Here is a 56,288-nt window from a genome sequence, read left to right as displayed (position 1 = left end):
TCGCGCTCTCCTGTGACCTGCGGATCGTGGCCGATGATGTTTCCTTCTGCATGAAAGAGCCCGCACTGGGCCTGGTGCCCGACCTGACGGGGACCAAGCCCCTGGTCGAGCTGGTGGGCCTGGCCAAGGCGATCGACATCTGCCTGACCGCCAGGACCGTGCACGCGGACGAGGCCATGCGCATCGGCCTCGCGGAGCAAGTGGTCGCTCGGGGCGACCTGGATCAAGCCGTACGAGACAAGGTCGCGGAGCTGCTGGCCGTCAACCGGGACGCGGCGATCGCGACGAAGCGACTCCTCCAGGGGGCGCAGGGCCGCTCCCTGGAGGAGCAGTGTGCGGCCGAGCGGGTCGAACAGGCGGCCCGCATCAAGGCCCTCTTCGCCTGACCCATCGGACGGCCGCCCTTCGGGGGCGCGGGGCCCTCGCGGGCTCGCCCCGGACGGCCGCCCGCCACCGCTGCCCCATCCGGGCGTCCGAGGCGAACCCAGGGCCGCCTCGCGTCCTCATGCTCCCCGAAGGACGGACGTGGCGACGGCGGCGAGCGCCCTGGTCACGCGGGTGGGCGGTAGGTTGGGAGGGGCGGCGGCGCCGGTGGGTTTTCGCGCTGAGCGGACGGGGGAATCGCCGGGCGCGCCGGCGGTGCTCTCTCCCGTGGAGAAGGAGGGATCCCCCGGATGGCGATGATGGGAGGGGGTTTCGGCCCCAACGTTATGGCGTCCCTGCGGCGCGACGGCTCGGTGACCAAGCAGCGGCTGCGGCCCGGCACCGTGCGGCGCATCGCGCGCTACGCCAAGCCGTACAGGACGCACATTGCCGCGTTCCTGCTGCTCGTCGTGGCGGGCGCGGTCATCGTGATCGCCAACCCGCTGCTGATGAAGGCGATCATCGACGACGGCATCCTGGCCAGGCGGCCGGGCGTCGTGGTCGGGCTGGCGGTGACGATCGGCGCGCTGGCGCTGGTGGACGCCGGGCTGACGCTGGTGCAGCGGTGGTTCTCGGCGCGCATCGGCGAAGGGCTGATCTACGACCTGCGCACCGAGGTGTTCGACCACGTGCAGCGCATGCCGGTGGCGTTCTTCATGCGGGCCCAGACCGGCGCGCTGGTCAGCAGGCTCAACACCGACGTGATCGGCGCGCAGCGGGCGCTGACGAGCACCCTGTCGTCGGTGGTCTCCAACGTGGTCAGCCTGGTCCTGGTGCTGGGCGCGATGCTGGCGCTGTCGTGGCAGGTGACGCTGGTCGCGCTGGTGCTGCTGCCGATCTTCATCGTGCCCGCCAAGTTCGTCGGGCGGCGCATGTCGGCGCTGACGCGCGAGCAGATGCAGCTCGACGCCGAGATGAGCTCCGTGACGACCGAGCGGTTCAACGTGGCGGGCGCCATGGTGGCCAAGCTCTACGGCCGCCCGGAGGACGACGCGGAGGTGTTCGGCCGCAGGGCGGCCCGGGTGCGCGACGTGGGCGTGACGGTCGGCATGTACGGCACCGTCTTCCGGGTCGCGCTCGGGCTCGTCGCCGCGCTGGCCACCGCCCTGGTGTACGGCATCGGCGGCGTCCTGTCCGTGTCCGGCGTCTTCGAGCTGGGCACGCTGGTGGCCCTGACGGCCCTGCTGATGCGCCTGTACGGCCCCCTCACGTCCCTGTCGAACGTGCACGTCGACGTGATGACCGCGCTCGTGAGCTTCGACCGCGTCTTCGAGATCCTCGACCTCAAGCCCATGGTGGCCGAGCGGCCCGGCGCCGTGCCGATCCCCGGCGGGCCGGTCACGATCGAGTTCGACGACGTGCGCTTCCGCTACCCGGCCGCCGAGGAGGTCTCGCTGGCCTCGCTGGAGTCGGTCGCCAGGCAGGACAGCGGCCCGTCGTACCCCGTGCTCAAGGGCATCTCGTTCACGGCCGCGCCGGGCCGGCTGGTCGCCCTGGTCGGCCACTCGGGCGCGGGCAAGACGACCATCACGTCACTGGTGTCCCGCCTGTACGACGTCAACGAGGGCGCGGTCCGCATCAACGGGCTCGACGTGCGCGAAGCCACCCTCGACTCCCTGCGCGACACCGTCGGAGTGGTCATGCAGGACGCTCATCTCTTCCATGACACGATCGGGGCCAACCTCCGCTATGCCAGGCCGGAGGCGAGCGACGAGGAGATCTGGGAGGCTCTCAGGGCCGCGCAGATCGGCGACCTCGTGGAGGGCCTGCCCGAGCGGCTCGACACCGTCGTGGGCGACCGCGGCTACCGGCTGTCGGGCGGCGAGAAGCAGCGCCTCGCGCTGGCCCGGCTGCTGCTCAAGGCGCCGCGCGTGGTCGTGCTCGACGAGGCCACCGCCCACCTCGACTCGGAGTCCGAGGCGGCCGTGCAGGTGGCGCTGAAGACCGCGCTGGAGGGCCGCACCTCGCTGGTGATCGCGCACCGGCTCTCGACGATCAGGGAGGCCGACGAGATCCTGGTGATCCACGAGGGCCGCATCGCCGAGCGGGGCCGCCACGAGGAGCTGCTGGAGCGCGGCGGGCTCTACGCCGAGCTCTACCGCACCCAGTTCACCTCTTCAGGTAGCCCAGCCGGTTGAGCTCCTCCCTGGCCACCTTCTCCACCAGCTCCAGATCGGGCCCCCGGAGCTTGGCGCGCCAGGCGCCGACCCTGGGGACGCCGGTGTCGTACAGGACGACCTTGGACACCCGCGTCTCCAGGAACTCCGCGAGCGTGGCGACCGACGGCGCCGGCTTGTGCACCAGCTCCTCGTAGCGCAGCGTCAGGAGCTGCTCCTCGGGCAGCGTCCTGCGCAGCTCGGCGCTCATGCGCACGGCGCTGCGCCAGCGCAGGGCGCTCTTGCCCGCCGCCGGCATGCCCTTCCAGCGCTCGAGGTGCTCGTCCTTGTTGACGCCCAGGAACGGGTTGGGGAACTCGGTCTGCTCCGTCAGCATGGCCGGCTTGAACCAGGCCAGGCACGCGGGGTCGTCGAGCATGCCGGCGACCACGTCCCTGCCGTCGCGGATGAGCTGCACGAACCGCGCGTCGGGGAACGCCTGGAGCAGTACCGGGGCGCTGTAGAGCAGGTCGGGGCTGCCGTCGCCGAACCTGGTGATGTCGCCGGCCGAGACACAGGGACCGGTCCCTGTGACACCGCCCGCCTCGCGGCACGACACGGCGCACTGGCCGCACGACCGGGGCAGCACCTGCCACGACTCTGCGAGCGCGTCGCGCATGACGCGCACGGCGCCGGAGGTCTGGCCGATGGACGGCTTGCGGGCGAAGGCGTACACCACGTGCGCCACACTCGCGCGGCCCATGGTCACATGGAAGCCGGGGGATCGTTTCAGGGCGCGGGCCAGCAGGTCCGTACCGGAATGCGGCGCTCCGATCAGGAAGACCGGCCGGCGGACCTTGATGCCGTTGACCACGAGGATGTGGGGCGGAAGTCGCATACGAGAGGTAAGTGTGACACCGTTTGCCACGTGTACGAGCCAAACGAGGAGTTGATCCATGCGACCCGGTGACACCGTCGCCGTCGTCTCACCGTCGGGGCCGCCCAGCGCGGTGCTGCTGAGGCGTGGCGTGGAGCGACTGGAGGGCCTCGGGCTGAAGGTGGTGGTGGGCGCGCACGCGCTCGACCGTCAGCCGCTCGACTACCTGGCGGGCGACGACGCCGCCCGGGCCGCCGACCTGCAGTCCGCCTGGTGCGACCCGGCCGTCTCCGCGGTGTTCTGCTGCCGCGGCGGGTACGGCGCCGCCCGGCTCCTCGACCTGCTCGACTGGGACGCCATGCGGGCCGCCGGCCCCAAGGTCCTGCTGGGGTCGAGCGACATCACGGCGCTGCACAACGCGTTCGCCATCGAGCTGGGCGTGCCCACGCTGCACGGGCCGATGGCGGCCTGCGACGTGCTGGCCGCCGAGGAGGGGCCCGAGCCGCGCACGTGGGACAGCCTGCGGGCGGCGCTGTTCGGGGCGCCCCAGAGCGTCCGGGGCGAGCGGGTGCTGGTGCCGGGGCGGGCCGAGGGCGTGCTGGCCGGGGGCAACCTGTCGTTGCTGGCCTCGATGTGCGGGACCCGGTGGCAGCCGTCGTTCGCGGGCAGGATCGCGTTCCTGGAGGACATCGGGGAGGAGCCGTACCGGATCGACCGCATGCTCACCCAGCTCCTGCAGGCGGGGGCGTTCGACGGGGTGCGCGGGATCGCGCTCGGCTCGTGGGTCGACTGCGGTGACCCGTACGCGGTGCTCGAGGACCGGCTCGGGAGGCTCGGAGTGCCCGTCCTGGCAGGGCTTCCGGTGGGGCACGGGTCACCCCAGATGAGTGTGTGGCTGGGGAGACTTGGGGTTATCGATACCGAATCGTGCTCGCTAGCGGGCATCGTCAGTGATGAGGGGCAGGCAAGGTAGGAGGGACGAATCCGACAGAAAGGGACACGGCGCGTGAGCTTGTTCAAGCGTGACCGCCGGCCCTCGCGCCGGCCGGTCGAGGATGTCGACCTGGACTCGCTGCTCTCGCTCGTCGCGGAATCCCTCGGATACTCCTTCGAGTTCGCCAAGGACGGCGGCTCCGTGACGCTCAGAGGCGACATGGAGCTGGTCGTCAGGCTCACCGGACTGCGCCGCGAGGCGGGCCGCCGGGCCAGGGAGGACTGGCCCATGCTGGTCTCCGAGCACCTCGCGCACGCCGTGGCCACCGCGGGCGAGCGGCTGGACGTGTGCGACCTAAAACAGGCCCGCCCGCTGCTGCGCACCCGCGTGGACGCTGTGGACGCGGTGCCCGACCTGACCCGCGTGGTGGGCCGCCACCTCAACGCCGACCTGGTGGAGCTGCTCTTCGCGGGCTCCCGGCCGGTGCGGCCCGAGCAGGCCGGGTGCTGGCCCGTGGCCGCCGCGAAGGCGATCGACCTGGCCGTCTCCAACGTCCGCCGCGAGGAGCGGCTGGAGGTGGAGACGATCCTGCTGTCCGGCACGCCGGTGACGCGGCTGACCGCCATGACCCCGGCGGCCGCCACGCACCTGCGGTGGCTGGGCGACTACCTCCCCGTGCCCTCCGACGGGGTGCTCGTGGTGCTGCCCGATCCGTACACGCTGCTCGTGCACCCGGTGGACGGGATCGGCGTGGTACGCGCCATCGAGCGGCTGCGGGTGCACGCGGCGCGCACGGACGGGCTGAGCTCGCAGGTCTACTGGTGGCACGAGGAGCGGCTGACGCTCATCCGGGCCGACATCGTCACCCAGGACGGGCAGACCAGGCTCGTGGTGGCGCCGCCGCCGGAGTTCGCCCGCGTCCTGGCCCGCCTGGCCGTCTGAACGGCCTGGGGCGGGCTCCAGGAGCGCGGAACGGTCAGGTCCTGCTCACGTAGTCGCGCAGGTGGATCGCGGTGAGCGAGGTGCCGTCGGCGACCAGCTCGCCGGGGGTGCCGGAGAAGACGACCTGGCCGCCGTCGTGACCGGCCCCGGGGCCGATGTCGATGATCCAGTCGGCGTGCGCCATGACGGCCTGGTGGTGCTCGATCACGATGACCGTGTTGCCGTCCTCCACCAGGCGGTCGAGCAGGGCCAGGAGCTGGTCCACGTCGGCCAGGTGCAGGCCCGTGGTGGGCTCGTCCAGCACGTACGTGGTGCCGCTCTTGGCCATGTTGATGGCCAGCTTGAGCCGCTGCCGCTCGCCGCCCGACAGCGTGGTGAGCGGCTGGCCCAGGCCCACGTAGCCGAGCCCGACGGCCACCAGGCGGTCGAGGATCGTGCGGGCCTGCCGCTCGGTCAGGAAGTCGCGGGCCTCGGCCACCGGCATGTCGAGCACCTCGCCGATGTTCTTGCCGCGCAGCGTGTACGTCAGCACCTCCGGCGTGAACCGCCGCCCCTCGCACTCCTCGCACACCGACGCCACGCCGGCCATCATGGCCAGGTCGGTGTAGATCAGGCCGATGCCCTTGCAGGCCGGGCAGGCGCCCTCGGAGTTGGCGCTGAACAGGCCGGGCTTGACGCCGTTGGCCTTGGCGAACGCGGCGCGGATCGGGTCGAGCAGACCGGTGTAGGTGGCCGGGTTGCTCCGGCGCGAGCCGCGGATCGGCGACTGGTCGGCCACCACCACGCCCTCGCGCCCGGCGATGTAGCCGTGGATGAGGGAGCTCTTGCCCGACCCGGCCACGCCGGTGACCACGGTCAGCACGCCGAGCGGGACCTCCACGCTCACGTCCTTGAGGTTGTGCAGCGTGGCGCCCGTGATCGACAGGTGGCCGGCCGGCTTGCGGACGTCGTCGCGCAGGCGTACCCGGTGGTCGAGGTAGCGGCCGGTCAGCGTGCCGGAGGCGCGCAGCCCGTCGAGGTCGCCGTCATAGCACAGGCTCCCGCCCGCCGTGCCCGCGCCGGGGCCGAGGTCCACCACGTGGTCGGCGATGGCGATCGTCTCCGGCTTGTGCTCGACGACGAGCACCGTGTTGCCCTTGTCGCGCAGCTGGAGCAGCAGGTTGTTCATGCGCTGGATGTCGTGCGGGTGCAGCCCGGCCGTGGGCTCGTCGAAGACGTACGTGACGTCGGTCAGGCTGGAGTTGAGGTGGCGCACCATCTTGACCCGCTGCGCCTCGCCGCCGGACAGCGTGGACGACTCGCGGTCGAGGCTCAGGTAGCCCAGGCCGATCTCGACGAGGGACTCGAGTGTCGAACGCAGCCCGTCCAGCACCGGGCCCACGGCGGGGTTACCGATGCCGCGGACAAAGTCGGCCAGGTCGTTGATCTGCATGGCCGCGCACTCGGCGATGTTGCGGCCGGCGATCCGGGCGGACCGGGCGGCCTCGTTCAGCCGGGAGCCGCCGCAGGACGGGCAGAGGGTGAGCTTGAGCGCCCGGTCGGCGAACGCCCGCGCCGAGGGCTGCATCGACTCCCGGTCCTTGCCCAGCAGGGTCCGCCTGACCTTGCCGGCCAGGCCCTCGTAGGTGAAGTTGTTGGTGCCGTACTTGAGCTTGGTGGGGGGCTTGTGCAGGAAGTCCTCCCACTGCTCGGGCGTGAAGTCCTTCAGCTTGACGGCCGGGTCGAACAGCCCGGACCCCGCGATGACCTGCCACTGCCAGCTGTCCACCGGGTATCCCGGGACCTTGATCGCCCCGTCGTTGAGCGACAGCTCGCGGTCGACCAGGGCGTCGACGTCGATGGTGGACGCCTTGCCCAGCCCTTCGCACTCGGGGCACATGCCCTCGGCCAGGTTGAAGCTGAAGGCGCCGGCCCCGCCGACGTGGGGCTCGCCGATGCGGCTGAACATGATCCGCAGCATCGTGTGGGCGTCGGTGGCCGTGCCCACGGTGGAGCGGGCGTTGGCGCCCATGCGCTCCTGGTCCACGATGATGGCCGCGCTCAGGTTGTGCAGCGCGTCCACGTCGGGGCGGGCCAGGCTCGGCATGAACGACTGGATGAACGACGTGTACGTCTCGTCGATCAGCCGGCGCGACTCCGCGGCGATCGTGTCGAAGACGAGCGACGACTTTCCGGAGCCGGACACCCCGGTGAAGACGGTGAGGCGGCGCTTGGGGAGGTCGAGGGAGACGCCCTTGAGGTTGTTCTCCCGCGCGCCGCGGACCTGGATGAGGTCGTGGCTGTCGGCGGCGGTGTGATCGCGGTGAACGGCGCTGGCCTGGCTGGAAACCACGGAACCCTTCCATCTTGGGATTTGTTGCCATAGGGGAAAGCCGGGACAGCGTACAGCGCCGCCCCGACATTTCCGGGTTCCGTACAGCGTACCGTACGTCATACGGTACGGTTATGATCCCTTCAGCTGCGCTCCGATCAGGGCGAGGTTGTGGATGGCGGCCAGTCCGTACTGGGCGGCGCCGTTGGTGCTGACGAAGGCCGCCTCGTGCACCGGGGACAGCACGTGCGGCCCGTCCACCAGGTTCAGGCGCCAGTCCTTCTCCCGCTGCATCGGGTTGCTGTTGAGCTGGTCCCCCTCGTCCAGGGCGAACTTGCGCCACGCCCAGGCGGCCAGGCCGGCGTCGCCCGTGCGGGCGGCCGCGTACGCGGTGAGCCTGCTGTGCGCCTGGATCAGCGAGATCCCGCTCAGCCGCTCCCCCACCTCCGCCTCCTGCTGCTCGGGCGGCGCCAGGTAGAGGCGGCAGTACTGCAGCCACGCCTGCTCGAACCCGGGCACGTCCAGGTCCAGCCCGATCAGCTCGGCGCACATCTCCGGCAGCCCGAACAGCGACGACAGGTGCGAGACGGAGATCTTGTCCCGGGAGGTGTCGAACCGCCCGGTCGCCAGGTCCAGCCGGGCCTCGCCGGTCAGGAAGCCGTTCGGCAGCGCGCCGATGTCGGCCATCGTGCCCAGCAACCGGTCTCTGGCCCGCTCGTCGCCATAGCGCTCCCACCGGGTCAGCCACGCGGCCGCGAGCGATCCCCAGTCGGTGCCGAGGCCGACCGACAGCGCCGACGGGTCCGGCGTGTAGACGTCCTCGCGCACCTTGCGCTGGGGGTCGATGACGGTGAACGTCTCCTCGGGGACGCTCAGCTCGTCCATCAGGTCGCCCGTGCGCTCGTCGGCGGTCAGGTAGAAGTAGAAGCGGCGGTAGGCGGCGTTGGAGATGCGCAGCTGCTTGCAACTGCACCCCCAGTGCTGCACGTTGTGCCTGCTGCCCAGGCCCTTCCAGCGGCCCGCGTGATAGACGTCGACCTCGCCGGTGTGGCGGGTCATCGACTCGGCGAAGCGGAAGACGTCCGGCCGGCCCGTGCGCAGGTACTGCAGCCACAGCCACAGGTCGGGCGAGAGCTCGGAGTTGTCCCAGGCGTAGCCGCCCACGTCGTAGCGCCAGGTGTGGCGGTCCGGGTCGTAGGTGTGCATGACGTCGCCGTAGTCCCAGAACCCGTACCACCTGCGCTGCTCGCGCTCGCGCACGTACAGGTCGAACAGGAAGTCCAGCCGGTCCTCGATCTCGGCGTGGGCCGGCGTCGAGCGGTCGGGCAGCTCCCAGACGCCGAAGACGCCCGCCTCGCGCATCCGCTCGGGGGACACGGCCAGCAGCCCCGGCTGGTTCATCGCGGTCGCGTGCCGGGACAGGTCCTGCGCGGACGGCGTGGCCTCGTAGGCGCGCAGGGTCAGCTCGTGCGTGCGCGCCACGCCGTGGGCGTCGCCGAAGCCGGGCTCGTAGTCCTCGTAGGTGACCTCCAGGCCCTCGAGCTGCTCGGCGAAGGTGTCCTGGCCCATGCCATCGTGGTAGAAGCGCAGGTCCATGGCGGGCGCGGACGGCGACCACAGCCAGGCGGTCACGGTGGCCAGGTCGGTGGCCGCGTTCCTGACGTCGAGGCGGGTGGGGTGCAGGCGCCAGAAGTCGCGCAGCCCGAAGCCGAGGCCGCCGCCGGCGCCGCCGACGTAGCCGTAGCCGGCCGAGCGGGTGCCGGAGGGGATCGTCACCCAGGAGTGGCCCTCGGCGGTGCGCTTGCGCAGCGTGAAGCCGTCGGCGGAGCCCTGGTCGAGGGTGTAGTCGTTCCAGGTGGGGATGAGGTGCAACCGGTTGGCGACCTCGGGGGCGATCTCGCCGACCGGCCGGCCCTCGACCTGCGCCCGCCGTACGGACTCGCCGGGGTCGCGGCGCAGGCCGGTCAGCCCGCGCACGGCCTCGGTGAGGAAGCCGCCGCTGCCGGCCAGGCGCACGTGCCGGTCGTGCGGCTCGTCCCGCATGACCACGTCGGCGCTCAGCCCGAGCCCGGCCAGGAAGTCGCGCTCGGGGTCGCCGTCCCAGACGAACGTGTGCATGATCCGCACCTGCTCGGCGCCCGCGTGGAAGTACAGGCGCACGGTGAACGGCAGCCAGTCGCCGTGCCGGCCCTCCAGCCGGACGACCGCGCGCACGGGCCCGTCCTGCTCGACCGTGACCGTCTCGACCTGCCCCGTGGCCCGCGTACGGGCCACCGCACCGCCGTCGTCCGGCGTGGGCTCGCTCTGGCGAAGGCTGACCAGGCGCACGTCCCTGGCGATCTCGCGGCTCCCGCGCGAGATCGAGCGGGCCAGCGTGCCGCCGGACTCCTCGATCGTCCAGGTGACCACGCCGGTGCTCACGGTCAGCACGCCGTCCCGGCGGGCCACGGTGACGGGAGTGGCGGCCGTGGCGGGCTCGCGTCCGGCCTCGATCCGGTACGACAGCTCCGCGGGCCGCGCGCCGATCGCGTGGGCCGACCACTTGACCGAGCCGTCGGGCCAGGTGGCGGTCACCCAGCTCTGCACGGGCACCTCGCGGCCCTCCGGGTCGGCCAGCGCGAACGGCGCATCCCGCTCGACCGCGCCGCGCGGCCACGGAACCCCCCAGGTCACCCCCTGCTCCCCCGGTCGGTCCAGCCAGCGAAGTGCCGTCATCGGATCTCCTTCAGTCGTTCGGCGACGATCGCGGCCACCTCGTCGGCGCCGCGGAAGCTGAAGTGGGTGTCGTCAGCCACCCCGTCGGGGTAGAGCGGGTGCTCCCCCGGCTTGAAGTGCGTGAACAGGCTCCTGGAGCCGTCGGGGCCGAGCCGTTCGTACAGCTCGGTGGTGGCGGCGGTCAGGTCGATCAGCGGCACGTCCTCGGCGGCGGCCAGCGCCCGCACCAGGTCGGGGTGGTCGCCGTGCGTGGGCACCAGCCGGTCCCCGCCGAACCGGCGCCGCTGCACCGGCGTGCACAGCACCGCCGACGCCCCCGCCCCGCGCGCCTCCTCGACGAAGGCGCGCAGGTTGTCCTGGTACGGGATCGCGGGATCCTTCTGGTCGTTGTGCCCGAACTGGATCACGACCACGTCTCCGGGCACGACCTCGCGCAGCAGCGCCGCCCACAGCCCTTCGGCCCGGTGACTGGCCGTGGTGGCGCCGCCCTTGGCGAAGTTGCGCACGGGCTCACCCGCGTACGCGCCGAGCTGCGCCCCCCACCCGGACATGGGCGCCTCCCAGGCCGGGCACGAGGCGACCGTCGAGTCACCGGCCAGGAGGATGGCGCGACTCACTCCTTGACGCCCCCGATCAGGACGCCCTTGGTGAAGTGCTTCTGCAGGAACGGGTAGAAGAACAGGATCGGGAGGGTCGCGATCACCACGACCGCGAACTTCAGTCCCTGCTCGGGCGGCACCCAGGTCCGATCCATCTGCGACAGGGCGTTTGCCGCGTCGGTGCTGACGAGCTGGCGCACCAGGATCTGCAGCGTCCACTTGCTCGGGTCGGTGATGTAGAGCAGCGGCGACATGTAGTCGTTCCAGATGCCGACCGCGTAGAAGAGCGAGAACGTCGCGATGATCGGCTTGGACAGCGGCAGGACGATCTTGAAGAAGACGCCCATCTCGTTGCAGCCGTCGATGCGCGCCGCCTCCTCCAGGGCCTGCGGCAGCTCCTGGAAGAAGCTCTTCACGATGATCAGGTAGAACGGGTTGATCGCCAGTGGCAGGATCAGCGCCCAGTAGCTGTCCAGCAGCCCCAGGTCGCGCACCACCAGATAGGTGGGGATCATGCCGCCGGAGAAGACCAGTGTGAAGATGATCAGGTTTAGCACCAGCGCGCGGCCCGGCAGGTAGCGCTTGGCCAGGGGGTAGGCCATGGTGAAGGTCAGCAGCACCTGCACCACCGTGCCCACCGCCGTCACGATCACGGTCGTCAGCAGGGCGCGGATGAACGCGTCGGTGGCGAAGATGTACTCGTACGACTCCGTGACGAACTTCTCCGGCCACAGGAAGAACGGGCGCGAGGAGATCTCCGACTCGCCGGCGAACGACCCGGCCAGGACGTACAGCAGCGGCAGAACCGTGATCAGCGCCAGGCCGACGAGGATGGCGACGTTGATCGCGTCGAACACCTTGCTGCCGACGGTGCTGTATTCGGTGTTCAGCTTCTTGTGCTTCTTGCTGTTCATGTCAAGGGCTCCTTAGAACAGTCCCCGCTGGCCGAGGCGCTTGGCCAGCCAGTTGGAGCCGAAGATCAGGATGACGCCGGCCACGCCCTTGAACAGGCCGACGGCGGTGGAGTAGCTGATCGCGCCCTGGGTGATGCCGGAGTAGTAGACGTAGGTGTCGAACACGTCGGCCACTGAGCGGTTCAGCGAGGTGGTCATCAGCCAGATCTGCTCGAAGCCCGAGTCGAGCAGGTTGCCGGAGGCCAGGATGGCCATGACGACGACCGTGGGGCGGATGGCGGGCAGCGTGACGTGCCAGAGCTGCTTGAAGCGTCCCGCGCCGTCCATGCGCGCCGCCTCGTACAGCTGCGGGTCCACGCCGGCCAGCGCGGCCAGGTAGATGATCGTGCCCCAGCCGGTCAGCTTCCACAGCTGCTGCAGGATGATCAGCGGCCGGAACCAGTCCTCCTGCGCCATGTAGTCGATCTTCGAGGTGTCGCCGAGGAGGTCGCGGATCCACCCGGAGAGAACGCCGAAGTCCGCCGCGAACAGCACGTATGTCAGCGCCGCGACGATCGTCCAGGACAGGAAGTGCGGGATGTAGACCAGCGACTGGACCGAGCGCTTGAGGATGTTGATCCGCAGCTCGTTCAGCAGCAGCGCGACGACGATCGGCGCCGGGAAGACGATGAGCATGTGCAGCAGCGCCAGGAACAGCGTGTTGAACAGCAGCCGGCCGAAGTCGGGACCGGAGAGCAGTTCCTCGAAGTGCTTGAAGCCGACCCAGGGGCTGCCCGAATAGCCGAGGAACGGCAGGAAGTCCTGGAAGGCGATCGTGACGCCGTACATCGGCAGGTACTTGAAGAGCGCGAAGTAGATGACGCCCGGAAGGAGCATCAGGTAGAGCCAGCGGTAGCGCCCGAACACGGCGCGCAGCCCCGCCCCCTGGCGTCGGTGCCCGGATTTGCTCGCCGCCTTCGTGGGAGGCGGCGCCAGGTCGGTGGCCACAGCGGCCTCCTTTCATGTAAGGGACCCGGGTGCGCGTCCCGGGTCCCTCACGGCGGGGTCAGTTCGTCTTGCCGAGCTTCGAGACCAGGTCGTTGACCTCGGTGGCGACCTGCGTGCCGCCGCTGTCGTACCAACGCTTGATCTCGCCCTTGAGCTGCTCCTCGGTGAACTCACCCGACAGGAACTTGATCCGGGCGTCCGGGATGATCGTGTCGATCTGCGCGCCCCGGGAGACGGCGGTGGGCGAAACCACCGGCAGCGCCGGGTTGAAGACGGCCGTCTTGAGGTCCTCGTCCATCAGCTCCTTCTGGAGCTTGAGCATCACCTTGTACGGCTCACCGGACGGCGTACGCGCGTAGGCGATGCCGCCGATGTCGTTCGTGCCCTTGGTGCTGAGCTGGATGAACGCGTTGTCCACGTCCTTCTGGACGATCTGGACCTTGGGGTCGGTCTCGTTGATCAGCGAGGCGGTGTCACCCTCGACCTTGAAGTTGCGGCCCTCGATGCCGTTCTGCAGCAGGACCTGGCCCTCCTTCGTGGCCAGCTTGTCCAGGGTCTTCAGCACGTTGTCGAGGTCCTGCTCGGTCCGCACGCTCTGCTTGGAGATGGCCAGGACGTCGGCGTAGCCGGTGAACGGGTAGGAGAACTTCTGGCCGTCCGAGCGCTTGAGGTTGCCGACCATGGCGACCTTGTCGCCGTACTTCTCCGGGTCGTCCTCCTTGAACAGGTCGAGGACCTGCCTGGAGCGGATGTTCACATCGATGATCATGCCGCCCTTGTTCTGGTGGAACGGCTCGTTCCACTTGGCCGAGTCCAGGGTGGCGAAGTCCGGGTTGACCAGGCCCTCGCTGACCATCTTCTTGAGGAACTTGTTGGCCTCGAGGAACTCGGGGGTGTCGAACCCCGGAACGAGCTTGCCGTTGCGCTCACCCCAGCCGTTCGGGGCGCCGAACCAGGTCTCCAGCACGTCGTAGGGGCTGGCGCTGGCGTAGTTGCCCGGCCACTTCGGGATGATCAGGCCGTAGGTGTCCTTCTTGCCGTTGCCGTCAGGGTCCTTCTCGGCGAACGCCTTGGCGACGTTGTAGAGGTCGTCGACCGTCTCGGGCAGCTTCAGGCCCAGCTTGTCCAGCCAGTCCTTGCGAATGATCATCGCCGAGCGCAGCGACGGCCGCATTCGGTAGAGGCCGTAGATCTTGCCGTTGATGGAGGAGTTCAGCGCGGTGCGCGGGTCCGCCGGCTTGAGGTTCGGGTACTTGTCCAGTTTGCTGGTCAGGTCCCAGAACGCACCTGCCTCCGCCGCCTTGACGAAGCCCGGGAGGTGCGGGTCGACGACCATGACCTGCGGAAGGTTGCCCGAGGCGAACGTGACGTTGAGCTTGTCGGTGTACTCGGCGTTGGGAACCCAGTTGACTTTGAGCTTCTTGCCGAGGAACTTCTCGACCGCCTGTTGCATCTCGCCGTTCGGGTCGGGTGCGGTGCCGAACAGCTTGGCCATCACGGTGATCGTGTTGGGGTCGGTCTGAGGCGCGTCACCGCCGCCCGAGCAGGCCGAGGCGGTGAGTGCAGCCGTGAGCGTTAACACACCGGCCAGAAGCCGGCGACGACGGGATGCGCTCATGAGTTCCCTTTCGAATGCAGATGCGCCTCGTTCTCCGCGAAGAAGCGCTGGCAGAGCCACGTGTTGAGATAGATCCACGCGCCGAAGCTGATCACCGGCGCGAGGATGGGCGCCGCCGAGGTCGCGTAGGCGATGGCTGATAGCGCTAGCAGCAACAGCACGGACGAGGCCGGGCGCAGGAGCGCTAGCTGCGCCGCCTTGGGCCAGTAGGCCCGTAGCGGCAGATCGTAGTGCGCGTACAGCGGTCCCACGTACGCCCCCACACCGGCGAGTGCGATGAGCGCCACGAAGGTCGCGATCCGCAACGCTCCCATGCTGGGCCCGAGAGCGGAGAGGTAGAGATAGTTGCCGACCAGGACGGTGGCCAGCGCCGCCACGGGCAGGACCAGCAGCGAGGCCCGGACGAACTCCCGTCGGTAGACGGTCCAGAATTCGACCCAGCCATGAAACGATTCATTACGAGTCCGCCGCCGAGCCAGCGTGTACGCGGCGACAGTGGCGGGCCCGAGCCCGCCGATCACGCCTCCAGCGAGCGTGAAGACGATCCACATCAGGTTGAGCTGGACCGCCCAGATGAGCTCTGAGCAGGCAGCTTGAAGCCTGATAGACATGGCGGGATGGTTCATCCGGCACCACCTCTCGTGGCATGTGCACGGATTCGGGGGTGGGGTTGTTGCACCGCGATTCCTGCCCCGTTACAAGCCAGTGAACGGCGGTTGGTGCGAAATTAGTGTTGAATCGACTCAAAGTCAATGACGAGATACCCGGAGATTTGCGTACTCTCCGATCAGCGGGGCCATCTGCCGGAACCCGACCTTGCCTCCGGCCAGGGCGGGACCGCCGATCGAGCCGTCGTCCGCCCAGCGGAACGAGACCAAATCGTTGACCGAGAACGTGACCGTCCCGGCCCTGACCTCGAGGCGCATCGCGTACGGGCCCTCGGCGTCCAGCACCGCCGGCAGCGGGTCGGGACCCTGCGCGACCAGGTGGAACCCGTGGCTCTTGCGCAGGTTGCAGGTGTGCAGGGCGCGTTCGGAGGCCCACATCCGGCGGAAATAGGAGAGGTGGTAGGCGTCGATGTCGCCATGGTGGTACTGGTCGTACGGGCCGGTGCGGGTGGCCAGGCCCGGGTCGAACAGGTCCTCGCCGTTCCTGCCGCTGGCATGGAAGAACATGATGGCCAGGCCGGGTTCGCGGACGGGCCAGAAGTCCCATTCGATCCGCACGTCGGCGGGGAACTCCTCGGGACACCAGAGCACCAGGTTGGCCGCCTGGCCGTCCGAGGGCGGTCTGAGGCTCTCCAGGCGCAGGCGTCCCTGGGGGAAGGAGGTGGCGCCGTCCCCCTCCAGGCGGAATCCTGCCAGGTCATCGGGGGTGGCCAGGGGGTTGCGGTAGAGCTCGGTCAAGGGGGCTCCTTCAAGGGGTCGCTCGGCTCGCCGGGAACGTGCGCACGCCGAACGGAGCCGGCGGGCACGCGGCCGCCGGCGATGAAACGGTTCATGGACGCGCCGGGGTCAGGAGCGCCGATCGAACGCGCTCGACTCCCGGATCACCAGGTCGGGCTGGAAGATGACCTGCCGGTGCCGATGCTGCTCCGGGTCGGCGACCTCTTCGAGCAGCAAGTCGATCGCCGTACGTCCGAGCAGCTCACGGGGCTGCCGGATCGAGGAGAGGGGCACCGCGGCGGCCGCGGCGAAGTCGATGTCGTCGTACCCGATGATGGCCAGATCCTCGGGCACGCGCAGTCCGTGCGTGGCCATCGCCTGTAAGAAGCCCAGCGCCATCATGTCGTTCGCGCAGAACGCCGCCGTCGGCCGCTCCTCGGCGGGCAGCGCCGCGACGCGCTCCCCGACGGCCCGGCCCTCCGCGACGGTCAGCGTGGGAGCGGTGGAGGTCAGCAGCTCGACCGCGCCGTCGGCCGCGGCGACGGCGCTGCTGATGCCCGCGTGCCGGTCGGCCACCTGTCTTATGGACGTCGGCCCGCCGACGAACATGATCCGCCGGTGCCCCCGCTCGATCAGGTGGGCGCCGGCGATCTGGCCGCCGAGCCGGTCGTCGACCGCCACCGAGCACTGCAGGCCGGTCGCGGGGCTGTCGACCAGCACCACGGGCGTGCCGCGGGCGGCCAGCTCCTCCAGCCAGGGGCTCTCCATCTCCACCGGGGTGATCAGTATGCCCATGACGCGCTGCTGTTCGAGCTGGTCGAGGTGGCGGCGCTCGCGGCCGGGGTCGCCGGCGCTGTTGCAGAGCACCACCATCGAGTCGTGGTCGTCGGCCACCGACTCGGCGCCCTGGGCCACGTCCACGAAGAACGGGTTGGAGACGTCGAGCACGACGAGGCCGACCGTGCGGCTACGGCCCACCCGCAGGTGGCGAGCCACCTCATTGCGGACGAAGCCCAGTTTCTTGATCGCTTCGAAGACGCGTTCGCGTGTGGCGGGGGACACGATCTCCGGGCGGTTGAGCACATTGCTCACCGTGCCCACCGAGACGCGCGCCAGCTGCGCGACCTCCTTGATGTTCCTGGTCGCCATCGATCCTCACGAGGCCGTGCTGCTTGAAATGCATAATCCACTACTTGGCGGTGGTCCACTGGACGCGGCCCACCGAAGGTGCTGCGGCGGGCCGCTTTGAAGCGGTCCACCGTGGATGCGCCCTACCGCTACCTGCGGCGATCCGCTGGACGCGGTACGCCGTGGGCGCAGGGACAACGGATGGACCGCCGATGACGGTCCTCCGCGAACTCTCGCATCATAGCGGCATTCAAGATTCTTTTGAATCGTCTCAAACTCTCAAACCGGTCACGGGGCCGCGTGAAGGGATGAGGTCAGGACGGATCGACGATGCGGATGCGGGTGGCGCGGAAGGACGCCGGGGTGTCCCGGAGCACCGCCAGCCGAGGATCGGGCACCACCAGGAACGGCTCGGTCTCCAGAGCCAGCAGGGGCGCGAGCCGCCGGTCGGCGCGCAGGGCGTCCATGGCCCGGCGGTCGCCGCCCAGCACCACCCCGTCCAGCTCCCCCAGGTACGGCGTCAGCACCCGCACCGCCGTCTCCACCGCGTCGTCGTACGCCTGCGCCGCCTGGTTGCGCCGCCGCCGGGCGAAGCGCTGCTGCGACCACCCGCCCGCCGCCGTACGCCCCTGCACCAGCCGCGACCCCACCTTGGAGGCCACCAGCGACGCCCCGGAGAAGACCCCCGCCGCATAGCCCCCGAGCCGCACCAGGAACACCCCCACCTGCCGCGCGGCCTGGGCGTGCGCGACGAACCGGGTGACGTGCGGCGGCCCCGGCGGCGCCATGGGCGGGAACGGCACGTGCAGCTCGGCCAGGGCCCCGTCGTCGGCGAGCAGCCGCACGACCCGTTCGTCGCCGCTCGCCGTGAAGGGCCCGTGACGCCCCGCGAACCCGTCGATCCACGGATGCAGGCGCTCCGGCGGCACCGTGACCCACCGGCCGCCACCCCTCGCCGGACGCGCGCTCATGCCCCGAAGGCTAACCGAACGGCATTCCCCACGGCCAAGCCGCCGCTCCCCGGAGGGAAAACGAAATGTCGGTAAATTCTGCGGGTTGGGCCTTCAGCCCCGCCCGCGACTGCACCACCATCTGAACGTGTCCTCCCTGCTCACCAGCCCCATGGTGGATCTCGACACCGGGGCAGTAATCGCCCACCCGGCCGTCGTCGACTCCGCGGGCACGCTCAGGGCGGCCCCCCTGCCCATGGTGCTGGAGCTGCCCGTCAGGGTCGTCCTGGCAGGCGCGGGTGCCCTGGCGCCTCTGCACGAGTCGCTCCGAAGAGCCGGCAGGCATCCCCGCGAGGCGATCCTGCTGCTCACTGGACCGTGCCAGGAACAGGACCGGCCGCTGCTCAAGGTCGGGCTCGACGGCCTGCGCACGATCGGCTACCTGCTCGGCTTCGCCGACGTCGGCACGAGCGGCGCGGCCCTGGACCTGGTCGCCGACACGAGCCCGTACCTGCTGGCCCTCGACCCCGAGATGGTCACCCGCATCCCGGGGGACCATCGCGCGACCGCGGTGGCGCGGTCGGTGGTGACGCTGGCCCGCGGCATCGGCGCCCACGTGCTCGCCCCCGGGGTCGAACGCGAGCCGCAGGTCGCGGTGGCCCGCGGCCTCGGCGTGCGGCTGGCGCACGGCCCGCTGCTGGCCCCCGGCCCCGACGGCAAGGTACGGGTGCCGCTCCCCGTCACCGACGAGCCGGTCTCCGTCATGCTCGGGCCGCGCGTCCAGGAGCTGCTCATCCCGGCGGTGACGCTGCCCGCGGAGGCCAAGGCGGAGGACGCGGTCAAGGCATTCGGGCACGAGCCGACGATCACCAGCGTGATCCTGGTGGACGAGTTCCAGCGGCCCAAGGGCAGCCTCGACCGCAGCCGGTTCCTGCTGTCGTTCGCGGCCCGGTACGGGCACGCGCTGCACGGTTCGAAGCCGGCGCAGCGGCTGGCCGACCCGCCCCGCACGGTGCCGCGGACCACCCCGGCGATCGCGGCCATGCAGGCGGCGGGCCGGGACTCGGCCCGCGTCTATGACGACCTGGTGGTCACCGACGAGATGAACCGCTGCCTCGGCATCGTCCGCGTCTCCGACCTCATCAGGCAGGTCGCCGCGATCAGGAGTTGACGAACGACTCGCGTGGGGGTCCTGGGCGCGGGCGCGCGACCGGGATAGGAAGTAGCCATGCGGATGGACAGGAGAACCCTGCTCGGGGCGGGGATGCTGGCGGGGCTGACGAGCGCGTGCACGACCGGTACGCCTGCGGTGAAGCCTAAGTTCGACCCCGGCGACTGGGCGTCCGTGCGGGCCCAGTTCGCGCTGGACCCGGCCTACGGGCAGTTCGCGGCGTTCGTGCTGGCGCCGGCTCCGGCCCCGGTCCGCGAGACGATCGCCAAGCACCGCGACGCGCTGGACGCCGACCCCGAGTACACGCCGCCCGGCGCGCAGTCGCCCGACCGGACGGTACGCGAGGCCGCGGCCCGCTATCTGGGCGCCAGGGCGGAGGAGGTCGCGCTGACCGACAGCACCACCATGGGCCTGGCCCTGCTCTACTCCGGCCTCAGGCTGCGCCCCGGCCAGGACGTGCTGACCACCGAGCACGACTTCCTCGCCACCCACGAGGGGCTGCGGCTGCTGGCCGAGCGAACGGGCGCGAAGGTGCGCAAGGTCAGGCTGTACGACGACCCCGCCCGCGCCGACGCCGGCCGGATGGTGGCGGCGATCAAGGCCGGGCTCGGCCCGCGTACCAGGGTGGTCGCGGTCACCTGGGTGCATTCCAGCACCGGCGTGCGCGTGCCCGTCCGCGCCATCGCCGACATGCTCGCCGAGGCGAACAAGGGCCGCGACGAGCACGACCGGGCGCTGCTGTGCGTGGACGGCGTGCACGGGTTCGGCGCGATGGCCGACGGCCCCGGCGACCTGGGCTGCGACTTCCTGGCCAGCGGCACGCACAAGTGGCTGTTCGGGCCGCGCGGCACCGGCATCGTGTGGGGCAGGGCCTGGGACGCGGTCTCCCCGATCATCGCCAGCTTCAGCGGAGCGTCGTTCCAGGCGTGGCAGGGCGGCGCTTCCCCAGGGGCGAGCACGGCGGACCTGGTCACGCCGGGCGGTTTCAAGGCGTTCGAGCACCGGTGGGCGATGCCGCAGGCGTTCGGGTTCATGACGGCGATCGGCAAGGACCGGGTGCGGCGGCGCACGCAGGAGCTGGCCACCGGGCTCAAGGACGGCCTGGCCGCGATCCCGCAGGTCACGCTGGCCACGCCGCGGGCGCCCGAGCTGTCGGCGGGCCTCGTGTGCTGCTCGATCGAGGGGATGGCGCCGATGGAGGCCGTCGACCGGCTGCACGCGAGCAAGGTGATCGCGAGCGTGACGCCGTACGACCCGCCGCTGCTGCGCTTCGGCACCAGCATCGTGACCACCCCCGAGCAGGTGGACCAGGCGGTCAAGGCGGTGGCCGGGCTCCGCTGAGCCCGGGTGTCAGAGCCAGCCCTGGGCCTTGGCGCGCTGCACCGCCTCGATGCGGTTGCGGGCGTGCGTCTTCTGGATGGCCGAGGACAGGTAGTTGCGCACGGTCCCCTCCGACAGGTGCAGCTTGCCGGCGATGTCGCCGATCGTGGAGCCGTCCACCGCCGCCTCCAGCACGTCCCGTTCCCGCGCCGACAGCGGGTTCGGCCCGGCGCTGAGGGCCGCCGCGGCGAGCCCGGGGTCGATCACCCGCTCCCCCGCGTGCACCCGCCGGATGGCCGCGGCCAGCTCCCTGGCCGGGCTGTCCTTCACCAGGAACGCCGAGGCCCCGGCCTCCATGGCGGTACGCAGGTAGCCGGGCCGCCCGAACGTGGTCAGGATCATCACCCGGCACCCGGGCACCTGCCGCGTGATGCTCGCGCAGGCCGCGAGCCCGTCCATGCCGGGCATCTCGATGTCGAGCAGCGCGATGTCGGGCCGGACCTTGGCGGCGACCGCGACCGCCTCCTCCCCGTCGGCGGCCTCGCCGGCCACCTCGATGTCGGGCTCCAGGCCCAGCAGGGATGCCAGCGCGCCGCGTACCATGCCCTGGTCCTCCGCCAGCATCACGCGGATCACGCGCAGGCCTCCTTCCCGACCGGCACCAGCACCCGCAGGTGATGGCCGCCGCCCCTGGCGGGGCCCGCCTCCACCGTGCCGCCCGCACCCGCCACCCGCTCGTTGAGCCCGCTCAGCCCGCTGCCCATCGCGTACGGCCCGTCGCCGCCCGTTCCGTTGTCCATGATCTCCAGGGTGGCGTGTCCGGCCTCGAACGTCACCCTGATCTCGCACCGGGTGGCCCGCGCGTGGCGCACGACGTTGGTGACGCCTTCGCGTACGGACCAGCCGAACAGCCCGTCGAGCAGCTCGGGCAGCGGCGTCCCCGAGACCCGCACCTCGGCCGCCACGCCCGCCGCGCGTAACACGGTCCTGGCGTTGTCGAGCTCCTCGGGCAGGCTGCGCTGGCGGTAGCCGGTGACGGCCTCCCGCACCTCCGTCAGGGCCTTCCTGGCGACGGTCTCGATGTCGGTGATCTCCCTGTGCGCCTGCGGCGAGTCCTCGGACAGCCGTCCGGCCAGCTCGCTCTTGAGCACGATCAGCGACAGGCTGTGCCCGAGCAGGTCGTGCAGGTCGCGGGCGATGCGCAGCCGCTCCTCCGTGGCCGCCAGCCGGGCCACCTCGTCCTGGGCCAGGCGCAGCTTGACGGTCAGCGCCCTGGTGTTGCGCACGCTGATGAACAGCACGCCGAGCGTCAGCACCTGCAGGCCCAGGACGATGATCGTGTCGGCGTCGTCGTGGTTGATCAGGCCGGCGCCGACGACGACGGCCAGCTGGGCCACCACGGCCACGACGGCCCACAGGGGCGGCAGCGTGAACCCGTACAGCACGACGGTGTAGACCGGCAGGCTCAGCCAGGGGCCGCCGAAGGAGGTGGCGCCCACCACGCCGAGCACGCTGGTCACCAGGAGCAGCGGATAGGTCAGGCGGCTGTGGTCGAACATGCCCTTGTTGACCAGCACCGTCGCGAGGAAGGAGGCGACGAACGTGACGAGCAGCACCGCCGCCCACACCGCCCGGGCCCCCGTGAACGTGCCACCCACGATGTCGCTGACGGGGAAGACCAGGTAGACCAGGCCCACGGAGATGCCGATCAGCCGCCGCTTGCGTGACGGCTTGCCATCCGCGTCCCCGAAGGTGATCCTCTCGGCGAAGCTCATGGAGACTCCTTGGACGAGGAGACGCGGCGCGACGCCCCGTGTCCCGCTACAGTGCGGGAGGCGGCGATGACCAAGCCGTCTCCCGCGCGATTCGCAAGATCCTCGCCGCCGGGCCGGCGGAGAGGTGAAACGCCTGTGGAGCTGGTGTCAAGAGCGTACGGTAGCCCGATGATAAAGGTAGGCGGCGGCGCCCCCCAGCGCGACCGCCCACCCGGCGACGACCAGCACGTCCGTCATGGCTAGTCCCTGGCCGGCGACGATGCTCTGGCCCAGCCTGGCGTAGTGGAACGACGGGGTGACGTCCGCGACCGTGCGCAGGGTGTCGCCGAGCACCTCGGGCGGGAACCACAGCCCGCCGGCGATCGCCAGCGCGAACATGCAGATCATCGCGGCCGGCTGGGCGGCGTCGGCCGAGAGCACGGACCCGATGGCCAGGCCCAGCGCGACGAACGGCAGCACGCCGAGCCAGAGCGCGAGCAGCAGCTCCGCCCAGGTGCCGAGCGACAGCGACACGTGCTGCTGCACCACGGCGGCCAGGCTCACCAGCACCAGCGAGGGCAGCACGAGCACCATGGTGGCGCCGAGCTTGGTCACGATGATCGCCCAGCTCGGCAGCGGGGTGATCTGGAGCTGGCGCAGCCAGCCGGACTGCCGCTCGGTGGCCCACGGCACGGCCGAGCTCATCATGGACGAGGCCAGCGCCCCGTAGGCGGCCATCGACACCATCAGGATGACGCTGTACCTCACGCCGCCCGCGTCGGTCTGGTTGCCGTAGATGTTGGCGTTGATGAGGTAGAGCAGGACGGGGAAGGCGACCACGAAGATCAGGTAGCGCCGGTTGCGCAGCATCCGCAGGGCCTCGGTCTTGGCGTAGTAGAGCATCAGGACTCCCTGGTCAGGGCGAGGAAGGCGGATTCGAGGTCGGCGCTGGAGAGCTTCAGCTCGCTCACGTCGAGGGTGGTGCCCCGGTAGAGCGCGGCGAGGGTGGCGTCGGTGTCGGAGGTGTGCAGGGTGACGACGCCGCCGGCGACCTCCACGGCGGTCACCCCGGGCAGCCGGTCGAGCCCGGCCGCGGGCTGCTCGCCGAGGGCGAAGCTGACGGTGTGGCCGCCGGCCCCGGCCTTGATCTCGGCGGCGGTGCCGTCGGCGGCCAGCCGGCCCTTGGCGATGACGATCACCCGGTCGGAGTGCTCGTCGGCCTCCTCCAGGTAGTGGGTGGCGAACAGCACGGTCCTGCCGTCGGAGGCGTAGTCGTGCATGCTGGCCCAGAAGCGCAGTCGCGATTCCACGTCCATGGCCGCGGTCGGCTCGTCGAGCAGCAGGATCTTGGGCGCCCCCGCGACGGCCAGGGCGAACCTGACGCGCTGCGACTGGCCGCCGGACAGCTTGTTCGCCCGCCGGCCGGCGAGCTCGGTCAGGTCGGCCAGCTTGAGGATCTCGTCCAGGGCGAGGGGGTTGGGGTAGAGGCGGCGTACCAGGTCGATGAGCTCTTTGACGGACAGCTCGGGGATGAGCGCGCCGTTCTGGAGCATGGCGCCCATCTGGCCGGCCCGGACGGCCTCGTCGGGGGTGCGGCCGTGCACGGCGACCGTGCCCGTGGTGGGCTTGAGCAGGCCGAGCAGGAGGTTGATGGAGGTGGACTTGCCGGCGCCGTTGGGGCCGAGCAGGGCCACGGTGTTGCCTGGCTCGATCGTGAGGGAGAGGTCGTCGACGGCGAGCACGTCCCCGTAGTGCTTGCTGACGTGGTCGAACACGATGGCGTTCATGAGAAGAACGCTATGGCCGCGGCTTCCGGCCGGTTAGTGCGTTACCTCCGGCGTTGGCCGTGACATTTGTCAGGCCAACGCCGGGGCCGGACGTCACACGCGGCAGGCGTAGATGTCGGTGATCAGGATCGCCCGCGCGCCGATGTCCCAGAGCTGGTCCATCACCAGCTGGTGGCCCTGGCGGCGGACCATGACGCGCACGGCCACCCAGCCCTCGCGGTGCAGCGGGGAGACGGTGGGGCCCTCCATGCCGGGGGTGAGGGCGATGGCCTCCTCGATGCGCTCGGCCCGGATGTCGTAGTCCATCATCACGAAGTCGCGGGCGTGCACGACTCCCTGGATACGGCGGACGAGCTGCTGGGCGGCGGGCGTGTCGGGCGAGCTCTGCTGCTTGATCAGCACCGCCTCCGAGCGCATGATCGGCTCGCCGAACACCTCCAGGCCGACGTTGCGCAGCGTGGTGCCCGTCTCGACGACGTCGGCCACCGCGTCGGCCACGCCGAGCCGGATGGCGGTCTCGACGGCGCCGTCGAGCTTGATCACGCGGGCGTCGACGCCCTCGTCGGAGAGGTATTTGTCGAGCAGGCCCGCGTAGGAGGTGGCGATGCGGCGGCCGTTGAGGTCGGCGGCCGAGGTCATCGTGCCGGCCGCGGCGGCCAGGCGGAAGGTGGAGCCGCCGAAGCCGAGCGGCATGATCTCCTCGACCGGCGCGCCGGAGTCGACCAGCATGTCACGGCCGGTGATGCCGACGTCGAGCGTGCCTTCGCCGACGTAGACGGCGATGTCGCGGGGTCGCAGGAAGAACAGCTCGCAGCCGTTGGCCTCGTCGACGACGACGAGCTCCTTGCTGTCCCTGCGGGGCCGGTAACCGGCCTCCTTGAGCATGTTCTGGGCCGCCTCGCTGAGCGAGCCCTTGTTGGGTACTGCCAGACGCAGCATGTTCGGGTCCTCGATCTGTCTCGCTGTTGCTTCTCCAGGGGCTTGGTGGCGGGCGCCGGGCGCCCTAGAGATGCTTGTAGACCTGGTCGAGGCCGATGCCCTTGGCGATCATGAGCACCTGCACGTGGTAGAGGAGCTGGGAGATCTCCTCGGCGGCCCTGTCGTCTGACTCGTGCTCGGCGGCCATCCAGCTCTCGGCGGCCTCCTCGACGACCTTCTTGCCGATGGCATGGACGCCGGCGTCGAGGGCGGCCACGGTGCCCGAGCCCTCGGGCCGGGTCCTGGCCTTCTCGGACAGCTCGGCGAACAGCTCTTCGAAGGTCTTCATGGTCTCTCTCGTCGGTCGGCTGACGTGCTTGTCAAGCCTAGTCTGCGTGAGAGGGTGACGCCGCCCCGCGTCCGCCACGCGAGACGGCCTCACCAATGGGCCACCGGGGCGTTCTCAGCCGAGCGCCTTCCTGGCCCTCGCGATCCGCTCCATGGCGTGCGCGGACTCGCCGCCCTCGTGCCCGTTGTACGGGTAGACCTTGATGTCCTTCTCCCCGGCGTAGTGGTTGTAGGCGGCGAACACCGTGGACGGCGGCGTGATCCCGTCCTGCAGCCCGACCGAGAAGAGGGCGGGCGTGGCGGCGCGGGCGGCGAAGTTGACGCCGTCGAAGTAGGCCAGGGTCTCGAAGACGGGCTCGACCTTCTCCTTGAACGCCCGGCAGTAGGCGGCGATCTCGGCGTACGGATGTTCGCCGGTGATCTCCGTGGCGTGCCGGATGTGGCACATGAACGGCACGTCCAGGAAGGCGCAGGCGAGGCCGGGCACCAGCGCCGAAGCGGCCAGCGCGATCGCCCCGCCCTGGCTGGCGCCGCCGACCGCGACCGTGCCCACCCGGGGGTGGGCCCTGGCGGCCTCGACCGCGCGCACCGCGTCGGTGTAGAGCCGCCGGTAGTAGTAGGCGTCCGGGTCGTGGATGCCGCTGGTCATGACGCCGGGTGTGGTGGGGCCGGAGCCGGGATAGGGGTCGGCGGTGTCGCCGCGCCGCCACCCGCCGGCCCCCTGGCCCCGGCTGTCCATGGCGAAGACGGCGTAGCCGAGGCTGGGCCAGAGCAGCCAGTCGATCGGCAGCCCGCGTCCGCCGCCGTAGCCCTGGTACTCGACCACGCACGGCACCGGCCCGGCGGCCTGGCGCGGGACGAGCAGCCAGCCCTTGATCGGATGGCCGCCGAAGCCGGCGAAGGTGACGTCGAACACCTCGGCGGTGGTCAGCGGGGAGGCCACGGGGGTGAACTCGGGGGCGAGTTCGTGGGTGCGGGCCTCGGCGAGCGTGCGCTCCCAGAAGGCGTCGAAGTCGGCGGGCTCGGCGCGTTCGGGGAGATACTCGCGTAGCCGGGCGAGTGGCATGTCTACGAACATCGGCACTCCTGGAGGACACATCGGGGTGCCCTCACCGTAACGGTGATCGCGCCGGCGCGATCATCCGGTCGCGGGAGGGCGAGCGTTCGGCGCCAGGAGAGCCGCGGTTATCGCTGATACGGTTCAGTGAAAGTTTCAGAGAGGAGCACGGGGTGAAGAGGCCAACGATCGCCGACATCGCCAGACGGGCCGGCGTGTCCAAGGGGGCTGTCTCCTACGCGCTGAACGGCCAGCCCGGTGTCTCCGCCGAGACCAGGGCGCGCATCCAGGCGATCGCCCAGGAGATCGGCTGGCGGCCCAACGTGGCCGCGCGCTCGCTCAGCGGCGCCAGGGCCGACGCCATCGGCCTGGTCCTGTGCCGCCCGGCGCGCTTCCTCGGCGTGGAGCCGTTCTTCATGGAGCTGATCAGCGGCATCGAGGGCGAGCTGGCGGCCAGCTCGTGCGCGCTGATGCTGCAGGTGGTGGCCGACCACGAGGCCGAGATCGCGGTCTACCGGCGCTGGTGGGGCGAGGGCCGGGTGGACGGCGCGATCCTGGTCGACCTGCACACCGACGACCCCCGGATACCGGTGGTCGAGCGGCTGGGCATGCCGGCGGTGGTGACCGGCCACCCGTCGGGCACCGGCTCGCTGCCCTCGGTGTGGTCGGACGAGGTGGCCGTGCTGCGCGAGGTGGTCGAGTATCTCGCGGCGCTCGGCCACCGGCACATCGCCAGGGTGGCCGGGCTGCCGGAGCTGCTGCACACCAGGATCAGGGACGAGGCGTTCGCGGAGCTCTGCGCCGAGTCGGGCGTCGGCGAGCATCCGGTCGTCCACACCGACTACACGGGCGAGCAGGGCGCCCGCGCGACCAGGCGGCTGCTCAGCTCCCGGGCCAGGCCCACCGCGATCGTCTACGACAACGACATCATGGCGGTGGCGGGGCTGTCGGTCGCCCAGGAGATGCGCCTGGACGTCCCCGCCGAGCTGTCGATCGTGGGCTGGGACGACTCGCCGCTCTCCCAGGTGGTGCGGCCGTCGCTGACCGCGGTGACCAGGGACATCCCCGCCTGCGGCGCGCACGCCGCCCAGACCCTGCTCCGGCTGATCGGCAGCGGGGAGACGGGGAGCCCGGAGGGGCCGCCGGCGCGCCTGCTGCCCCGGGGCAGCACCGCCCCCGCGGGCCGTGACCGAACCGTTTCACGGGCGATGTAGCCACAGGTCAGCGGCTCCATAAGGGGAAACATTTCAGCAATCTCCAAGGCTGGCTATTGTAACTTACCCGTTTAAGTGGTGAGATCCCTACACCATTGAATTTGGGCGCCAGTCGTGGGGATGCCCTCGCACATCCGCACGCCCTTCGCAGGGGAGTCCCGGCGCCCATCCGACCGATAGATCGGACAGCCCCATGCGACGAACGATGGCAGCGTGCAGCGCGGTCCTGCTGACGGTCCTGAGCGCGGCCTGCGCCACGAGCGGCCAGACGCAGACCAAGCAGGCAGACCAGAACGCCCCCGCGACCCTGTCCTTCTGGTCCACGGGCGGAGACGACGAGACCGCGACCTTCCAGAAGGCGGCCGACCTCTACCACCAGAAGCATCCGAACGTGACGGTCAAGGTGCAGACCCTGTCGTGGAGCGACGCGTACGCCAAGTTGCTGGCCGCGGCCACCAGTCGCAACGGGCCCGACGTCATCTCCGGCGGCATGACCTGGACCATCCAGTTCGGCACCAGGGGCGCCATGGTGGACCTGCGCAAGTACGGCGCCGACTCGCTCAAGGCGCAGGCGCTGCCCGCCCAGTGGGAGTCGGCCATCTCCCCTGACGGCTCGGTGTACGGCGTGCCGCTGGACATGTCGACCCTGGCCCTCTACTACCGCACCGATCTGCTGGAGAAGGCCAAGGTCGAGCCGCCCAAGACCTGGGACGAGCTGACCGCGGCCATCGACAAGCTCAAGGCCGCCGGCGTGAAGAAGCCCTACAGCCAGGACTGGGGCAACCTGGACTGGATCGGCTACTTCAACTACCTCTACCAGGCGGGCGGCTCGTTCTACACCGCCGACTGCAAGCCCTCGCTCAACACCCCGGAGGCCGAGAAGGCGCTGACGTACTGGGCCGACCTGTACAAGAAGCACGGCGCGCCGACCGCCACCGTGGAGGGCTCCGACGCGCTGGACACCGGCACCGCGATGGTGGTGGCGGGCAACTGGATCGCCAAGGGCATCGACATCAACAAGCCGAAGCTGAAGGGCAAGTGGGCGATGTCCACGATCCCCGCGGGGCCCGCCGGGCCGACCGCGTTCATCGGCGGCCGGGCGATCGGCGTGACCTCCTTCAGCAAGTACGTCGAGACGGGCGCGGACTTCGTCAAGTTCATGTACAGCGACGAGGCCATCGCCGCGATCTCGGACGAGGCCAGGAAGCGGAACATCTCCTACATCTCACCGCGGGCCGACAAGATCGTGAACGGCTCGGTGTTCGCGCCCGAGCAGGCTCAGGTGTTCGAGGCGTCGATCAAGACGGGCAAGGCCGCGCCGGGCTGCCCGGGCTGGGACGAGAGCGCGCCGGACGTGACCAAGCAGCTCCAGTCGGTCATCCTGGGCAAGTCGGATGCCAAGACCGCGCTGGCGGAGGCCGCCAAGGTCATGGAGCGCAACGCCGGTTAGCCGCTCGCCGGGACCGGCATGTCCCGGTCCCGGTCCGGCCCCCCGATGACCTAGGAGTCTGACATGGCCTCCCCCATCCCCCTGCGCAGCAGGCTGCGCCGCTACGGCACCTCGTACGCGATGCTGCTGCCCTTCCTCGCGCTGTTCGCGGGCTTTCTGATCTGGCCGCTGGCCAACTCTCTCTATCTGAGCTTCACGAAGTTCGACGGGATCAACCCCGCCGCGTTCACCGGCCTGGAGAACTTCCAGCAGCTGGCCTCGGACGCCAGGTTCCGCCACGCGCTGGGCAACACGGCCCTGTACGTGGTCGCGTCGGTCGTGTTCGGCACGCTGCTGTCGCTGGGCCTCGCGCTGGCCTTCAGCGGCACGAGCTGGCTGCACCGGATCATGCGCACGGTGTTCTTCCTGCCGTCGGTGACCTCCTCCATCGCGCTCATGCTGATGTGGAAGTGGGTCCTCTACCCCAGCGACGTGGGCCTGGCCAACACCATCGTGGGCTGGTTCGGCGGCAAGGCCGTGGCCTGGCTGGCCACGCCGGGGCTGACGATCCCCATCCTGGTGGTGATGTCGGTGTGGGGCGGCATGGGCTACGGCATGGTGCTGTACGTGGCCGGCCTCGGCTCGATCCCCGAGGAGTACTACGAGGCCGCCAAGATCGACGGCGCCTCGACCTGGCACCGCTTCCGCCACATCACCCTGCCGCTGCTGCGTCCCGTCACCACGTACGTGGTGGTGACCGGCCTGATCGGCGCCTTCCAGGTGTTCGAGGCCGTCTACATCGTCTTCTCGTCGGGCGCCAACACCATCGGCGGCGTGCTCGACTCGGGCCTGATGATCGTCCCCTACCTCTACGACCAGGGATTCACCCACTTCAGGCTGGGCTACGCCTCGGCGATCGCCTGGGTCCTCTTCCTGATCATCTTCGTGCTGAGCCTCGTCAACCTGCGCGTGGGCCGCGCCATGAAGGAGCTGTGATGGCCGTCGCCCCGATGGACACGATCGCCCCCGCGCCGCAGCCGTCCCGGCACGCGGCCCCGGCGGGCGGCAGCCGACGCGCGAAGATCAACGGGCATCTGCTGCGCCTGCCGTTCTACCTGCTGGCGCTGACGATGATCGCGCCGTTCTACTGGCTGCTCATCACGGTGTTCAAGCCGCCGAGGGAGCTGGCCAGGACGCCGCCGTCGTTCGTGCCGCAGTCCCCCACGGTCGCCAACTTCTACGACACGGAGTGGAGCCCCAAGGGGATCAACCCCGGCCACCTGGCGGGCATCTTCCAGCGTTACCAGGTGGACATGGGGTTCTGGCGGTTCATGCTCAACAGCCTCGTCATCACCACCGCCATCACCGCCGGGTCGCTGCTGATCTGCTCGCTGGCCGCGTACGTGATCTCCAAGCACGACATCAAGGGCCGGCGGACGATCTTCCTGCTGATCATCGCCTCGATGATGGTGCCCTGGCAGACGACGCTGATCCCCAACTACGTGATCATGCGGAACCTGGGCTGGCTGGACAACTACGCCGCCTACATCGTGCCGGCGCTGGCCAAGGCGTTCGTGCTGTTCTTCCTGGTGCAGTTCCTGCAGTCGCTGCCGAACGAGCTGATCCAGGCGGCCAGGGTGGACGGCGCCGGGGAGTGGCGGATCTGGTGGAAGATCGTGCTGCCGCTGCTGCGGCCGGCGCTCGCCGCGATGTCGATCTTCATCGTGCTCGCGGAGTGGAACAACTTCCTCTGGCCGCTCATCATCGTCCAGAGCGACGAGATGGCGAACATACCCGTCGCACTGGCCAGGCTCAACTCCTACTACGTGGGCCCCGATCACCAAGGCGCGATCATGGCGGGCGGGCTGCTCGCGTCGGTCCCGACGATCGTCTTCTTCGTGATCTTCCAGAAGTACTTCACCCGCGGCATCGCCCTCAGCGGCCTCAAGGGCTGATCCGGTGCGCCTGGAGCAGCTCCAGGAGGTCCCGGTCCACCGGGAACCCGTCGAGTTGCTCGAAGCGCGCACCGGGCCGCCGGTGCCCGATCACCCCGAACGGCCCCTGGAACTCCCACAACGCGTATCCCCAGCCGAACGAGGCGAACACGCCGAGCACGTCGGACAGCCAGCGCAGCGCGACGTCGTTCGGCGTGTGGTCGTAGCAGCCGAACTCGCCCACGTGGACGGGCACACCCTGCCCCGCCACCTCGCGCCACGGGGCGTAGAAGTCGCGCAGCGCGGCCCGGTCCCAGCGTCGTCCCTGGTAGTCGCAGGGGTAGGTGGGCTCGGCCAGGCCCTGTGAGCCGGGCCACCACTCGGCCCGGTAGTGGCTGACGCTCATCGGCGCGTAGCCGCGGGTGCTGTGGACCACGCCGAGGTCGGCCAGCTCCGGCACTGCCAGGTGGCCGCCGCCCAGCCCGTCGATCACGATCGGCCGGTCCGGGTCGGCCCGCCGGATCTCCGCCACCACGCGGCGGATCACCGTCTCGTGCGCCGCCCTGGTGAAGCCCCGCTCCCCCACCGAGGGCGGCTCGTTGACGAGGTCGAACGAGAGCTCGTCGCCGGGCACGCCCCGGTAGCGGCGGGCGAAACCGGTCCAGATGGCGGCGAAGCCATCCTGCGCCTCGCGGTCGGCCCAGAGGTTGTGGTGCTCGCTCTCCCACCCGGTGATCACGTAGCCGGGGGCGCGGTGGAGGTTGAGCGAGAGGTGCAGGCCGCGCTCGCGGCAGGCGCCGAGGTAGGCGTCCAGCACCTCGAGCACGCGCTCGCCGGGGTGGGCGTAGTCGAGCCCGTCGGTCCAGAAGCGGTAGTCGCACGGCATGCGGACGAAGTCGAAGCCCCACGCGGCGATCGCGTCCAGCACCCGCTCATCGACGGGCGCGGGCTTCACGCCGGGGTCCTTCCAGAACATCCACTGCAGGTTGAACCCGTACCGCCTCATGCTTCCACCACCACATCGTTGACGCAGCGCAGCACCGGCACGCGGACGAGGGCCTGCTCGTTCAGGCCCGCCGTGTCGATCAGGAACTCGGCCCGCTCGCCCGGCAGCAGCGTGACGAGCTGGTCGTCGGCCTCGGCGGCCGGGTCCAGCCGGTCGGGGAAGACGGCCAGGTCGCGCAGGAGCGTGCGCGCGGTGACCGTCAGCCGGAGCCCGCCGGGGACGGCCTCGGCCGCGGTGTCGTAACGCGGCTCGGGCAGGCGCAGGTCCCGGTCGGGCGCGAAGAACCACAGCGCCCGCGCCACCGCAGGGTCGCCACCGCCCGGCGCGGCGATCCCGGCGGCGATCGGCTCGCCCGCCCGGTCGTCCAGCTCGGTGATCCCGGCGGCGATCGGCTCGCCCGCTGGGTCGTCCGGCCCGGTGATCGCGGCGGTGATCAGCTCGCTCGCCGGGTCGCCCGGCTCGGCGACGGGCGCGGCCAGCGGCAGGGTGACGACCGCCCGGGGCGGCACGTCCAGCGCGAGGTCCTGCGCCGCGAGCACGCTGCCGTCGAAGCCGTGCCGTACGGCCCGCGCCGACGCCCGCCACGGCCGCGCGCTGTCGTTGACGGCGACCAGCGCCATCCCGCCGTCGCGCGGCTGCACCGTCAGCAGCCGATCGGCGTACGCCCTGCGCAGCGCGTGGAACAGCGGCTTCCTCCGCCCGTCCCCGTCCACGGCCGACCACGACGTGACCGGCCAGCAGTCGTTGAGCTGCCACACCACGCTGCCCGCGCAGTGCGGCCACAGGGCCCTGAAGTGCTCCACCCCGAGCTGGATGGCACGCGCCTGGTTGACCTGGGTGAGGTAGTGCCAGTCGTCGAAGGTCCCGGGGACCGGGAAGTGCGGCTTGAGCCCGGCGGCCAGCTTGAGGTTGCCGTCGACGGCCTTCTGGTGGTGCAGCAGGCCCCGGGAGTCGGGCAGCAGCGGCTCGTCGCTGATCGCCCGCCGGATCGTGGCGTACGCGGCGGGCCCCTGGAAGCCGAACTCGGCGGCCATGCGCGGCCGGTAGTCGCGGTAGACGGTGTAGTCGCGTTCGTTCCACACGTCCCAGATGTGCATGGTGCCGCGGGCCGGGTCGTTGGGCGGCAGGTCCATGGAGCCCGAGTAGGGGCTGCCCGGCCAGTACGGGCGGGTCGGGTCCAGCTCGGCCACGACGCGCGGCAGCGTCTCCAGGTAGAAGCCGCCTCCCCAGCTACGTCCCTGGAGCGGCTCCTGCCAGCCCCAGTCGGCGTAGCCCTCGATGTTCTCGTTGTTGCCGCACCACAGGACCAGGCTCGGGTGCGCGCTCAGCCTGGCGACCTGCTCGCGCGCCTCCGCCTCCACCTCGGCCCCGATCGGGTCCTCCTCGGGGTAGGCGGCGCAGGCGAACGGGAAGTCCTGCCAGACCATCAGCCCGAGCCGGTCGCACAGGTCGTAGAAGTCCTCGCTCTCGTACAGGCCGCCGCCCCACACGCGGACGAGGTTGACGTTCGTCTCGCAGGCCTGGGCGAGCCGGGCGGCGTAGCGGTCGCGGCCCACCCTGGTGGGGAAGCAGTCGTCGGGGATCCAGTTGACCCCTCTGACGAACACCTCGACCCCGTTGACGGCCAGGGTGAACGCGCCGTCCTCGGTACGCAGCCGCACCTCGCGCAGCCCGATCCGGCGACGCCACACGTCCTCGCCGGCCGTCACCTCGAGCTCGTAGAGCGGCTGCTCGCCGTACCCTCGCGGCCACCACAGCTCCGGGTCGGGCACCTCCAGCGTGAGCACGGCCTCGTCGCCGTCCTCGGGGATCACGGCGCGGGCCGTCACCCCCTTGATCGCCGCGCTCACCTCGGCGGCGCCCGTCTTCTCCACCCGGACGTGCACGTCCACCCTGGCCGTCCCGTCCTCGACGGTCACCAGCGGCCGGACCTCGGCGATCCTGGCCCCGCTCCACTCGTGCAGCCCGATCGGCCGCCAGATGCCCGCCGTGATCAGCGTCGGGCCCCAGTCCCAGCCGAAGTTGCAGGCCATCTTCCTGATGAAGTTGTAGGGCTGGGTGTAGGCGCCCGGCCGGTGGCCGAGCTCCTCCCGCAGCCGCTCGGCGTATTCGAGCGCCGATCCGAACGTGACCGTCAGCCGGTTGCTCCCGGTCCGCAGCGCGTGGCGGACGTCGAACCGGTACGAGCGGTGCATGTTCGCGGACTCGCCCACCCGCACGCCGTTGAGCTCGACGGCCGCCACGGTGTCGAGCCCCTGGCACACGAGGTCGACGTGCTCGTGCCCGGTGCCGTCCCACGAGAACTCCGTCTCGTAACGCCACTCGGTGCGCCCGATCCAGGCCAGGTGGGTCTCGTTGTCGTCGAGGTAGGGGTCGGGGATCAGCCCCGCGGCGAGCAGGTCGGTGTGCACGCAACCTGGGACGGTGGCCGGGGCCCGCACGTCGCCGCTCGCGGAGCGGACGGTCCAGGCTTCATGAAGGGGGCGGAACGGGCTCATCAACCCTCCGGGCTCGAGCAGCGGGAATGGCAATCGCATCACTAAACCCGTTTAGTTTCAATGTTTCCGACCATTAACTGAACGGGTTCACGTACGGGCGCGGTGCTGCCCCTGCTGACCATGCGCGGGTTGGCCTGTCGCGCGTCGGTCACCTCGCGGCCCCGCACCAGATCGAGCAGGGCGCGGGCGGCGTGGGCGCCGCAGGCGGCGATGTCCCTGCTGACCGCCGTCAGGTGCGGCCGGGCCAGCAGGCACAGGGCGGAGTCGTCCCAGGCCACGACGGACAGCTCGCCGGGCACCGAGATCCCGGCCTCGCGGGCGGCGGCGGTGCCCGCGACCGCCATCACGTCGTTGTCGTACACGATGGCGGTGGGCCGGTCCGGCCCGCGCAGGAGGTCGAGCGTGGCGCGCTCGCCGCTCTCGCCGCCGTAGTCGGCGTACACGGTGACGCTCTCGACGCCCAGCCGGGCGGCGGCGGCCCGCATGGCGGCGGTCCTGACGCCGGTGTGCATGAGCTCCTCGGGGCCGGCGACCCTGGCGATCCTGCGGTGCCCCAGCCCGGCCAGGTGCTCTATCACGGCGGCGAGCGCGCCGCCGTCGTCGATCCACACGGCGGGCAGCCGCCCGGTCCCGCCGGGGCCGCCGATGACCACGGCGGGCAGCCGCAGCTCCTCCAGCACGGCGACCCTGGCGTCCTCGACCCGCAGGTCCACGACGAACACCCCGGCGACCCGATGCTGCGCCCACCATTTGCGGTAGATCGCGATCTCGGCCTCGTGGTCCTCGGTCATCTGCAGCAGCAGCCCCACGGACGCGGCCGACAGCGTGGCCTCGATGCCGGAGATCAGCTGCATGAAGAACGGCTCCAGCCCCAGCGTGCGCGCCGGGCGGTCCACGACCAGGCCCAGCACGTCCGGCCGGCCGTCGAACAGGGCCCGCGCCAGGCTGTTGGGCTGCCAGCCCAGCTCGGCGGCGATGGCCTGGATGCGGCGGCGCGTCTCGCTGGAGACGCCGGGACGGCCGTTCAGCGCGAACGACACGGCCCCTTTCGAGACGCCGGCCCTGCGCGCGATGTCGTCGATCGTGGGTCGCTTCATCGGCCGCCCCTTGGATTTACCGGTTCATATATGTCGCCAAGCGCGACTCTACGGCAAATGACACCGCCCGCCGCACCCCTTGCGGGGTCCGGCGGGCGGGTGGGAGATGAAGCTGCGGGTCAGCGCTCGAAGCGACGGCCCGAGTTGCGGCTGTAGCCGCCGCCGTTGCCGCGCTCGTCCGAACGGCCGCCGCCCGAGCGGTAGCCGTCGCGCGGGCCGCGCTCGTCCGAACGGCCACCACCGGAGCGGTAGCCGTCGCGCGGGCCGCGCTCGTCGGAGCGGGGGCCACGATCGCGGTCGGCCGAGAACGGGCGGCTGCGGTCGGAGGCGTAGCGTCCGCCGCGGTCGTCCGAACGGTAGCCGCCGCCACCGCGCTGGCCGCGGTCGTCCTGGCGGAACGGCCGGTCGTCCGAGCGGTAGCCGCCGCGCGGCCCGCTGTCACGGCGCCGGTCGTCCCCGAAGGTGCGCGGCTCCTGCGAGCGCCCGAACGGCCGCTCACCCTCGGCGTGCGGCCGGGAACGACGGTCCTCGCCGGAGTTGAAGGGCCGCTCGCCGTCCTGGTGACGGCGCGGACGACGGTCCTCGCCCGACCCGAACGAACGCTCGCCGTCCTCGTGACGCCGGGGGCGGCGGTCGCCGTCGAAGTCGCGGCGGGGGCGGCGGCCGTTGCGGCGCTCGCCCTGACCGCCGCCGCCCTCACGGCGGGGGCGCAGGGGCTTGCGCACGTCCGGCTCCCAGACCGGGATGGCCTCGCCGCTCGGCATGCGGGCGCCGGTCACCTCGGCCACCCGCGGGTGACCGGGCGTGGCCTTCAGGCGGAACGGGTGGATGCCGGCCCGCCGGGTGAGCGCGTCGGTGGAGCGGCGCTCGCTGGGCAGCACCAGCGTGACCACGGTGCCCTTCTCACCGGCGCGGGCGGTGCGGCCGCCCCGGTGCAGGTAGCTCTTGTGGTCCTGGGGCGGGTCCACGTGCAGCACCAGGCTGATGTTGTCGACGTGGATGCCGCGCGCCGCGACGTCGGTGCAGACGAGCACGTTGATGGCGCCCTCGCGGAACTCGGCGAGGATGCGGGTGCGCTGGTTCTGGCGCTTGCCGCCGTGCAGGCCGCCCGACTTGACGCCGACCCTGGCCAGCTGCTTGCAGAGCCGGTCGACGCCGTGCTGGGTGCGGACGAAGATGATCGTACGGCCCTCACGGTTGGCGATCTCGGCGATGACGTCGAACTTCTCGTCGCGCGTGACCTGCATCACGTGGTGCTCCATGGTGTCGACCGGCGAGGTCGCGGGGGCCACGGAGTGGGTGATCGGGTTCTTGAGGAAGCGCTGCACCAGCTTGTCGACGTCGCCGTCGAGCGTGGCGGAGAACAGCAGCCGCTGCCCGTCGGCCGGGGTCTGCGCGAGCAGGTCGGTGACGACGGGGAAGAAGCCGAGGTCGCACATGTGGTCGGCCTCGTCCAGGACGCTGACCTCGACGTCGGCGAGCGAGCACTCACCCTGCCGGATGAGGTCGCCGAGCCGGCCGGGCGTGGCGATGACGATGTCGACGCCGCGCCGCAGCGCCTCGATCTGCTTGCCCATGGACATGCCGCCCACGACGACCTTCATGCGCAGGCCCAGGCCGCGGCCGAGCGGCTCCAGCGCGTCGTGCACCTGGAGCGCGAGCTCACGGGTGGGCACGAGGATCATCGCGCGGGGGTGGCCGGGGGCCGGCCGCACGCCCGCGAGGCGGGCCATGGTGGGCAGACCGAACGCGAGCGTCTTGCCGGAGCCGGTCTGGCCGCGGCCGAGCACGTCGTTGCCGGCGAGCACGTCGGGAATGGTCGCGCTCTGGATGGGGAACGGGCTGTCGATGCCCTGCTTGGCCAGCCCGGTGATGAGCGGCTTGGGCAGGCCGAGCAGCTCGAACTCCGACGGCCTCGGGTCGGCGTCTCTGCCAGAGGCCGAGGCCGTCTGGCCGGAAGGGGCCGGCGAGTCGGAGCCCGCCGCACCGGCGGTCTCGTCGAACGCGGGCATGACAGCGTCAAGCATGGTCACGAAAGTCGTGCCTTTCAGTCGAAGTGGCACGTCACTTCTGCGAAAGGACGAGCCGGGACGTGCGGCGCACGCCGCACAGGGGTTCTGGTCACCCGCCGTACGGGCGGGTCAAATCATTTAAGGGGGGAACACACCGGGCACCGGCCGCAGGCGATGCAGACGCGCGATGAGACGTCAGGTGCGTTTGGTACCAACGCCGGGATGCTATCTGAAATTCCCCGGACGGGCCCGGACCTTCCGCAACCCTCTATGGCACGCTGAAACGGCTGACGAGTCAACATCAGCCGTTTCAACAGAAAAGATCAGACATTGAATCCTAGCATACGGAGCTGATCGCGCCCTTCGTCGGTGATCTTGTCCGGGCCCCACGGCGGCAGCCAGACCCAGTTGATCTTGACGTCGGACACCATGCCGTCGAGCGCCGAGTGGGCCTGGTCCTCGATGACGTCGGTCAGCGGGCAGGCCGCGCTGGTCAGCGTCATGTCGATGGTGGCCACGGGACGCGCGCCGTCGGCGGGGTCGAGGTTGAGCCCGTAGATGAGGCCCAGGTCGACCACGTTGATGCCGAGCTCGGGGTCCACGACGTCCTTGAGCGCCTCCATGACCTCTTCGACGGTGGTCTCGCCGTCGAAGTCGGTCGGAGTCTCCACCGGCTTACTCATCGGGCACTCCTCACTACCGCATCCTTGTAGGCCATCCACGAAAGCAGCGCGCATTTGACACGCGCCGGGAACTTGGCCACGCCCGCGAACGCGACCGCGTCGCCGAGCACCTCTTCGTCCGCCTCGACCTGTCCCCTGCCCTGCATCAGCCTGGTGAACTCGTCGACCACGGAGAGCGTCTCCTCGACCGTCGAGCCGGTGGTGAGCTCGTGCAGCACCGAGGCGGCGGCCTGGCTGATCGAACAGCCCTGTCCGTCGTAGGAGACGTCCAGGACCTTGCCGCCGTCGCCCACCTTCACCCTGAGCGTGATCTCGTCGCCGCACGTGGGGTTCACGTGGTGAACCTCGGCGTCGTACGGCTCACGCAGCCCCCGCCCCTGCGGGTGTTTGTAGTGCTCCAGGATCAGCTCCTGGTACATCGACTCGCCGATCATGGCTATGCGAACACCTTCTGAACGTGATGGAGGCCGCGGACCAGAGCGTCGATCTCGCCCGTGGTGTTGTACAGGTAGAACGACGCCCGCGTGGTCGCCGGTATTCCAAAGCGTAGGTGCAGGGGACGCGCGCAGTGGTGACCGACGCGTACGGCGACGCCGAACTGGTCGTCGAGGATCTGGCCGACGTCGTGCGGGTGGATGCCCGCCAGCGTGAACGACACCGTGCCGCCCCGCTGCTCCAGCGAGTCGGGCCCGATGAGGCGCAGGGTGGGCACCTCGCGCAGGGCGTCGAGCGCGTAGGCCGTCAGCGTGCGCTCGTGCGCCTCGATGGCCTCCATGCCGACCTCGGTGAGGTAGTCGACGGCCGCGCCCAGCCCGATGGCCTCGACGATCGGCGGCGTGCCGGCCTCGAACTTGTGCGGCACCGGCGCGTACGTCGAGTGGTCCATCCAGACCGCCTCGATCATCTCGCCGCCGCCCAGGAACGGGGGCATGGCGTCGAGCAGCTCGGCCTTGCCCCACAGGACGCCGATGCCCGACGGGCCGACCATCTTGTGGCCGGTGAAGGCCACGAAGTCGGCGCCCAGCTCGGTGACATTGACCGGGTGGTGCGGCACGGACTGCGACGCGTCCAGCATGATCAGCGCGCCGACCTCGTGCGCCCGCCTGGCCACCTCGGCGACCGGGTTGACGGTGCCGAGCACGTTGGACTGGTGGGCGATCGAGACGATCTTCGTCCGTTCGGTGATCACGGACGGGTCGTAGTCGAGCCGTCCCTCGTCGGTGACGCCGAACCACTTCAGCGTCGCGCCGGTGCGCTGCGCGAGCAGCTGCCACGGCACGATGTTGGAGTGGTGCTCCATCTCGGAGATGACGATCTCGTCGCCGGCCCCGAGCGTGAAGCGCGGATCGGTGTTGATGGGGTTGCCGAAGGCGTACGCGACGAGGTTGAGCGCCTCGGAGGCGTTCTTGGTGAAGATCACCTCGTCGCGCGACGGCGCCCCGACGAACGCGGCGACTCTGTCGCGGGCGCCCTCGTAGGCGTCGGTCGATTCGGCGCCGAGCACGTGCATGGCCCGTCCGACGTTGCTGTAGTGCAGCGCGAAGTGGTCACGCATGGTCTCGATGACCTGGTTGGGCTTCTGTGAGGAGTTGCCCGAGTCGAGATAGACGAGCGGGCGCCCGTCGGGCAGCTCGCGGGAGAAGACCGGGAAATCCTTCCTGATCTTCTCCACGTCAAAGCTGAGCTGTGTCATGCAGATGCCTTCGTGTACTGCTCGTAGCCCTCGGCCTCGAGCTTCTCGGCCAGCTCGGGGCCGCCCTCCTCAACGATCCGGCCGCCCGCGAAGACGTGGACGAAGTCCGGCTTCACGTAGCGCAGGATGCGGGTGTAGTGCGTGATCAGCAGCACGCCGGTCTCGCCGGAGGCGCGGAAGCGGTTGATGCCCTCCGACACCACGCGCAGCGCGTCGACGTCGAGGCCGGAGTCGGTCTCGTCGAGCACCGCGATCTTCGGCTTGAGCAGCTCGAGCTGGAGGATCTCGTGGCGCTTCTTCTCACCGCCGGAGAAGCCCTCGTTGAGGTTGCGCTGGGCGAAGGCGGCGTCGATGGACAGCGCGTCCATGCCGTTCTTGAGGTCCTTGGCGAACTCGCGCAGCTTCGGCGCCTCGCCGCGGACCGCGGTGACGGCCGAGCGCAGGAAGTTCGAGACCGACACGCCGGGGACCTCGACCGGGTACTGCATGGCCAGGAACAGGCCCGCGCGGGCCCGCTCGTCGACCGACAGCTCCAGCAGGTCCACACCGTCGAGCAGCACCTGGCCGCCGGTGATCGTGTATTTCGGGTGACCGGCGATCGCGTAGGCGAGCGTCGACTTGCCCGAGCCGTTGGGGCCCATGATGGCGTGGGTCTCGCCGGAGTTGACGGTCAGGTTGACGCCGCGCAGGATTTCTTTGTCCTCGACGGCGACGTGGAGGTCGCGGATCTCAAGGGTGGACATTGTTGTTATGACTCCTTCGAGAGCGAGACGAGCACGTCATCGCCGTCGATCTTGACTGTGTAGACGTTCACGGGCTGGGTCGCGGGCGGGCCGGTGGGCTTGCCGGAGCGCACGTCGAAGCACGAGCCGTGCAGCCAGCACTCCAGGGTGCCGTCGTAGACCTCGCCCTCGCTGAGCTTCACCTCGGCGTGGGAGCAGACGTCGCGCAGGGCGAACACCTCGCCGCCCTTGCGCACGAGCGCCACCGGCGTCTCGTCGACCTCCACCCCGATGACTCCCCCGTCGGGGATGTCGTCGAGCTTGCAGACCTTCTCGAACGAACTCATCTCGCGAGCTCCGCCTCCAGCGCGCTCAGCACGCGCTCGCGGATCTCCTCGACCTCGATCTTCTCGACGAGCTGGCCGAGGAAGCCCCTGATGACCAGGCGGCGGGCCTCGTCGTAGGGGATGCCGCGGGCCTGGAGGTAGAAGATGTGCTCGTCGTCGAGCCGGCCGGAGGCGGAGGCGTGCCCCGCCCCGGCGACCTCGCCGGTGAGGATCTCCAGGTTGGGCACCGAGTCGGCGCGGGCGCCGTCGGTCAGGATGAGGTTGCGGTTGAGCTCGTAGGTGTCGGTGCCCTCGGCCTCGACCCTGATGATCACGTCGCCGATCCAGACGGCGTGCGCGTCCTCGCCCTGCAGGGCGCCGCGGTAGTCGACGTTGCTCTTGCAGTTGGGCTGCGAGTGGTCGACCAGCAGGCGGTGCTCCAGGTGCTGCCCGGCGTCCACGAAGTAGACGCCCGACATGTCGGCGTCGCCGCCGGGAGCGGTGTAGCCCACGTTGGGCGACAGGCGTACGAGGTCGCCGCCGAGCGTCACCGCGAAGCTGCGGAACGTCGCGTCCTTGGCCAGCTGCGCGTGGTGGTGGGAGACGTGGACCGCGTCGTCGTCCCAGTCCTGCAGGCTGACGACCCTGAGCGAGGCCCCGTCGCCGACGACGAACTCGATGTTGTCGGCGTAGACCGCGCTGCCCTTGTGGTCGAGCACGACCACGGCCTCGGCCAGCGGCTCCACCTTGACCACGATGTGGCCGTACGCGGCGCCGTCACCGGAGCCGGTGAGCGTGAGCACGGTCGGCTTGGAGGTGACGGCCTCGCGCGGCACCGTGATGACGGTGGCCTTCTCGAAGCTGTTCCACGCCTGGGCGCTGACCCGGTCGGTGGGCACGAAGGCCTTGCCGACCCGGGCGTCGTCGCGGCCGACCGTCTCGACGGTGACCTCGGGCGCCGCGTCGACGTCCACCCGGACGTGACCGACGGCCTCGGCCTTGCCGCTGTGCAGGCCCTTGAGGCGGGAGAGCGGCGTGAAGCGCCACGCCTCCTCACGCCCGGTCGGGACCTCGAAGTCGCCCAGCTCGTAGGACGCCTTCTCGTGCAAGGTCGACAAGGGCTTCTCGTTCAGGCCCATCAGCCGACGGCTCCTTCCATCTGCAGCTCGATCAGCCGGTTGAGCTCGAGCGCGTATTCCATGGGCAGCTCACGCGCGATCGGCTCCACGAAGCCGCGCACGATCATCGCCATCGCCTCGTCCTCGTCGAGCCCGCGGCTCATGAGGTAGAACAGCTGGTCCTCGCTGACCTTGGAGACCGTGGCCTCGTGGCCCATCTTGACGTCGTCCTCGCGGACGTCGACGTAGGGGTAGGTGTCGGAGCGGCTGATCTGGTCGACCAGCAGGGCGTCGCACTTGACGGTGCTGGCGCTGCCGTGGGCGCCCTCCTCGATCTGCACGAGACCGCGGTAGGAGGTGCGGCCGCCGCCGCGCGCCACCGACTTGGAGATGACGCTGGAACTGGTGTTGGGCGCCAGGTGCACCATCTTGGAGCCGGCGTCCTGGTGCTGGCCCTCACCCGCGAACGCGACGCTCAGCGTCTCGCCCTTGGCGTGCTCGCCCATCAGGTAGACGGCCGGGTACTTCATCGTGACCTTGGAGCCGATGTTGCCGTCGATCCACTCCATGGTCGCGCCCTCGTAGGCCACGGCGCGCTTGGTGACCAGGTTGTAGACGTTGTTCGACCAGTTCTGGATGGTCGTGTAACGGCAGCGGGCGTTCTTCTTCACGATGATCTCGACGACCGCGCTGTGCAGCGAGTCGGAGGAGTAGATCGGCGCGGTGCAGCCCTCGACGTAATGGACGTAGCTGTTCTCGTCCACGATGATCAGGGTCCGCTCGAACTGGCCCATGTTCTCGGTGTTGATCCGGAAGTAGGCCTGCAGCGGGATCTCGACCTCGATGTTCGGCGGCACGTAGATGAACGAGCCACCGGACCACACGGCGCTGTTGAGGGCCGCGAACTTGTTGTCGCCCACCGGGATGACCGAGCCGAAGTATTCCTGGAAGATCTCCGGGTGCTCCTTCAGGCCCGTGTCGGTGTCGAGGAAGATGACGCCCTTCTCCTCGAGGTCCTCACGGATCTTGTGGTAGACGACCTCGGACTCGTACTGGGCGGCGACACCCGCGATGAGGCGCTGCTTCTCCGCCTCGGGGATGCCGAGCTTGTCGTAGGTGTTCTTGATGTCGGCGGGCAGCTCGTCCCAGGAAGCGGCCTGCTTCTCGGTGGAGCGCACGAAGTACTTGATGTTGTCGAAGTCGATGCCGGTGAGGTCAGAGCCCCAGGTGGGCAGCGGCTTGCGGTCGAACAGGCGGAGGCCCTTCAGGCGAAGGTCGAGCATCCACTCCGGCTCGTTCTTCAGAGCGGAGATGTTGCGGACGACCTCCTCGGACAGGCCGCGCTTGGCCGCCGCCCCGGCGGCATCCGGGTCGGCCCAGCCGAACTTGTAATTCCCGAGGCCTTCCAGCTCCGGGCGGTCGGTGACAGTCACCTTCCGGTCTCCTTGCTCTTGTCTCTATGTGCGGATTCACCCAGCGACTGTGGGCTCACATGTGTCGTGCAGACCCCGTCGCCGTGGGCGATCGTGGCCAGGCGCTGCACCGGGGTGCCGAGCAGCTGCGCGAACGCCTCTGTCTCGGCCTCACAGAGCTGCGGGAACTCCGCAGCCGCGTGGGCCACCGGGCAGTGGTGCTGGCAGAGCTGGTCGCCGCCCGACTTGGCCTTGCTGGCCGAGGCGGCATACCCCTCCGCCGACAGCGCCTGCGCCAGCACTTGTACGCGCTGGTCCGCCGGCACCGTCCGCATGACCGGCTCCAGCCGCTTGAGCAGGCTCGAGACCTGCAGGCGGGCGAAGTCGGCCACCGCTTCCTCTCCCATGCGCTCGGCCAGGAAGCGCAGCGCGCTCCCGGCGAGGTCGTCATAGGCGTGCTCGAAAGCACTGCGCCCCGCGTCGGTGATCGCGAACAGCTTGGCGGGGCGTCCGCGCCCGCGCTGCCCGCGCGGCCCGACCGTGCGAGGCTCTATCATTCCGTCAGCCAGCAGCGCGTCCAGGTGGCGGCGGACGGCGGCGGGGGTGAGCCCCAGCCGCTCGCCCAGCGCGGCGGCCGCGACGGGACCATGCTCAAGGATCAGCCGGGCGACGCGGGCACGCGTGCTCCGCTCGCTTCCTGGCTCGATCCCTGGCATGTTTTTCACAACATCAGTGTGCCGTAATTCCTTCCCGGTTCACAAACGGATCTGAGCAGCCCGGGAATGGAATTTCTCACGCAGGGTAGCCTTACCTAACTCTTCCGCAGGAAGGCGAAGGTCAGGCTTGCGCAAAGGATGAGGCCCAGCATCACGCAGGCCATCGGCACGGCGCTGGTGGCGCCCGCGAGACCGACCAGCGGGGCCGCGGCCGCGCCGAGCGCGAACTGCAGCACGCCGAGCAGGGCCGAGGCGCTGCCGGCGATCTGCGCGGGCTGGCTGGCCAGGGCCAGCGCGCCGGTGGCCGGCATGACCAGGCCCTGGCCGAGCATGATGACGAACAGCCCCCCCACGATGCCCCACAGGCCGAGCCCGGTGAGCGCGGCGGTCAGCAGCAGCGAGGCGCCGGTCAGCGCGACGGCGAGCCCGGTGATCACGAGGGTCACCGGCGGCACCCGGCCCGACAGCCGGCCGCCGAGCTGGGCCATGGCGGTCAGGCCGAAGGCGTTGAGCCCGAAGATGAGCGAGTACTGCTGCGGCGTGGCGCCGTACACCTCCTGGAGCACGAACGGCGAGCCGGAGATGTAGCCGAACATGGCCGCGAACGCCAGGCTCGCGGTCAGCGCGGTGCCCATGAACGTCCGGTCGCGCAGGAGCCTGCCGAACGTGCCGACCGTGTGCTTGAGGCCGCCGCTCTCGCGCTCGGCCGCGGGCAGCGTCTCGCGCACGCCCCCCAGGACGGCCAGCAGCAGCACGATCCCGGCGACGCTGAGCGCCACGAAAACGCCGCGCCACGAGGTGAACTCCAGCAGCTGCGCGCCGGCGATGGGCGCCAGGATCGGCGCCAGGCCGCTGACCAGCATGAGCGTGGCGAAGATGCGGGCGATGGCGGCGCCGTCGTACAGGTCGCGGACGACCGCCCGCACGATCACCAGGGCCGCGCCGCCCAGCACGCCCTGCAGCAGGCGGAAGGCGATGAGCATGGGCACCGACGGCGCGAACGCGCACAGCAGCGAGGCGACCATGAAGCCGGCCACGCCCACGATCAGCGGTGTCCTGCGGCCGCGCACGTCGCTGACCGGACCGGCGATCACCTGGCCGATGGACACGCCGATGAGGCAGGCGGTGAGGGTGAGCTGGACCTGCGCCGGCGCGCTGAGCATCTCGGAGGTGATGGCGGGCAGCGCCGGGAGGTACATGTCGATGGACAGGGGCCCGATCGCCGACAAGGCGCCCAGGATCACCAACAGCAGCCCGCGGCTGCTCCCCCTCCGCTCGATCCCGATGGTGGACGTGGACGTGGCTTCAGCCGCCACGGACATGCGTGATCCCCTCTCCCTCGCAGGCCTTTGGCCCACGAGGGCCGAGAGATCAAACCAGGATCCGGTCCTCCGAATTCCCGGTCATCAGATATTTCACGCGATTTCGTGAAGCTGGATGACGGAGAACGTCGCGCCCTGGGGATCGGTGAGCATCGAGAACCGGCCGGGCGGCGCCTCCATCCCCCGCACCAGCACGCTCGCGCCGGCTCCCTCGGCCGCGGCCGTCGTGGCTTCGACGTCGGCGACCGCGAAGTACGTCATCCAGAACGACGGCGTCGCCGCCGGGTAGTCGGAGAACATCTCGACCATGCCCGCGACGGCCCGCTCCCCCATCTGCCACTCGGTGTACTTGATCCCGTCCATCTCCTGCAGCCGCGGCATCCAGCCGAAGACGGCCGGGTAGAAGCTCTCGGCGGCCGACGGGTCGCGCGTGACCAGCTCGTTCCAGCAGAACGAGACGGGCTCGTTGACCAATTGCGCGCCGTGGTGGTTGCCCGCCTGCCAGGCGGCCGCGTACGAGCCGTCAGGGGCCTGGAAGACCGTCATGACGCCTTCGTCGAAGACCGCCATCGGCTCCATGGTGACGGCGCCGCCGGCGTTCCTGACGCGCTCGGCGAGCGCGGCGGCGTCGTCGGTGGCGACGAACATGTTCCAGAACGAGGGCGACCCCGCGCCCATGACCGGCCCCAGCCCCGCGACCTGCCTGCCCTGGTAAAGGAACATCCCGTAGCCACCGGCCTCGGGGTCGTCGATCATGTCGGACTGCCAGCCGAAGACCTCACCGTAAAACCGGGCGGAAGCTTCGACGTCGGTGCTGGACAGGTCCACCCAGCACGGGACTCCCGGGTCGTACCCACTGCGTTGCGCCATTGCGCCCTCCTGCTACATGGAGCTCGTCGTCAGACTTTCACCTCTGTTGGCGCCTTTCTGGGAAATGGCCGGGTCAAGACATGTCCAAATCCGGCCAACCCCACCTGCGGCTCGAACTGCCTGCCCCAGTCCCTAAACTCGTGGCCATGGAGTCCCCAGCCGTCGAGATCATCGGCCTGGTCAAACGCTACGGCGGCATCACGGCCGTGGACGGCCTCACGCTGCGCGCCGAGCGGGGCGCGGTGACCGCCGTGCTCGGGCCCAACGGCGCGGGCAAGACGTCCACGGTGGAGATCTGCGAGGGGTTCCGCAGGGCCGACGCGGGCACCGTCCGCGTGCTCGGCCTGACGCCCACGCTGCCCGAGCTGCGGCCGCGGGTGGGGGTCATGCTGCAGTCGGGCGGCGTGCCGCCCGCCATGCGCTGCGCCGAATGGCTGCGCCTGGTCTCGCGCTTCTACGCCCGTCCCCTCGACGCGGGGGCCCTGCTGACGCGGCTGGGGCTGGCCGATCACGTACGCACCCCCTACCGGCGGTTGTCGGGCGGGCAGCAGCAGCGGCTGTCGCTGGCCGCGGCCGTCGTCGGGCGGCCCGAGCTGGTCTTCCTCGACGAGCCGACGGCCGGGCTCGACCCGCAGGCCCGGCACGCCTGCTGGGAGCTGGTGGGCGAGCTGCGCGGGGCGGGCGTGTCGGTGGTGCTGACCACGCACCACATGGACGAGGCCGAGCGGCTGGCGGACCAGGTGGTGATCATCGACAAGGGCCGGGTGGTGGCCGAGGGCAGCCCGGCCTCGCTGACGGGCGCCGAGCGGCAGCTGCGCTTCCGGGCCCGGCCGGGGCTGGCGCTGGAGGAGCTGCTCAACGCGCTCCCCACGGGCAGCGCGGCCAAGGAGTCGCCCGCCGGGCACTACATCATCGAGGGTCAGGTGGGTCCCGAGCTGCTGGCCACGGTGACCGCCTGGTGCGCGGCCGAGGGCGTCACGGCCGACGATCTGCGCATCGAGCGCCGCACGCTGGAGGACGTCTTCCTGGAGCTGACGGGCAGGGAGCTGCGATGACCGGATCGGAGCGCGCGCCCGCCGGGCAGATCGCGCTGGACTTCACGCCCGCGCCCGGGGCGGCGCCGTTCCCGCGCATGGTCCTCGCCCAGGCGGGCGCGGAGATCCGGGCGATGCTGCGCAACGGCGAGCAGCTGCTGCTCACCCTGATCATCCCGGTGCTGCTGCTGACCGGGTTCTCGCTGGCGCCGCTGATCGACATCGGCGGCGGCAGGCGCATCGACTTCCTGGCGCCCGGCGTGCTGGCGCTGGCCGTCATGTCCACGGCCTTCACCGGCCAGGCCATCGCGACCGGCTTCGAGCGCCGCTACGGCGTGCTGAAGCGGCTGGGCGCGACCCCGCTGTCCAGGGCCGGGCTCATGCTCGCCAAGACGTCCGCCGTGGTGGCCGTGGAGGTCATCCAGGCCGTGGTGATCGTGTGCGTCGGCCTGGCGCTGGGGTGGCGGCCGCACGGGTCGTTCCTGAGCGCGGCGCTGCTCATCGTGCTGGGCACGGCGGCCTTCAGCGGGCTGGGGCTGCTCATGGCCGGCACCCTGCGCGCGGAGGCCACCCTGGCCGCCGCCAACCTCGTCTACCTGCTGCTGCTGGGGGCCGGCGGGGTGATCTTCCCGCTGTCGAAGTTCCCCGAGGGCATGCGCCAGGTCCTGGAGCTGCTGCCCATCTCCGCCCTGACCGGCGGCCTGCGCGCGGTCCTCTCCCAGGGCGCCGCGCTGCCCCTCGGCCCGCTGGCCGTGCTGGCCGTGTGGGCGGTGCTGTCGCTGGGTCTGGTCTCGCGTACGTTCCGCTGGGAGTAGCTCGGCTCACCCGGTCCGGGGCAGCTCGCCGTGCAGGGTGCCGTAACGACGCCTGGTGAGCGCGGCCGCGGCCGTCAGCGGGATCGCGGCGGCGGCCGCCAGGCCGAACAGCAGGGCGTAGCGGCCGTGCTCGGCCAGCGGGCCGGCCGCCCACGACGCGACCGCGCTGCCCACGAAGAGCGCGCAGGCGAAGAAGGCGATCGTCGTCCCCCTGGCCTCGGGCACCACTGACGTCGCCCACGTCTGCAGCGAGGAGTGCAGGAAGGACCAGCCGCCGCCGAGCAGCAGCGCCGTGACCGCCACGGTGGCCATGTCCACGTGCACGGCGACGATCGCGAACCCGGCGCAGAGCTGCGCCCCGCCCACCGTCATCAACGCGGGAGTGGGCCAGCGCCCCGACAGCCGCCTGACGAGCTTCGTGAACAACCACAGGCCCAGCCCGTACGCGGTGATGGCGAGCCCGGCCACGGCGGCGGCGTACCCCGCGTGCTCCAGGGCGGTGGCCAGGAACGGCATGGCGCCGAGCATGATCGCGCCCTCGACGAACGCGAGCCCGAACACCAGCAGCGCCCAGCCGTGCCCGAGCACCGCGCCCAGGTACCGGCCGACACCGAACCCCCGGCCGTGCGGGAGTGAGCGGGACGGCTCCGGCAGCGAGCGCAGCGCGAGCGCGCAGGCCAGGGCGCAGACGGCGGGCACGGTGAACGCCACCCGCCAGTCCACCAGGCCCGCGAGCACCCCGCTCAGCCCGGTGGCCAGGGCCGTGCCGAGGGCGGCGGCGCCCATCAGATCGGTCAACGCGCGTTGCCGGGTCGACGGCTCCACGGTGTCGCCCACGTACGTCAGCCCGGTCGGGATCACCGCGCCGAAGCAGGCGCCCGTCACGATCCTGGCCACCACCAGCGCCCCCAGGACCGGCATCAGCGCCGAGGCCAGCCCCGCCAGCGCCGCGCCGAACAGCGTCCCGCGCATCACCCGCACCCGGCCGAACCGGTCGGACAGCAGCCCCCACAGCGGCTGGGTGAGCCCGTAGGCGAGGTAGTAGCCGCTGGCGGCCGCGACGGCGGCGGACAGCGGGACCTTCAGGTCCACCGCGATCAGCACGAGCATGGGGCTCACGGCGAAGCGGTCGAAGCTGCTGACGAACGAGGCCGCGGACAGGGCCAGCGGCGGCCGGGCGAGACTCGTGGGGGACTTCATACGATCAATGATCCAAGAGCCATCCAGAACACCCTATGTCGGGTCATGTCGCAGGCCACGAGTACGCTCTGACCGTCATCCCCTGAAGCCCGTGAGGAGTCCTGTGACCGCGTTCGCCCTCGACGATCCCTTCGATCGCGGTTCCGGCCTGCCCAGGCCGGGAAACCTGCTGCGCACGGCCGCCGACTCGATCCCGCCGTCCGGGCTCGTGCTGCTGGCCATCGTCTCGGTGCAGCTGGGCGCCGGGTTCGCGAAGGAGCTGTTCGCGGCGCTGCCGCCGAGCGCGGTGGTGTTCCTCCGGATCACGGCCGGGGCGCTGATCATGGGGGCGCTCGTCCGGCCCCGGCTGAAGGGCCTGTCCTGGCGCGACTGGGCGGTGGGGATCGGGTTCGGGGTGACGCTCGCCCTCATGAACCTGACGTTCTACGAGGCTTTGTCGCGGCTGCCGATGGGGATCGCGGTGGCCATCGAGTTCCTGGGGCCGCTGGGGGTGGCCGTGGCGGCCTCGCGGCGCAGGATCGACCTGCTGTGGATCGGCCTGGCGGGCGCGGGTGTGGTGCTGCTGGCGCCATGGGGGCAGTCGGCGTCGGTGAGCTGGCTCGGCATCGGGTTCGCGATGCTGGCGGCCGTCGGCTGGGCCGGGTACATCCTGCTGTCGGCGGCGGCCGGGCAGCGATTTCCCGGGACGAGCGGGCTGTCGTTCGCGATGATCGTGTCGGCCCTGGTGGTCGCCCCCGTCGGCATCGCGACGGGCGGGGCGGAGCTGTTGCAGCCGGAGTTGCTGCTGATCGGGCTCGGCGTGGGGCTGCTGTCGTCGGTGATCCCGTACTCGCTCGAACTCCAGGCGCTGCGGCGGATGCCCAAGCACGTGTTCGGCATCCTCATGAGCCTGGAGCCGGCCGTGGCGGCGCTGATCGGCGTGATGCTGCTGAACGAGGTCCTGCACGCGCAGCAGTGGGGGGCGATCGTCTGCATCGTGGCCGCCAGTCTGGGATCGACCCGGCGGCGCAAGGTCTGACGCGGGAGCTGTGGCGGGCCGCCGCGCGCCCGTGGGATGGGGTCTCGGGCGCGCGGCGGAGGGCTCGGCTTTGGTGGGCGGGGTAGGCCGAGCCCATGGAAGGTCAGCGGAGTGCGGGTGTCCGCGTGACCAGGCATGCGCCACCCACCGGAATCGGTGGTGGCCGGTCCGCTTGGGACCTGGACGACGGGGCCGCCGGCGGACGCTTGGGGCGTCGCTCTTTCGACCCGAGATGAGAGTACCGCCATCCCGGTCCGCGCGATCCCCGAATGTCAGAACTTAGTGGGCGAAAAACGGACGAGTCCACCCGTGGGCGGCTCCTCAGTGCTCGGCCCAGATCCCCCGCACGTGGCCGATGTGCTCCTTCATGAGGTGTTCGACGGCCTGGCGGTCGCCGCTCTTGAGGGCGTCGAGCAGCGCCAGGTGCTCCCTGGCCGACTCGCCCAGCACGTCGCGCTCCCGCAGCTGGGACAGGCCGTAGAGCCTGGCCCTGTTGCGCAGGTCGCGCACCACCTCGACCAGGTGGGCGTTGCCCGCCAGGGTCAGCAGCTCGACGTGGAAGCGCAGGTCGGCGTCCACGTACGCGAGCAGGTCACCGCGTTCGGCGGCCGAGACGATCTCCTCGGCGACGGGCCTGAGCCGCTCGAGCTCCGCCTCCCGCGCGCCGCCGGCCAGCCGGGCGACGGTGGGCACCTCGATCAGCTGGCGGATCTCGGTGAGCTCGTCGAGGTCGCGGTCGGACAGCTCGGTCACCCGGAAGCCCTTGTTGCGCACCGCCTCGACCAGGCCCTCCTTGGCGAGGTCGAGCATGGCCTCGCGCACCGGCGTGGCCGACACGCCGAACTGGGCGGCCAGCACCGGCGCGGAGTAGACCACTCCCGGCCGCATCTCGCCGGTGATCAGCGCGGCACGCAGCGCGTGCGCGACCTGCTCGCGCAGGCTCTGCCGCTCCCCCACCATCGGCAGGTCGAGCCGGTCCTCGGCAGCCATCCAATCTCCTTTCTTGCTCACAAGAAATCTGCTCATCAGCCTGCCGCCCTACTGTGGCACCTCGGGCGATGCCGCAGCGGCAGGCCGCTTCGCAGATTTCTCATGAGACTTCCACGCCTCGTACGCGGCGGCCGCGACCACGAGGTCCTCCCAGGCCATGCCCGTGCTCTTGAACACGCGCGGCCCCGTGCCGGCGACCACCCGACCCGCGACGAGGTCGGCGAGGTTGCCCGCGAGATGACCAGCGGTGATCGTGCCCTCGCGGATCGGGATGAGCAGATCGCCCGCCTCCTCCAGGGCGGCCGCCCTGGCCTCGACGACCACGGTGGCGCGGGCGATGAGGTCGCCGTCGAGCTCGCGGGCGCCGGGCTCGTGCGACCCGACCGCGACGACGGTGCCGCCGTCGCGGGCGAGCTTACCCGGGAACAGCGGTTCTCTCGCTGTCGTGCAGCACGCGACGACGTCGGCCCCGGCCAGTGCCTCCGCCGCGTCGGACCGCCGCAGGGCGCGGGCGGTCAGGCCGACCGCGCGGCAGCGGCCGGCGAGCGCCTCCGCGCGGTCCTGGTCGCGCCCGACCACGGTCACGTCCTCGATGGGCCGCACCTCCCGCAGCGCGAGCACGTGCCCCCACGCCTGCGGGCCGCTCCCGAACACCACCAACCGCCGGGCGTCCCCGTCCGCCAGGTGGCTGACGGCGAGCGCCGAGACGGCGGGAGTGCGCAGGGAGGTGAGCGCGATCCCGTCCAGGGCCGCGAGCGGGGTCAGGGTGTCGCCGTCGAACAGCAGGTACGTCCCCTGGATCCGGGGCAGCTCGCGATCGGGGTTGCCGGGCGCGATGGTGACGGCCTTCACCCCCGCGTACCGTCCGGCCGCGGCGGGCATGAGCAGGAGCTGCCCGGCCGGCAGGTCCACGATCGGCCGCTGCGGCGTGGCCTCGGGGTCGAGGCCGGCGCGCAGGGCGTCCTCCAGGATCCGTACGGCGCGCCCCATCGGCACCAGCCGCTCCACCGTGGCGGCGTCGAGATATGGCAGTCCGGTCATCGCAGCGTGAACCCCACACCCATCGGATCGTCGGAATCGAGCTCGAAGACGTGCCGCCCGGTCCGGTAGGCCATGCCTTCGATCTCCGGGACGACCCCCTCGTCGCGTACCTCGGCCACGCGCGCCAGGAAGGTGCTCCCGACGACGCTGTCATGGATCAGGGGCGCGCGCAGCCCCGAGTCGTGCAGCAGCGCCATCCGCGCCGCCGTGCCCGACCCGCAGGGCGAGCGGTCCACCTCCCCGTCGGCGAACACCGTCACGTTCCGCTGGTGCGCGGCCCCGTCCCGGTCCGGCAGCTCGTCGTAGAAGATCACGCCGTAGACGCCGGACAGCCGGTCGTCGGACGGGTGCCGGGCGGCCGGATGGTCCGCCAGGTCGGCCTTGATGCGGCGGGCGTGGCCGATGAGCGCCGTCAGGTTCGCGGGCTCCACGGACAGGCCCACCGCCGCGGCGGGCAGCGACGCGTAGATCGCGCCGCCGTACGAGACGTCGACCTTGGTCCTGGCGGCGGCCACGTCCCGTGCCACCACGAACGACGGCACGCTGACGAACGTCACCCCGGTCACCTTGCCCCCGGAGCAGCGCACCCGCGCCGTGACGCGCCCCGATGGCACGTCGACGACCACGTCGGTCTCCCCGTCGGGGTCGGCGGCCACCAGCCCCTCGTGCACGGCGTAGGCGCCGAGCGCGATGGTGCCGTGGCCGCAGGCGGTGGAGAACCCGTCCTTGTGCCAGAACAGCGCCCCGAACGCGGCCCCCGGGTCGTCCGGCGGGACGAGGAAGCAGCCGTACATGTCGGCGTGGCCGCGCGGCTCCTGGCACAGCAGCCGCCGCACGTCGTCGAAGCGGGGGTCGGCGGCGGCGGTGGAGCGGCGCGAGAGCACGTCCGCCCCGGGGACCTCGGGCACGCCGCCGGTCACGATCCGGAACGGCTCCCCGCTCGTGTGGTAGTCGGTCGTCGTGATCGTGGTCCCGGCCAGGCCGGAACCGCGATCGTCACGCTCGCTCACAGCTCGAACCCGGCGGGGAACGGGTCGCGCGGGTCCAGGAAGTATTGGGCGGTGCCGGTGACCCAGGCGCGGCCGGTGATCGAGGGCACGACGGCCGGCTCGCCGCCCACGGTGGTCTCCTCCAGCAGCCGCCCGATGAACCGGGTCCCGATGAACGACTCGTTCACGAAGTCCCGGCCGAGCGGCAGCTCCCCTCTGGCGTGCAACTGCGCCATCCGCGCGCTGGTGCCGGTGCCGCACGGCGAGCGGTCGAACCAGCCCGGGTGGATGGCCATCGCGTGCCGCGAGTGGTGGGCGTCCGAGCCGGGGGCGGCGAAGTAGACGTGGTGACAGCCGCGGATGCGGTCGTCCTCGCGGTGGACGGGCTCGTCGGCCGCGTTGATCGCCTCCATGGTGGCCAGGCCGGCGGCGATGATCTCGTTCTTGGCCCTGCGGTCGAAGGGCAGGCCGTAGGAGTCGAGGTCGACGACGGCGTAGAAGTTGCCGCCGTACGCGAGGTCGTACGGGATCTCCCCGAACCCGGGCACCTTCACGACGGCGTCCAGCCGGTCGCTGTAGGAGGGCACGTTGCGCAGCGTCACCGCCATGGCCTGGCCGTCCTCGACGGCCACGTCCACCTCGACGAGCCCGGCGGGCACCTCCAGGCGCACGGTGGTGACCGGCTCCACGACCTCGACCATGCCCGTCTCGACGAGCACGGTGGCCACGCCGATGGTGCCGTGCCCGCACATCGGCAGCAGCCCCGACACCTCGATGAACAGCACGCCGTAGTCCGCGTCCGGCCTGGTGGGCGGCTGCAGGATGGCGCCGCTCATGGCGGAGTGGCCGCGCGGCTCGGTCATCAGCAGGGTGCGGATGTGGTCGAGGTTGTCACGGAAGTAGACGCGCCGCTCGGCCATGCTCGCGCCCGGGATCACGCCTATCCCGCCGGTGATGACGCGGGTGGGCATGCCCTCGGTGTGGGAGTCGACGGCGTGGAAAACGCGTTTTGTCCTCATCGCAGCCCTTCTGCCAGTGCCTTCTCGGTCGCCGCTCGCACGATAGCGGCCTGCCCGTCCGTCAGCGGCTGCCTGGGCTGCCTGCACGGCCCGCCGTGGCGGCCCGCGAGGTCCATGGACAGCTTGATGGCCTGGACGAACTCCGTCTTGGAGTCCCAGCGCAGCAGGGGGTGCAGGGTCCTGTAAAGAGGCAGCGCGGTCTCCAGGTCGCCGGCGACGGCGGCGCGGTAGAGCGCGGCGTTGGAGACGGGCAGCGCGTTGGGGTAGCCGGCGATCCAGCCGACGGCCCCGGCCACGGCGAGCTCGAGCAGCACGTCGTCGGAGCCGATCAGCAGGTCCAGCTCGGGGGCCAGCTCGGCCAGCTCGTACGCGCGCCGCACGTCGCCGCTGAACTCCTTGATCGCCACGATCAGCCCCTCCTCGTGCAGCTTGGCCAGCAGCGCGGGAGTCAGGTCCACCTTGGTGTCGTACGGGTTGTTGTAGGCCACGACGGGCAGGCCCACCTTGGCGACCTCGCGGTAGTGCTCGATGACGGCCCGTTCGTCGGCGCGGTAGGAGTTGGGCGGCAGCAGGAGCAGCGAACCGCAGCCGGCCTCGGCCGCCTGCTCGGCCCACCGGCGCGACTCCGCGGCGCCGTACGCGCCCACTCCGGCCATCACCCGGCGCCCGCCCACGGCCTGGACGGCGGTCTCGACCACCTTGGCCCGCTCCTCCGCGGTGAGCGTCTGGTACTCGCCCAGCGAACCGTTGACCGCCACGCCGTCGCAGTCGTTCTCGACCAGCCAGCGGCAGTGGTCGGCGTAGCCGTCGTAGTCGACGGAGAGGTCGTCGCGCAGGGGCAGCGCGGTGGCCACCATGATGCCGTGCCAGGCTTTGGTGCGGTTGTCCATCGGAAAGTCCTCCATGTCAGGGTCAGTGGGTGGGGGGAACGTCGGGAAAATCGGAATCGTCGGGAAGCTCGGCGAGGGCGCCGAGGGTGACGGGCTGGGCGATGGGGCGGCGGGGCGGCCGCTGCGGCTCCCCGGCCAGGCAGGAGACGGCGTAGCCGCAGATGCGGCCCTGGCACCAGCCCATGCCGGGCCTGGCCAGCAGCTTGATCGAGCGCGCGTCGGTGGCGCCGAGGTCCTGCGCCTCGCGTACGCGGGCCAGCGGCACCTCCTCGCAGCGGCACACCAGCGTGTCGTCGCGCAGCCAGCCCCGCCAGCCGGGTTTGACGGGGTACGCCCGCTGCAGCGCCTCCCCGAAGGCCCGCCCGCGCTCCCGGCGCCGCAGCAACAGCCCCGAATCGGCCACCGACGAGCGCGCGTCGGCCACCACGGCGCGGCCGGCGATGCGGCCCTCCGTCTCGGACAGGAGCCAGCCGCCCACGCCCGTGGGCTCCCCGGCGGCCCAGACCCCGGGGACGGAGGTGCGCTGGGCGGCGTCCACGTCGAGCACGGGGCTGCCGTCCACGTCGTTCCGGGTGGCGCAGCCGAGCTGGGTGGCCAGTTCGATCTGCGGCACGAACCCGTACCCGACGGCCACCGTGTCGCACGCGACGACGCGGGTGGAGAGAACGTTCCACTCCTGGTCGAGGCGGGCCACGGTGACGGCCTCCACCTCGCGCTCCCCGTGCGCCGCGACCACCGCCTGGCGCGTCCGGTACGGCACGCGGTGCCTGGCCAGGCTCGCGGCGTACCCGGCGGCCTCCCCGGCCTTGCCCAGGGCCAGCAGCGGATGCCTGGCCAGCCCGAGCCCGCCGTTCGCCTCCAGCACCCCGAGCACCCGCGCCCCCGCCGCGGCCAGCCCGGTGGCCACGGGCAGCAGGAACGGGCCGGTGCCGGAGACGACGATCCGCCTGCCCGCCACGACGCCGTTGCCCTTGAGCAGCGCCTGCGCGCCGCCGGCGGTCAGGAC

At 70.9% G+C, this 56,288-nt stretch carries 52 protein-coding genes (1 of these 52 running past the window's edge); 13 read left to right on the top strand and 39 right to left on the bottom strand.

Annotation, left to right across the window (positions count from 1 at the left end; all coding sequences use genetic code 11):
• Together ACWEPL_RS46100 and ACWEPL_RS46095 are read left to right on the top strand one after the other, a co-directional pair.
• Positions 1-386, top strand: the final stretch of a protein-coding gene (locus ACWEPL_RS46100; protein WP_363969949.1) for an enoyl-CoA hydratase/isomerase family protein. The gene continues 430 nt to the left of window position 1, outside the view; the window shows 386 of its 816 coding nt (coding positions 431-816); the start codon falls outside the window, past its left edge; it ends in the stop codon at positions 384-386.
• Positions 387-674: 288 nt separating this feature from the next.
• Entirely contained in the window at positions 675-2,561 is a 1,887-nt protein-coding gene (locus ACWEPL_RS46095; protein WP_363969951.1) for an ABC transporter ATP-binding protein, read from the top strand.
• On the opposite strand, the gene ACWEPL_RS46090 is transcribed toward ACWEPL_RS46095, so the two are convergent.
• Positions 2,533-3,417 carry a sulfotransferase family protein gene (locus ACWEPL_RS46090; RefSeq protein WP_452439958.1) on the bottom strand — a complete coding sequence of 295 codons (885 nt, stop codon included), beginning with the start codon at positions 3,415-3,417 and terminating at the stop codon, positions 2,533-2,535. The genes ACWEPL_RS46095 and ACWEPL_RS46090 overlap by 29 nt on opposite strands.
• A 58-nt stretch (positions 3,418-3,475) precedes the next feature.
• Between ACWEPL_RS46090 and ACWEPL_RS46085 the strand changes: the two genes are divergently transcribed.
• Entirely contained in the window at positions 3,476-4,369 is an 894-nt protein-coding gene (locus ACWEPL_RS46085) for a S66 peptidase family protein (RefSeq protein WP_363969954.1), read from the top strand.
• Positions 4,370-4,402: 33 nt separating this feature from the next.
• On the top strand, positions 4,403-5,272 hold the full coding sequence (locus tag ACWEPL_RS46080) for a hypothetical protein (RefSeq protein WP_363969956.1): 870 nt from the start codon (positions 4,403-4,405) through the stop codon (positions 5,270-5,272).
• Positions 5,273-5,306: 34 nt separating this feature from the next.
• Here ACWEPL_RS46080 and ACWEPL_RS46075 read toward each other — a convergent pair whose 3' ends face one another.
• The 10 genes from ACWEPL_RS46075 to ACWEPL_RS46030 form a co-directional block, all read right to left on the bottom strand.
• Positions 5,307-7,604, bottom strand: a complete 2,298-nt coding sequence (locus tag ACWEPL_RS46075; RefSeq protein WP_350735160.1) for an excinuclease ABC subunit UvrA — start codon at positions 7,602-7,604, stop codon at positions 5,307-5,309.
• Positions 7,605-7,715: 111 nt separating this feature from the next.
• Positions 7,716-10,298 (bottom strand): exo-rhamnogalacturonan lyase family protein, encoded by a 2,583-nt coding sequence (locus ACWEPL_RS46070; protein WP_452439957.1) that lies wholly within the window; start codon positions 10,296-10,298, stop codon positions 7,716-7,718.
• Positions 10,295-10,915: a rhamnogalacturonan acetylesterase gene (locus tag ACWEPL_RS46065; RefSeq protein ID WP_452439956.1), complete on the bottom strand. Its 621-nt coding sequence runs from the start codon at positions 10,913-10,915 to the stop codon at positions 10,295-10,297. The genes ACWEPL_RS46070 and ACWEPL_RS46065 overlap by 4 nt, the downstream gene beginning before the upstream one ends.
• Complete coding sequence (locus ACWEPL_RS46060; RefSeq protein ID WP_452439955.1) at positions 10,912-11,811, bottom strand: carbohydrate ABC transporter permease; 900 nt, start codon at positions 11,809-11,811, stop codon at positions 10,912-10,914. Before ACWEPL_RS46060 ends, ACWEPL_RS46065 begins: the two co-directional genes overlap by 4 nt.
• A 12-nt stretch (positions 11,812-11,823) precedes the next feature.
• On the bottom strand, positions 11,824-12,798 hold the full coding sequence (locus tag ACWEPL_RS46055) for an ABC transporter permease (RefSeq protein WP_452439954.1): 975 nt from the start codon (positions 12,796-12,798) through the stop codon (positions 11,824-11,826).
• Between the two features lie 58 nt (positions 12,799-12,856).
• Positions 12,857-14,380, bottom strand: coding sequence for an extracellular solute-binding protein (locus ACWEPL_RS46050; protein WP_452439952.1), 1,524 nt, complete (start codon positions 14,378-14,380; stop codon positions 12,857-12,859).
• Between the two features lie 32 nt (positions 14,381-14,412).
• Entirely contained in the window at positions 14,413-15,042 is a 630-nt protein-coding gene (locus ACWEPL_RS46045; protein ID WP_397371748.1) for a YesL family protein, read from the bottom strand.
• A gap of 123 nt (positions 15,043-15,165) precedes the next feature.
• The gene (locus tag ACWEPL_RS46040; protein WP_452439951.1) at positions 15,166-15,822 is read right to left on the bottom strand and encodes a DUF1961 family protein; all 657 of its coding nucleotides are present in this window, start codon (positions 15,820-15,822) and stop codon (positions 15,166-15,168) included.
• A gap of 108 nt (positions 15,823-15,930) precedes the next feature.
• Positions 15,931-16,950, bottom strand: a complete 1,020-nt coding sequence (locus ACWEPL_RS46035) for a LacI family DNA-binding transcriptional regulator (protein ID WP_452439950.1) — start codon at positions 16,948-16,950, stop codon at positions 15,931-15,933.
• A gap of 293 nt (positions 16,951-17,243) precedes the next feature.
• Positions 17,244-17,900: an acVLRF1 family peptidyl-tRNA hydrolase gene (locus ACWEPL_RS46030; protein ID WP_452439949.1), complete on the bottom strand. Its 657-nt coding sequence runs from the start codon at positions 17,898-17,900 to the stop codon at positions 17,244-17,246.
• Between the two features lie 127 nt (positions 17,901-18,027).
• Here ACWEPL_RS46030 and ACWEPL_RS46025 point away from each other — a divergent pair, with 127 nt between their 5' ends.
• Complete coding sequence (locus ACWEPL_RS46025) at positions 18,028-19,050, top strand: EAL domain-containing protein (protein WP_452439948.1); 1,023 nt, start codon at positions 18,028-18,030, stop codon at positions 19,048-19,050.
• A 63-nt stretch (positions 19,051-19,113) separates the two neighbouring features.
• Positions 19,114-20,391, top strand: a complete 1,278-nt coding sequence (locus tag ACWEPL_RS46020; RefSeq protein WP_452439947.1) for an aminotransferase class V-fold PLP-dependent enzyme — start codon at positions 19,114-19,116, stop codon at positions 20,389-20,391.
• A gap of 9 nt (positions 20,392-20,400) precedes the next feature.
• Here the strand turns inward: ACWEPL_RS46020 and ACWEPL_RS46015 are convergent, their stop codons facing one another.
• From ACWEPL_RS46015 to ACWEPL_RS45985, 7 genes are all read right to left on the bottom strand, one after another.
• Positions 20,401-21,006, bottom strand: coding sequence for a response regulator transcription factor (locus tag ACWEPL_RS46015; RefSeq protein WP_318786876.1), 606 nt, complete (start codon positions 21,004-21,006; stop codon positions 20,401-20,403).
• Entirely contained in the window at positions 21,003-22,145 is a 1,143-nt protein-coding gene (locus ACWEPL_RS46010) for a sensor histidine kinase (protein WP_363969979.1), read from the bottom strand. The genes ACWEPL_RS46015 and ACWEPL_RS46010 overlap by 4 nt, the downstream gene beginning before the upstream one ends.
• A 147-nt stretch (positions 22,146-22,292) precedes the next feature.
• Positions 22,293-23,027, bottom strand: coding sequence for an ABC transporter permease (locus ACWEPL_RS46005; protein WP_452439946.1), 735 nt, complete (start codon positions 23,025-23,027; stop codon positions 22,293-22,295).
• Positions 23,027-23,911, bottom strand: a complete 885-nt coding sequence (locus ACWEPL_RS46000; protein WP_452439945.1) for an ABC transporter ATP-binding protein — start codon at positions 23,909-23,911, stop codon at positions 23,027-23,029. The genes ACWEPL_RS46005 and ACWEPL_RS46000 overlap by 1 nt, the downstream gene beginning before the upstream one ends.
• Before the next feature lie 93 nt (positions 23,912-24,004).
• Positions 24,005-24,850 carry an ATP phosphoribosyltransferase gene (gene hisG / locus ACWEPL_RS45995; RefSeq protein WP_363969986.1) on the bottom strand — a complete coding sequence of 282 codons (846 nt, stop codon included), beginning with the start codon at positions 24,848-24,850 and terminating at the stop codon, positions 24,005-24,007.
• A 64-nt stretch (positions 24,851-24,914) separates the two neighbouring features.
• Positions 24,915-25,178, bottom strand: a complete 264-nt coding sequence (locus tag ACWEPL_RS45990; RefSeq protein WP_192785690.1) for a phosphoribosyl-ATP diphosphatase — start codon at positions 25,176-25,178, stop codon at positions 24,915-24,917.
• A gap of 114 nt (positions 25,179-25,292) precedes the next feature.
• On the bottom strand, positions 25,293-26,255 hold the full coding sequence (locus tag ACWEPL_RS45985; RefSeq protein WP_452439944.1) for an acetylxylan esterase: 963 nt from the start codon (positions 26,253-26,255) through the stop codon (positions 25,293-25,295).
• 152 nt (positions 26,256-26,407) lie between these two features.
• Here ACWEPL_RS45985 and ACWEPL_RS45980 point away from each other — a divergent pair, with 152 nt between their 5' ends.
• The 4 genes from ACWEPL_RS45980 to ACWEPL_RS45965 all read left to right on the top strand — a co-directional run bounded on the left by ACWEPL_RS45980 (position 26,408) and on the right by ACWEPL_RS45965 (position 30,832).
• Entirely contained in the window at positions 26,408-27,448 is a 1,041-nt protein-coding gene (locus tag ACWEPL_RS45980; protein WP_363969990.1) for a LacI family DNA-binding transcriptional regulator, read from the top strand.
• 205 nt (positions 27,449-27,653) lie between these two features.
• Positions 27,654-28,898, top strand: coding sequence for an extracellular solute-binding protein (locus ACWEPL_RS45975; protein ID WP_452439942.1), 1,245 nt, complete (start codon positions 27,654-27,656; stop codon positions 28,896-28,898).
• Positions 28,899-28,961: 63 nt separating this feature from the next.
• Entirely contained in the window at positions 28,962-29,873 is a 912-nt protein-coding gene (locus ACWEPL_RS45970; RefSeq protein WP_452439941.1) for a carbohydrate ABC transporter permease, read from the top strand.
• Entirely contained in the window at positions 29,873-30,832 is a 960-nt protein-coding gene (locus ACWEPL_RS45965) for a carbohydrate ABC transporter permease (RefSeq protein WP_452439940.1), read from the top strand. Before ACWEPL_RS45970 ends, ACWEPL_RS45965 begins: the two co-directional genes overlap by 1 nt.
• Here ACWEPL_RS45965 and ACWEPL_RS45960 read toward each other — a convergent pair.
• The 14 genes from ACWEPL_RS45960 to ACWEPL_RS45895 form a co-directional block, all read right to left on the bottom strand.
• A complete protein-coding gene (locus ACWEPL_RS45960; RefSeq protein ID WP_452439939.1) occupies positions 30,822-31,817 on the bottom strand; it encodes a glycoside hydrolase family 5 protein in 996 nt (331 codons plus the stop codon). The genes ACWEPL_RS45965 and ACWEPL_RS45960 overlap by 11 nt on opposite strands.
• Positions 31,814-34,315, bottom strand: coding sequence for a glycoside hydrolase family 2 protein (locus tag ACWEPL_RS45955; RefSeq protein WP_452439938.1), 2,502 nt, complete (start codon positions 34,313-34,315; stop codon positions 31,814-31,816). The genes ACWEPL_RS45960 and ACWEPL_RS45955 overlap by 4 nt, the downstream gene beginning before the upstream one ends.
• A 41-nt stretch (positions 34,316-34,356) precedes the next feature.
• The gene (locus ACWEPL_RS45950; RefSeq protein ID WP_452439937.1) at positions 34,357-35,412 is read right to left on the bottom strand and encodes a LacI family DNA-binding transcriptional regulator; all 1,056 of its coding nucleotides are present in this window, start codon (positions 35,410-35,412) and stop codon (positions 34,357-34,359) included.
• A gap of 119 nt (positions 35,413-35,531) precedes the next feature.
• A complete protein-coding gene (locus tag ACWEPL_RS45945) occupies positions 35,532-37,439 on the bottom strand; it encodes a DEAD/DEAH box helicase (protein WP_452439935.1) in 1,908 nt (635 codons plus the stop codon).
• Positions 37,440-37,747: 308 nt separating this feature from the next.
• A complete protein-coding gene (locus tag ACWEPL_RS45940) occupies positions 37,748-38,107 on the bottom strand; it encodes a metal-sulfur cluster assembly factor (protein WP_350740061.1) in 360 nt (119 codons plus the stop codon).
• A complete protein-coding gene (gene sufU, locus ACWEPL_RS45935) occupies positions 38,104-38,541 on the bottom strand; it encodes a Fe-S cluster assembly sulfur transfer protein SufU (RefSeq protein ID WP_363970008.1) in 438 nt (145 codons plus the stop codon). The genes ACWEPL_RS45940 and sufU overlap by 4 nt, the downstream gene beginning before the upstream one ends.
• 2 nt (positions 38,542-38,543) lie before the next feature.
• Positions 38,544-39,800 carry a cysteine desulfurase gene (locus ACWEPL_RS45930; protein WP_363970010.1) on the bottom strand — a complete coding sequence of 419 codons (1,257 nt, stop codon included), beginning with the start codon at positions 39,798-39,800 and terminating at the stop codon, positions 38,544-38,546.
• The gene (gene sufC / locus ACWEPL_RS45925) at positions 39,797-40,543 is read right to left on the bottom strand and encodes a Fe-S cluster assembly ATPase SufC (RefSeq protein WP_363970012.1); all 747 of its coding nucleotides are present in this window, start codon (positions 40,541-40,543) and stop codon (positions 39,797-39,799) included. The genes ACWEPL_RS45930 and sufC overlap by 4 nt, the downstream gene beginning before the upstream one ends.
• A gap of 5 nt (positions 40,544-40,548) precedes the next feature.
• Positions 40,549-40,869, bottom strand: a complete 321-nt coding sequence (locus tag ACWEPL_RS45920; RefSeq protein ID WP_350740049.1) for a non-heme iron oxygenase ferredoxin subunit — start codon at positions 40,867-40,869, stop codon at positions 40,549-40,551.
• Positions 40,866-41,987: a Fe-S cluster assembly protein SufD gene (gene sufD, locus ACWEPL_RS45915; RefSeq protein ID WP_452439934.1), complete on the bottom strand. Its 1,122-nt coding sequence runs from the start codon at positions 41,985-41,987 to the stop codon at positions 40,866-40,868. Before sufD ends, ACWEPL_RS45920 begins: the two co-directional genes overlap by 4 nt.
• Entirely contained in the window at positions 41,987-43,399 is a 1,413-nt protein-coding gene (gene sufB / locus ACWEPL_RS45910; RefSeq protein ID WP_350740043.1) for a Fe-S cluster assembly protein SufB, read from the bottom strand. The genes sufD and sufB overlap by 1 nt, the downstream gene beginning before the upstream one ends.
• Positions 43,396-44,094, bottom strand: a complete 699-nt coding sequence (locus tag ACWEPL_RS45905) for a helix-turn-helix transcriptional regulator (RefSeq protein WP_185079281.1) — start codon at positions 44,092-44,094, stop codon at positions 43,396-43,398. The genes sufB and ACWEPL_RS45905 overlap by 4 nt, the downstream gene beginning before the upstream one ends.
• A 95-nt stretch (positions 44,095-44,189) precedes the next feature.
• Positions 44,190-45,416: a multidrug effflux MFS transporter gene (locus ACWEPL_RS45900; protein WP_363970017.1), complete on the bottom strand. Its 1,227-nt coding sequence runs from the start codon at positions 45,414-45,416 to the stop codon at positions 44,190-44,192.
• 93 nt (positions 45,417-45,509) lie between these two features.
• Positions 45,510-46,286, bottom strand: coding sequence for a VOC family protein (locus tag ACWEPL_RS45895; RefSeq protein WP_363970019.1), 777 nt, complete (start codon positions 46,284-46,286; stop codon positions 45,510-45,512).
• 146 nt (positions 46,287-46,432) lie between these two features.
• Here ACWEPL_RS45895 and ACWEPL_RS45890 point away from each other — a divergent pair, with 146 nt between their 5' ends.
• A complete protein-coding gene (locus ACWEPL_RS45890; RefSeq protein WP_355200642.1) occupies positions 46,433-47,341 on the top strand; it encodes an ABC transporter ATP-binding protein in 909 nt (302 codons plus the stop codon).
• Positions 47,338-48,135 carry an ABC transporter permease gene (locus tag ACWEPL_RS45885; RefSeq protein WP_363970022.1) on the top strand — a complete coding sequence of 266 codons (798 nt, stop codon included), beginning with the start codon at positions 47,338-47,340 and terminating at the stop codon, positions 48,133-48,135. Before ACWEPL_RS45890 ends, ACWEPL_RS45885 begins: the two co-directional genes overlap by 4 nt.
• A gap of 6 nt (positions 48,136-48,141) precedes the next feature.
• On the opposite strand, the gene ACWEPL_RS45880 is transcribed toward ACWEPL_RS45885, so the two are convergent.
• Entirely contained in the window at positions 48,142-49,335 is a 1,194-nt protein-coding gene (locus tag ACWEPL_RS45880; protein WP_452439933.1) for an MFS transporter, read from the bottom strand.
• A gap of 103 nt (positions 49,336-49,438) precedes the next feature.
• On the opposite strand from ACWEPL_RS45880, the gene ACWEPL_RS45875 reads away from it, so the two are divergent.
• Positions 49,439-50,353 carry an EamA family transporter gene (locus ACWEPL_RS45875; RefSeq protein WP_363970026.1) on the top strand — a complete coding sequence of 305 codons (915 nt, stop codon included), beginning with the start codon at positions 49,439-49,441 and terminating at the stop codon, positions 50,351-50,353.
• Between the two features lie 321 nt (positions 50,354-50,674).
• Here the strand turns inward: ACWEPL_RS45875 and ACWEPL_RS45870 are convergent, their stop codons facing one another.
• From ACWEPL_RS45870 to ACWEPL_RS45845, 6 genes are all read right to left on the bottom strand, one after another.
• On the bottom strand, positions 50,675-51,343 hold the full coding sequence (locus ACWEPL_RS45870) for a GntR family transcriptional regulator (protein ID WP_350740024.1): 669 nt from the start codon (positions 51,341-51,343) through the stop codon (positions 50,675-50,677).
• Between the two features lie 48 nt (positions 51,344-51,391).
• Positions 51,392-52,384: an ornithine cyclodeaminase family protein gene (locus tag ACWEPL_RS45865; protein ID WP_363970028.1), complete on the bottom strand. Its 993-nt coding sequence runs from the start codon at positions 52,382-52,384 to the stop codon at positions 51,392-51,394.
• Positions 52,381-53,394: a proline racemase family protein gene (locus ACWEPL_RS45860; RefSeq protein WP_452439932.1), complete on the bottom strand. Its 1,014-nt coding sequence runs from the start codon at positions 53,392-53,394 to the stop codon at positions 52,381-52,383. The genes ACWEPL_RS45865 and ACWEPL_RS45860 overlap by 4 nt, the downstream gene beginning before the upstream one ends.
• Positions 53,391-54,392 carry a proline racemase family protein gene (locus ACWEPL_RS45855; RefSeq protein ID WP_350740016.1) on the bottom strand — a complete coding sequence of 334 codons (1,002 nt, stop codon included), beginning with the start codon at positions 54,390-54,392 and terminating at the stop codon, positions 53,391-53,393. The genes ACWEPL_RS45860 and ACWEPL_RS45855 overlap by 4 nt, the downstream gene beginning before the upstream one ends.
• Positions 54,389-55,282, bottom strand: coding sequence for a dihydrodipicolinate synthase family protein (locus ACWEPL_RS45850; protein ID WP_452439931.1), 894 nt, complete (start codon positions 55,280-55,282; stop codon positions 54,389-54,391). The genes ACWEPL_RS45855 and ACWEPL_RS45850 overlap by 4 nt, the downstream gene beginning before the upstream one ends.
• A gap of 22 nt (positions 55,283-55,304) precedes the next feature.
• A partial coding sequence (locus tag ACWEPL_RS45845) for an FAD/NAD(P)-dependent oxidoreductase (protein WP_452439930.1) occupies positions 55,305-56,288 on the bottom strand: 984 nt, incomplete at its 5' end.

Source organism: Nonomuraea sp. NPDC004186 (genome assembly GCF_053603495.1).
The sequence above is the reverse complement of the archived record's forward strand: the minus strand, read 5'-3'. Positions and strand labels throughout refer to the sequence as shown.

What these genes read in the sequence shown, in the direction of transcription:
- ACWEPL_RS45940 (WP_350740061.1), bottom strand. Translation starts at nt 38,107, where the DNA reads ATGAGTAAGCCGGTGGAGACTCCGACCGACTTCGACGGCGAGACCACC.
- ACWEPL_RS45895 (WP_363970019.1), bottom strand. Translation starts at nt 46,286, where the DNA reads ATGGCGCAACGCAGTGGGTACGACCCGGGAGTCCCGTGCTGGGTGGAC.
- ACWEPL_RS46010 (WP_363969979.1), bottom strand. Translation starts at nt 22,145, where the DNA reads ATGAGCTTCGCCGAGAGGATCACCTTCGGGGACGCGGATGGCAAGCCG.
- ACWEPL_RS45890 (WP_355200642.1), top strand. Translation starts at nt 46,433, where the DNA reads ATGGAGTCCCCAGCCGTCGAGATCATCGGCCTGGTCAAACGCTACGGC.
- ACWEPL_RS46000 (WP_452439945.1), bottom strand. Translation starts at nt 23,911, where the DNA reads ATGAACGCCATCGTGTTCGACCACGTCAGCAAGCACTACGGGGACGTG.
- ACWEPL_RS46045 (WP_397371748.1), bottom strand. Translation starts at nt 15,042, where the DNA reads ATGAACCATCCCGCCATGTCTATCAGGCTTCAAGCTGCCTGCTCAGAG.
- ACWEPL_RS45990 (WP_192785690.1), bottom strand. Translation starts at nt 25,178, where the DNA reads ATGAAGACCTTCGAAGAGCTGTTCGCCGAGCTGTCCGAGAAGGCCAGG.
- ACWEPL_RS45985 (WP_452439944.1), bottom strand. Translation starts at nt 26,255, where the DNA reads ATGTTCGTAGACATGCCACTCGCCCGGCTACGCGAGTATCTCCCCGAA.
- ACWEPL_RS46035 (WP_452439950.1), bottom strand. Translation starts at nt 16,950, where the DNA reads ATGGCGACCAGGAACATCAAGGAGGTCGCGCAGCTGGCGCGCGTCTCG.
- sufU (WP_363970008.1), bottom strand. Translation starts at nt 38,541, where the DNA reads ATGATCGGCGAGTCGATGTACCAGGAGCTGATCCTGGAGCACTACAAA.
- ACWEPL_RS46070 (WP_452439957.1), bottom strand. Translation starts at nt 10,298, where the DNA reads ATGACGGCACTTCGCTGGCTGGACCGACCGGGGGAGCAGGGGGTGACC.
- ACWEPL_RS45920 (WP_350740049.1), bottom strand. Translation starts at nt 40,869, where the DNA reads ATGAGTTCGTTCGAGAAGGTCTGCAAGCTCGACGACATCCCCGACGGG.
- sufC (WP_363970012.1), bottom strand. Translation starts at nt 40,543, where the DNA reads ATGTCCACCCTTGAGATCCGCGACCTCCACGTCGCCGTCGAGGACAAA.
- ACWEPL_RS45870 (WP_350740024.1), bottom strand. Translation starts at nt 51,343, where the DNA reads ATGGCTGCCGAGGACCGGCTCGACCTGCCGATGGTGGGGGAGCGGCAG.
- ACWEPL_RS46060 (WP_452439955.1), bottom strand. Translation starts at nt 11,811, where the DNA reads ATGAACAGCAAGAAGCACAAGAAGCTGAACACCGAATACAGCACCGTC.
- ACWEPL_RS45855 (WP_350740016.1), bottom strand. Translation starts at nt 54,392, where the DNA reads ATGAGGACAAAACGCGTTTTCCACGCCGTCGACTCCCACACCGAGGGC.
- ACWEPL_RS46090 (WP_452439958.1), bottom strand. Translation starts at nt 3,417, where the DNA reads ATGCGACTTCCGCCCCACATCCTCGTGGTCAACGGCATCAAGGTCCGC.
- ACWEPL_RS45950 (WP_452439937.1), bottom strand. Translation starts at nt 35,412, where the DNA reads ATGAAGCGACCCACGATCGACGACATCGCGCGCAGGGCCGGCGTCTCG.
- ACWEPL_RS45965 (WP_452439940.1), top strand. Translation starts at nt 29,873, where the DNA reads ATGGCCGTCGCCCCGATGGACACGATCGCCCCCGCGCCGCAGCCGTCC.
- ACWEPL_RS45880 (WP_452439933.1), bottom strand. Translation starts at nt 49,335, where the DNA reads ATGAAGTCCCCCACGAGTCTCGCCCGGCCGCCGCTGGCCCTGTCCGCG.
- ACWEPL_RS46030 (WP_452439949.1), bottom strand. Translation starts at nt 17,900, where the DNA reads ATGAGCGCGCGTCCGGCGAGGGGTGGCGGCCGGTGGGTCACGGTGCCG.
- ACWEPL_RS45960 (WP_452439939.1), bottom strand. Translation starts at nt 31,817, where the DNA reads ATGAGGCGGTACGGGTTCAACCTGCAGTGGATGTTCTGGAAGGACCCC.
- hisG (WP_363969986.1), bottom strand. Translation starts at nt 24,850, where the DNA reads ATGCTGCGTCTGGCAGTACCCAACAAGGGCTCGCTCAGCGAGGCGGCC.
- ACWEPL_RS45865 (WP_363970028.1), bottom strand. Translation starts at nt 52,384, where the DNA reads ATGACCGGACTGCCATATCTCGACGCCGCCACGGTGGAGCGGCTGGTG.
- ACWEPL_RS45905 (WP_185079281.1), bottom strand. Translation starts at nt 44,094, where the DNA reads ATGCCAGGGATCGAGCCAGGAAGCGAGCGGAGCACGCGTGCCCGCGTC.
- ACWEPL_RS46020 (WP_452439947.1), top strand. Translation starts at nt 19,114, where the DNA reads ATGGACAGGAGAACCCTGCTCGGGGCGGGGATGCTGGCGGGGCTGACG.
- ACWEPL_RS45885 (WP_363970022.1), top strand. Translation starts at nt 47,338, where the DNA reads ATGACCGGATCGGAGCGCGCGCCCGCCGGGCAGATCGCGCTGGACTTC.
- ACWEPL_RS45975 (WP_452439942.1), top strand. Translation starts at nt 27,654, where the DNA reads ATGGCAGCGTGCAGCGCGGTCCTGCTGACGGTCCTGAGCGCGGCCTGC.
- ACWEPL_RS45930 (WP_363970010.1), bottom strand. Translation starts at nt 39,800, where the DNA reads ATGACACAGCTCAGCTTTGACGTGGAGAAGATCAGGAAGGATTTCCCG.
- ACWEPL_RS45850 (WP_452439931.1), bottom strand. Translation starts at nt 55,282, where the DNA reads ATGGACAACCGCACCAAAGCCTGGCACGGCATCATGGTGGCCACCGCG.
- ACWEPL_RS46005 (WP_452439946.1), bottom strand. Translation starts at nt 23,027, where the DNA reads ATGCTCTACTACGCCAAGACCGAGGCCCTGCGGATGCTGCGCAACCGG.
- ACWEPL_RS45955 (WP_452439938.1), bottom strand. Translation starts at nt 34,315, where the DNA reads ATGAGCCCGTTCCGCCCCCTTCATGAAGCCTGGACCGTCCGCTCCGCG.
- ACWEPL_RS45945 (WP_452439935.1), bottom strand. Translation starts at nt 37,439, where the DNA reads ATGCTTGACGCTGTCATGCCCGCGTTCGACGAGACCGCCGGTGCGGCG.
- ACWEPL_RS45900 (WP_363970017.1), bottom strand. Translation starts at nt 45,416, where the DNA reads ATGTCCGTGGCGGCTGAAGCCACGTCCACGTCCACCATCGGGATCGAG.
- ACWEPL_RS46085 (WP_363969954.1), top strand. Translation starts at nt 3,476, where the DNA reads ATGCGACCCGGTGACACCGTCGCCGTCGTCTCACCGTCGGGGCCGCCC.
- sufD (WP_452439934.1), bottom strand. Translation starts at nt 41,987, where the DNA reads ATGGGCCTGAACGAGAAGCCCTTGTCGACCTTGCACGAGAAGGCGTCC.
- ACWEPL_RS45970 (WP_452439941.1), top strand. Translation starts at nt 28,962, where the DNA reads ATGGCCTCCCCCATCCCCCTGCGCAGCAGGCTGCGCCGCTACGGCACC.
- ACWEPL_RS46095 (WP_363969951.1), top strand. Translation starts at nt 675, where the DNA reads ATGGCGATGATGGGAGGGGGTTTCGGCCCCAACGTTATGGCGTCCCTG.